Source organism: Streptomyces sp. NPDC046862, assembly GCF_040704615.1.
Lineage (GTDB): Bacteria > Actinomycetota > Actinomycetes > Streptomycetales > Streptomycetaceae > Streptomyces.
The window spans coordinates 57,197-103,254 of sequence record NZ_JBEYXP010000046.1; the positions used below are offsets into that span (position 1 = coordinate 57,197).

Sequence of the window (46,058 nt, forward strand, 5' to 3'; positions counted from 1 at the left end):
CTCGTGGGCCATGATCTCGGCCACCTGCTCGGCACGGGCGTCCAGCAGATCCGCAGCCTTGAGGAAGATCGCGCGACGGGCGAAGGGTGCGACGGCGGCCCATGCGGCGAACGCCGCGTCGGCGGCGTCCACGGCCCGGGTGACATCCTCCGGGCCGGCCGCGGCGACGGTCGCGTAGACCTCGCCGGTGTAGGGGTTGATGTCCTCGGCGGTGCGGCCGGAGTCGGCGGGCACGTCCTTGCCGCCGATGAAAAGTTCGCGGGTGAGAGACATGAAGGGCTTCTTTCGATACGGGGCAGTCGTGGCGGGGCCGCAGAACGTGCGGGGCGGCTCAGGCGGGCATGCGGACGATCGGTTTGATGACGTCGCCGGCGTACGACGCCTGAAGCGCCTGCTCGATCTGGTCGAAGGTGAACCAGGAGACGAGGCGTTCCATGGGGAAGCGGCCCTGGCGGTACAACTCGATGAGTGCGCCGATGAGTTGGGTACTGCGGCCGCCGCCGCCGAGGACGCCGACGATGCGCTTGCCCCACAGGGTGGTGAGGTGGTCGAGGGTGAACTCGGCTCCCGCCGGGGCGCCGCCGATGAGTGCGCAGGTGCCGAGCATGCCGACCGAGTCGGCGGCCTGGCGTACGACGGAGATGATGCCGGTGCACTCCAGAGCGTTGTCGGCGGGCCCGCCGCAGATGTCGTGCACTGCGGTGACGGGATCCGTGTCGGCGGCGTTCACGGTGTGGGTGGCGCCGAGCTCCTTCGCCAGCTCCAGCCGGGAGGTGTGCCGGTCGACCGCGATGATCGTGGTCGCGCCGCTGTTGCGGGCCGCCATGACGGCGGCGAGCCCCACCGAGCCGGTGCCGTAGATCACGAGGCTGGAGCCGGTCTGCGGGCGCAGCGTGTTGAGCACGGCGCCCGCACCGGTGGACAGCCCGCAGGCGAGGGGGCCGAGCAGGTCGAGCGGGACGTCGTGCGGGACCTTCACCAGGCTGTTGGCCCGGGTCAGGGAGTGCGTGGCGAACGAGGACTGGCCGAAGAAGTGTCCGTGGAGGGCACCGCCGTCCGGGCGGCTCAGGGCCGAGGCCCCGGTCCCCGGCCGGACCCCGCTGACAAGGAGCTCGCCGAGCCGGGCGCAGTAACGGGGCTCGCCGGCCAGGCAGTTGCGGCACTCGCCGCACCAGGGCCAGCCGATGACGACGTGGTCGCCCTCCCGCACCGACGTGACACCCGGACCCACCGCCGTCACGACACCGGCGCCTTCGTGGCCGAGCACCCCGGGCGCGGGAAACGGAAGGTCACCGTGACGTGCCAGGCCGTCGGTGTGGCAGATGCCGGTGGCCGCGATCCGCACGACGACCTCGCCCGCTTCCGGGTCGTCCAGCGCGACGTCCTGGAGCTGGAACGGGCCGTCCTGCTTCTCGAACACGGCGGCTTGTATACGCATGGCGGCCTCCCGGACACAGAGAACAGCTTTGTTCACCTGGTGAAGTAAATTCCACAGACTGTGGCGGCGTGAGTCTGCGCCCGTCCGGAGCCGGTGTCAACGAAATGAGTCCACAACGTTCCGCTTGCAGGGACTGGTGTTTCAACTATTCAGACGACATGCCGGGCTGGATATCAAGCCTGCGGCCGATGACCGAGCCTGGTGGAGATCTCGGAGGTGGCGCGCCGCAAGGGGACTTCGAGGCGCGACATGACGGATTCCACCGAGGCGTTCCACACCGTGAGGTGCACCGCGACGTTCACCGCGGCCACCACGGCGCCGGACCGGTCCCGCACCGGCGCGGCCAGCGACCGCAGGCCAGGCGCGAGTTCCTCGTCGTTGAGTGCGAACCCGGTACGCCGGACCCGTGCCAGCGCCACCATGAGCTGCTCTCGTGCGGTGATCGTCTTCGGCCCCCTTCGGGCGAGGTCCGTGCGATCGACCAGGTCACGCAGTGCGGCCGGCTCCTGGTGTGCCAGCAGGACCTTGCCCATCGAGGTGCAGTAGGCCGGAAGGCGGGAGCCGACATGCAGATGGAGGCCCATGGCGAAGGTGCCCGCGCGACCGCTGCGCCGCCGGTCGACGTACACGATGTCCGGGCCGTCGAGCACGGCCATGCTGACGGTGTAGCCGGTCTCGTCCGACAGCGCCTGGAGGAACGGCCCGGCGACACGGGTGATCTCCATGGAGTTGATCGCCGCGAACCCGAGGTCGACGACCCGGGGTCCCAGGGAGTACTTCCGGGAGTCCGGATCCTGCTGGAGGTAGCCGAGTTTGGCGAGTGTCGCCACGTACCGGTAGGTGGTGCTGCGGTTGAGGCCGACCGCCCGCCCCAGGTCGGAAATACCCAGCACGGGCCGGGTCTCGCTGAACGACGAGAGGATCAGCAGTCCGCGTTCCAGGGACTGGGAGAACCCCGCGGCGGTGGCCTTCGGGGGTGATGCCGGGGCCTCGGCGTCATCGGCTGCCAGGGGGGCCAGGGGCTCGTCGGATCCCGACGACGGTGTCCGTGAGGTCATGCCGCATGGTAGCGCCGATTGTTTCAGCTATTAGAACACCGCGTTGACTTTCGTGACAGCCGCTCCTACGTTCCCCCCCATCTTTGGTTCACCAGGAGGGCAAACATGCCTAAGTCTCCTATGCCCGAACCGTCTCCCAAACCCAGCAGACGCCAGATTCTGCGCACGGCGGGGCTCGGTGTGTCCGGACTCGCCCTGGCAAGTCCCCTGCTCGCCGCCTGCAAGGTGGGCAGCGGCGACAGCGGCGGCAGCAGCGGAGCGGCCACACTGAAGATCGGTTTCGTCAGCCCGCGCACCGGCCCCGCGGCCGGTTTCGGCGAGCCGGACGCGTACGTGCTCAGCCTGGCCCGCAAGGCCTTCGCCGACGGCCTGACCATCGGCGGCAAAAAGTATCAGGTCAAGATCATCGACAAGGACGGCCAGTCCAACCCGCAGCGCGGCTCCCAGGTGGCCAACGACCTGATCAACGCCGAGGGCATCGACCTGATGCTCACCACGTCGACGCCGGAGACGGTCAACCCGGTCTCCGACGCGTGCGAGGCCGCCGGCGTCCCGTGCATCTCCACCGTCGTCCCCTGGGAGGCCTGGTACTTCGGCCGCGGAGCCAAGCCGACCCAGAAGCAGGCGTACCAGTACACCTTCCACTTCTGCTTCGGCGTCGAGCAGTTCCACCAGGCGTACACACATCTGTGGCCGCAGGTGAAGACGAACCAGAAGACCGGCGTCATGTGGCCCAACGACTCCGACGGCAACGCCATCCGGCAGGCACTCGGGCCGCTGCTGAAGAAGGACGGCTACGACATCGTCGACCCCGGCGCCTACACCGACGGCACCAACGACTACTCGTCGCAGATCGCCAGGTTCAAGGCCCAGAACTGCGAGATCTTCAACACCTTCCCCATCCCCTCCGACTTCGCCACCTTTTGGCGGCAGGCGGCGCAGCAGGGCTACAAGCCCAAGATTGTGCAGGTCGCCAAGACCGGCTTGTTCCCCTCCCAGGTCGAGGCGCTGGGCTCCATAGGCATCGGCATCGCCGGCGGCGCCTACTGGACCCCGACCTTTCCCTACAGCTCCTCCCTCACCAAGATCTCGTCCAAGGACCTGGCCGACGGCTACCAGACGTCGTCCGGCAAGCAGTGGACCCAGCAACTCGGCCCCAGCCTCGCCCTGTTCGACGCTGCGGCCGCCGCGTTCCAGGCGGCCACCGACCCCAAGGACAAGAAGGCCGTCGCCAAGGCGATCGCCGGTCTCGACGTGCAGACCCCAGTCGGCAGGCTCCAGTGGGGCAAGGGACCCAACGCCAACGTCGTCGCCACCCCCATCCTTGGCGGCCAGTGGGTGCAGGCCGCCAAGGGCAGCCCGTACAAGCTGGACTTCGTCCTGTGCGAGAACTCCAGCGACCCCAACGTCCCCGTCGCCGCGCGACTGCGCCCCTACACCGCATGAGCGCCGTGAGCACCCCGGCGGCCGACCCCACGAGGACGGAGGACCTCCCGCACGTCCTCGTGGGGGCCGGCCTCACCCTGAACTACGGCGACCTGCGCGTCCTGGACGGCGTCGACTTCCGTGTCGGCGCCGGCGAGGCGGTCGGCATCGTCGGCCCCAACGGCGCCGGGAAGACCACCCTGTTGAACGCCCTGGCCGGATCGGTCACACCCGACCGGGGCAGCATCCACCTCGACGGCCACGACATCACACCGATGCGACCGGAGCTGCGCTGCCGCCAGGGGATCGGCCGGGCGTTCCAGATCCCGCGTCCCTTCGGCGGGATGACCGTGCTGGAGAACGTTCTGGTCGGCGCCTCCTACGGCACCCGGCTGTCGCGGCGAGCGGCCCACCGAAGGTGCATCGAGGTCCTGGAACTGTGCGGGCTGATCGACCTCGCCAACCGGCGCGCCGAGAGCCTCGGCCTGCTGCACCGCAAACGGCTCGAACTCGCCCGCTCCCTCGCCACCGACCCCCGCGTCCTGCTCCTCGACGAGATCGGCGGCGGCCTCACCGACGCCGAGGCCGCCGAACTCGTCGGCACCATCAAGCAGTTGCGGGCCCTCGGCATCAGCATCGTGTGGATCGAGCACATCGTCCACGTACTGGTCCAGGTCATCGACCGCCTGGTCTGCATGGACGCCGGACGGGTCCTCGCCGAGGGCGATCCCGAGGCGGTCCTGCGCGACGCCCATGTCGTCGACGCCTACCTGGGAAGGGGCAGCCATGGCTGACCTGCTGCACGTCTCCCACCTCGACGCCCGCCACGGACTCCTCCCCGCGGTACGGGACCTGTCGCTGACGGTGTCCGACGGTGAGACCGTGGCCCTGGTGGGCGCCAACGGAGCCGGGAAGTCGACCTTGTTGCGTACGGTGGGCGGAGCCCATCCGGCCGCCGGAGGAACCATCGCCTTCGACGGGAACGACGTCACCGGCCTGGCGGCGCACCGGCGCGTGGGGCGCGGCCTGGCCCTCGTTCCCGAGGGCCGCAAGCTCTTCCCCGACCTCACCGTCGAGGAGAACCTGCTCGTCGCCGGCCGACGCGCCAGACCCGGCCCCTGGAGTGTCGACACCGTCCTGGACGCTTTCCCCCTGCTGCGGCCGATCCGCCACAAGCGGGCGGGCAGCCTGTCCGGCGGCCAGCAGCAGGCCACCTCCATCGGCCGCGCCCTCATGACCAACCCCAGGCTGCTGCTGGTCGACGAGGTCTCGCTCGGCCTGGCACCGGTCGCCGTCGACGCGGTCTACGAGTCACTCACGGCACTCATCGCCGACGGTGCCACCGTCGTCCTGGTCGAACAGGACCTCAGCCGCGCGATGACGGTGGCGGACCGCGTGGTCTGCATGCTCGAGGGCCGCGTCGTCCTCGACGCCCCCGTCGGCGGGGTCACCCGCGACCAGGTCACCGACGCCTACTTCGGCCTCGGCCGTGTGAACACGACCTCCGCCCCGGTCGACACACCGGCGGCCCACCCCACTCCGGAGCGGACATGAGCTGGATCAACGCCATCGTCCAGGGCCTCTTCCTCGGCGGCCTGTACGCACTCTTCGCCTGCGGCCTGTCCCTGCTGTTCGGCGTCATGCGCATCATCAACCTCGCCCACGGCGACCTCGCCGTGCTCGGCGCGTTCGGGGTCTGGTGGGTCTCCACGCAGGCCGACGTGTCGCCGTTCCTGGCGCTGCTCGCGGTGCTCCCGGTGATGCTCGCCCTCGGCTACGCCCTCCAGCGCACCGTCCTGGCCCGCAGCCTGCGCGGCGGTGAACTCACCCCGCTGCTGACAACCTTCGGACTCGCCATCGTCCTGCAGAACGCCCTGCTGCAGATCTTCTCCCCGGACGTGCGCTCCCTCGGCCCGTCTGTGGGCTCACTGTCGACCGGCAGCTGGAAGATCACCGACCAGCTGTCCGTCCCCTACCTCGGCGTGCTGATCCTTGCCGTTGCCGTCGCCATCCTGGGCGCCCTCCAGTTCCTGCTGCAACGCACCGGATTCGGCCGGGAGATGCGCGCCACCGCCCAAGACCCGGACACCGCGGCGCTCGTGGGCGTACCGGCTGCGTCCGTCTACGCCCGCGCCGCCGCGATCGCCGTCGCGGTGGCGGCCCTGGCCGGGACCTTCCTGGCCGTCCACTCCACTTTCGACGCCTCCAGCGGCCCGACCCAGCTCATCTTCGCCTTCGAAGCGGTCGTCATCGGCGGCCTCGGTTCCCTGTGGGGCACGCTGACCGGCGGCATCGTCCTCGGCATCGCCCAGACCCTCGGCGCCCAGATCGACCCGCAGTACGCGATCCTCGCCGGGCACCTGGTCTTCCTCGTCATCCTGGCCGGCCCCCGCGGCCGGTTCATCGCCACCAGGAGAGCCCACGCATGACCACAGCAGCCGCCCCCGCCCCGCCCGGCGCATGGTCCGTCCAGCGCTCCGGCCTCGCCTCCCGCATCGGTTCCGGTGCCCTCGTCCTTGTCGCGCTCGCCCTGTTCGCCGTTCCCCAGGTGCTCAGCGCGAACGTCGTCCAGCAGCTCACCAGCCTGCTGATCTTCCTCATCCTCGCCGTCATGTGGAACGCCCTGGCCGGGTACGCCGGGCTCGTCTCGGTCGGCCAGCAGGCGTTCATCGGGTTCGGCGCGTACGGCACGATCTACCTCACCCAGCGCGGCATACAGCCCTACCTCGCGGTAGTCCTGGCATCGCTCGCCTCCGCCGTGCTCGCGGCGGTGCTCTCCCTGCTGGTACTGCGGCTGCGCGGCGGCCAGTTCGCCGTGGGCACCTGGGTCGTCGCCGAGACGATCGCCCTGTTCGTCATGCTCGACCAGAGTCTCGGAGGCGGAACCGGTGTCTCCCTCCAGGGGCTGAGCGCCTACGCCCCCGAGGTGCGCCGCGCCTTCACCTACTGGCTCACCCTCGCCTTCGCGGTCCTCCTTCTCGTCCTGCTCTTCCTCCTGCTGCGATACCGCACCGGAGCGGCCCTGCAGGCGATCCGCGACGACGAGGACGCCGCAGCCTCGCTCGGCGTGCGGGTCAGGCCGCTCAAACTCCTGCTGTTCGTCCTCGCCGGCTTCGGATGCGGTGCCGCGGGCGCGCTCACCCTGGCCAACACCCTGTTCATCCAGCCCGAGTCGATCTTCGGAGTGCAGTGGTCGGCGTACATGATCTTCATGGTGCTGGTCGGCGGCATCGGCACCTTCGAAGGACCGATCATCGGCGCCGTTCTCTTCTTCGCCGTGCAGTACTTCTTCGCCGACCAGGGAACCTGGTACCTCATCGGGCTCGGACTGACCGCCGTAGCCTTCGCCCTCTTCCTCCCGCGCGGGCTGTGGAGCCTGCTGAACGACCGGCTCCACGTGCAGTTGCTACCCGTCGGTTACCATCTGCGACGGCAGGGGGCTCCACCCCGGTCGTCGAAGAGGAAGACTTGACCAGGTGAATGTTCCTGACCCTACGGCGGCGGACGCGGGCCGACCGGATCTCCCGGTCACGGTGCGCCACCACATCGGCGGTGAGTGGACCGAGTCGCTGGGCGGAGGTACCTACCCTGACCACGACCCCTGGACCGGATCCGTCATGGCGACGGTCGCCGCCGGCGACGCCGAGGACGCCCGCCGGGCGGTGGACGCCGCCCAGGCGGCGTCCACCGGTTGGGCCGACGCGCTGCCGGCCGAGCGACAGCGGGTTCTGCTGCGCGCGGGAGACATCCTCGAGCGTCGACGCGAGGAGGTCCTCGGCCTGCTGACAAGGGAGACGGGGTGCGGCCGCCACTACGGGACGATGCAGCTGGACTTCAGCGTCGCGCTGCTCCGCCAGGCCGCCGGGCTCCCGTACACCGCTGTCGGACAGGTACTGCCCTCGGACATCCCCGGCACCCGGGCACTCGCCGTCCGTCAGCCGGTCGGAGTCGTCGCGGCCATCGCCCCGTGGAACGCCTCCCTGGTGCTGTCCGGCCGCAGCGTCGTGGGCCCCATCGCCGTCGGCAACACGGTCGTCCTCAAGCCGTCCGAGGAATCCCCCCTGACCGGCGGCACGCTCTGGGCGGAGATCTTCGCCGAGGCCGGACTCCCTCCGGGCGTCCTCAACGTGATCACCCATGCCCCCGGCGACGCCGGCGCCATAGCGGACGCCCTCCTCTCCCATCCCTCGGTGCGCCGCGTCAACTTCACCGGCTCCACGCCCACCGGCCGCCGACTCGCGGAGATGGCCGGCCGTCACCTCAAGCGCATCGTCCTCCAGCTCAGCGGTCAGAACCCGCTCATCGTCCTTGCCGACGCCGACCTCGACTACGCGGTCGACGCCGCGATCTACGGCGCGTTCGTGCACCAGGGACAGGTGTGCATGTGCGCCCGCCGTATCTACGTCGAGCGGCCCATCGCGGAGGAGTTCACCCGCCTCTTCACCCAGAAGGCGGCGGCGCTGCCCGTCGGCGACCCGCGAGATCCAAGCACCGTCGTCGGACCGGTGATCAACAAATGGGCGCTCTCCCTCCTGGAGCGCCGCGTCGAGGAGGCCGTCTCGATGGGCGCTCGTCTCCTGACCGGGGGAGTGGCCGAGCCGCCGTGCTACCCGCCCACCGTTCTGACCGACGTCCCCGAGGACGCCGAACTCGCCTTCGACGAGACCTTCGGCCCGGTCGTGATCCTGGAGACGGTCGACGACGCCGACCATGCGGTGCAGCGCGCGAACGCCTCCCGCTATGGGCTGACCGCGGGTGTCCTGACCGGCGACGCCCACCGTGGACTGGACATCGCCCGCCGTCTCGAAGCGGGGATTGTGCACGTCAACGACCAACCGGTCAACGACGAGCCGAACATGCCCTTCGGCGGCATGAAGGAAAGCGGCTGGGGCCGCTTCGGCACAGGCTTCGCGGCAGAGGAGTTCACCGAACTCCGCTGGATCACACTGCGCGGGGAATCCCGCGCCTTCCCGTTCTGACAGTGCCGGAGCGGGACGGCGCCCGGCCGGCCCGGGGGCTTCCCGCGGACGGCCAGGCGCCGTTCGTTCGTCAGCCGCGGCTGGACAGAGACCACTTCTGGTTGGATGCGCCGGTGCAGCTCCACAGTTGAACCTTGGATCCATTGGCTGTGGCCGTGCCGGTCACGTCGAGGCAGAGTCCTGACAGGTCGTTCGTGATGCTGCCGTCCGCATGGAAGGTCCACTTCTGGCTGGAGCCGCTGTTGCAGTCCCAGGTCACCACCTTCGTGCCGTTCGTCGTGCCGTTGCCGTACGCGCCGAGGCACTTGCCCGCGACCTGGAGTTCACGGCCCGCCGAGTAGGTGTACGCCTGGTTGGCGCTGCCGGACACGCAGTCCCAGATGTACTGCTGGACGCCGTTGGCCGGGTTGCCGGTGTCGTCCAGGCACCGATTCGAGCCCTGGCCGACGATCGGGGCGGCGGCCGTCTGCGCACCGCGGGTGAAGGTGACCGTGGCGTGCGAAGGGAGGGTGTAGGTGAACGACCCCGAGTTGTTCCAGGTGGTGGTGAGGGCGGTGGCGGAGGAGTTGTTGTTGTAGGTGACGAGAACCTCCCCGCCGTCGCTGTAGCCGATACGCGTGGCGCCGGGGACGACGAACTTCGAGAACTGGCCCAGCTGATAGTAGTTGTCGGTGTAGGTGGCCTTGCCGGTCGACTGGTCGATGGTGACCAGGCCGGTGCAGTTGTCGCAGCCGACGCCCATCTTCGGGCCGCCGTTGGTGTCGAGCGCCAGGTTCCACAGCAGTGCGCCGTTGGCCCAGTTGAAGGTGGACTCCAGGGCGAGTTGGGCTGCGTTCATCGGGGCGATGCCCGGGCCCGTGGAGCACTCGCTCTCGTAAAGCCGTTTGTCGGGATAGGAGTTGTGGATCGTGGTCATCTTGCCGAGGTCGTTCTGGTAGCAGTGCCACGCCGTGCCGTACATCGCGTCGTGCGCAGCCTGGTTGCCCATCAGCGTGTTGGCGTAGGTGGTGTCCACATGGTCGGCGTCCCCGCCGAGGACCTTCGTGTCGCTCAGCTCGGCCTGCTGCAGTGCGGGGGCGAGGTTGTCGGCGATGAAGTTCGCCTCATTGCCGGCGGGCCACAGCATGGCGGAGTACGTGGACGGGGAGATCGTCGGCTCGTTCTGCGGGGTGATGCCCCAGACGTTGACACCCTTGGCTTTGTACTCCTGGAGGAACTTGACGTAGTACTGCGCGAGCGGACCGTACATGTCTGACTTCAGGGTGCCGTTGCCCTGGCCGAGCATCGTGTTGGTGGTCTTCATCCAGGCCGGGGGGCTCCAGTTGTTGGCGAAGAGCTTCATCGACGGGTTGAGCGCCTGGGCCTGCTTGATGACCGGGATGATGTAGGCGTCGTCGTGCGAGGTGGAGAAGTTGGCCAGGCTCGGGTCGGCGACGCCGCCGTTGTCGTCGTAGGAGTAGGTCCCGGGGTTGCTTGTGGGGGTCGCGGTGTAGTCGGAGGAGCCCATCGGCGTCCTCATCAGCGACAGTCCGATGCCGGAGCCGCGGGCGAACAGGTCACGCATCACCCGGTCGCGAGTGGTGGCGTCGAGCTTGTTCTGCAGGAGGTAGGCCGAGGTGTCGGTGAACGCGGCGCCGAATCCGTCGATGGTCTGGTAGGTCTGGGTGTCGTCCACCTTCAGGTTCACGTTGCCGGAGGCCACCGGACCGAGTGCGATGCCCGGCTGCGGGGTCAGGGCCTGACTCAGGTCCGACGTGGTCAGCGTCACGCCGATCGTGTCGCTCGCGGCCGACGCCGGCGTCGGGGCCAGTACCGCCACTCCGCACGTGACAGCAAGGGCCAGAGCGGCGGCCTGCGCGCTCAGTGGGCGGAATGGTTGTCTCATCTGCATGGGAGAGTCCCTCTTCACTTGGGGGTCAGGTCGTCTGCCTTCGGCGCGGGCTGGTCCGGCGCGGCTCTTCGCTGCGGTCGCGCAACCCAGCCGCAGCCGCGGGGCATGGCTGCGGCTGGGGTCTTGCCTGTTCGCATGGCCTGGTGCGGGCCGGGGTCCGGTGCCGCACCGGGTCATGGGCTCTCGGGAACGGGTCAGACGGGGCTGATGGTCCACTGCAGGTTGGTGCTGTTGCCCCAGTCCCACTGCTTGGTGACGGAGCCCTCGGGGACGTTGCCGCCGCCGTCGAGGCACTTGCCCGTGGTGCGGTTGACGATGTTGTACTGGCCGCCGCCGCGGTGCGTGATCTTCCACTGCTGGTTGGTGTGGCCGTTCCAGGCGAGTTGTTTGCAGGTGGCGCCGTTGCTGGTGGCGCCCCAGCTGTCGGCGACCATGCCGTTGGTCCGGTTGACCAGCTTGTAGTAGCCGCCTCCGACCTCGACCGCCTGCCACTGGAGGTTGGTGCTGTTGAACCAGTGCCACTGCTTGAGGTCGGATCCGTCGGCGACGTTGCCGCCGCTGTCCAGGGCCAAGCTGTCGGTGTAGTTGATGATCTTGAGATAGGCCGACGGGTTGAACTGCACCTTCAGCGAGGTGATCTTGTCGTTCTGGCCGGTGACCCGCAGGTCGGCGTTGTCGGCGGTGAAGGTCCACTGGGTGCCGGTGAAGTTGTCGCCGGAGTAGGCGACGATCTGCTGGCCCGGGGCGAGCTTCAGCGAGGAGATGCTGAGCGCGGGTATCCCGTGCAGGTCGAGCTGGTCAGCGGTGTAGTCGCCCAGGCCGAGCGCGGCGGAGGTACCGCTGTAGTTGACGTCCCCGAAGACCAGGGCGCCGTCGACCGGCTGCAGCGTGGGGATCTGACCGGCGAAGGTCAGCTTCAGCACGTACATGGGTGCGGCAAACGGCGCCGACGACGGCAGAGTCACCTTGAGGCCGGACGCGTCCTGGGTGCGGTTCGGCAGGTCGATGTAGGTGCCGGCCGTGCTGTCGAGCAGCTTCACCGAGGTCAGCGTGCCCAGGTTGATGCGGCTGGAGCTGAGCGTCTTGACGGTCAGCGAGCTGCCCGGCCAGCCGAGCACCGTGGCGTACAGGGTGTCGTTCGCCTTGTTCCTGGTGAAGCGGACGTCCTGCGCGGTGCCGGCGCTCGGGCTCATGAAGGTGCCGCCGCCCATCTTCGTCGGCCCCTCGCCGTAGGCGGTCCAGGCCCGGGTCGAGTACACCGACTCACCGAAGCGCTTGAGGTAGTCGCCGATGCCCGTCAGGATGTCGCGCTGGCCCTGGGGGATGGTGCCGTCGGCCTTCGGCGCGATGTTGAGCAGTACGGTTCCGTTCTTGCTGACCCGGTCGATCATCGCGTGCAGCAGCAACTGCGCCGTGTAGTAGCCGATGCCCTCGGTGTAGCACCAACTGGTGCTGGAGACGCTGTCGTCGGTCAGCCAGTAGGGCGACGTGATGTCGGCCGGGCCGCCGCGCTCGTAGTCGAAGACCTCGCCGTGGCTGTTTAAGCCGTCCTTGTAGGTGGCGATGACTTCCCGGCCCCAGGAGTTGGCCTGGTTGTAGTAGTAGGAGAGGAAGTTCAGCAGCTGTGACTCGGCGATCTGGTCCAGGTGGACGTCCTGGTAGATGATGTCCGGCTTGGCCAGGTCGATGACCTCCTTGAGCTTGTCGTACCAGAGCTGGTCCTCCGTGGACTTGTCCAGCTGTCCGTAGAGCTTCTTCAGGCTGGGGTCGGACTGCGCCGGGACCGCCTGGTAGTAGCCGAGGTAGTTGTAGGCGTGGTGCATCGACACCAGCAGCTTGAGGTTCTTCGCGCGGACGGCGTCGGTGAACAGCTGGAGCAGGTTGAGCTGCGGGCCCTTGGCGGCCGAGTTCCACTCGTTGACCTGGCTGTTCCACATAGAGAAGCCGTCGTGGTGCTCGGCGACCGGCCCGGCGAACTTCGCCCCGGCGTCCACGAACAGCTGCGCCCACTCGGCGGGGTCGAAATTGCCCCCGGCCGACTTCAACTTGGGCGCGAACTGGGTGAAGTTGCCCGCCTTGTCGTTCGCTCCGTTGATGAAGTTGTGGTACGGCCACACCGACGGGTCGCCGTACGTGGCGACGTGGTGCTGGTTCACCTTGCTGCCGCCGAAGTACATGTTCCGCGGGTACCACTCGCTGTCGTAGGCGGGGACGCTGAAGACCCCCCAGTGGAAGTAGATGCCGAACTTGGCGTCCCTGAACCACTCGGGAGACGCCGGGTGCTGATTCACCGAGTCCCAGCTGGGCGTGTAGTGGGACGTTGCGGCCAGAGCGGCGCCGGCGCCGAACAGGCCGCCCGAGACCACTGCCGCCGCGACGGCCGTGGTACCGGCGAGAAACTGCCGTCTGTTGATCGCTCTCGACATTGAGAGGCCTCCAAGGCAACTGGGTGTTCCGATGGTTGACAGTGACGAGCGCGAGAGGGTCAGGCTCCGGCGCGGTTGGTCGGTGGCTGGGCGGGGTCTCCGGCATGGCAGGCGACGCGGACGTGGTGGGGACGGCAGGGTTCGACTCCCGGCACTCGGCCAGGCGATGTCCACCGGCGAACGGTCGGTTCGGTCAGGCTCTTCGCCGGCAGCCGTTCGACCGGTGTGGCGAGAAGTGCGCGCTGCCCAAGGGACATTCGACCTGGCCGCCGCGCAGGATTCGTACGCGTTGGGTCCGGCTGGAAAGCACCTGGAGCAGCATCCACACGTCGGCGGCGAAGAAGAGGGTCTCCGGCAGAGGGTGGGACTTGAGTGGAGTGGGTTCGCCGTCGAGGATCATCACCTTTAACCTTTCGACGGCCTCGTCCCTGTGGGGCGGTGCGCCTACTCCTGCTTCTCGCCGGAGGCGAAGCGGGAAATGATCAGGGCGACGATGATGATCAAGCCGTTGAGGAACTGATTCCACAGCGGCGGCACACCGGCCAGGGTCATTACGTTGACAACCAGTTGGAGCGTCAGTACGCCCGTGAGCGACCACCAGTTGCCCCAGGCGATCCGGCTCGCCGAAAGCATCCACGACCTGCCGATCGTCCTCGGCCACGCCGGGAAGCCGCCCATCGCCGACGGCGACCTGACCGACTGGGAACGACAGATCCGCCTTCTGGCCAGACACCCGCAGGTCCGCTGCAAGATGTCAGGCCTCCTCACCGAGGCCGACCACGAGAAGTGGACCATCACAAACATCCGCCCGGTGTGGGACGTTCTGCTCTCCGCCTTCGGTCCGTACCGGCTCATGTTCGGCTCGGACTGGCCGGTCTGCGTACTCGCCGGCGGCTGGAACCGCTGGGCCGCCACGGTCGAGGAACTTCTCGCCGACTGCTCCGCGAGCGAGACCCAGGCGATCCTGGCCGGCACCGCGACCGACTTCTACCGGCTGCAGCCCGGCTGAACGCGCGTCCGGAACGAACCGGAAGCGTCCGTACCGCTGGAGTGATCCGTGAGACGGCGACTGCGGCGGCTGGGGCCGGCATCGGGGCGGATCTCGCAGCCGGTCGACCTCGGGTTTCTTTGTCTGGCAGGCCGGGGGAGCGGCCGAACTGCATGTGTGGCCGGGCGGCTTCCACGGTTTCGAGGGCTTGGCCTCGCAGGCGGTCCATCAGCCGCACAGCTCTGGCCGCACGTCTTGACTGGCTGCGGCGGCTCCATGACGAGTGAGCTAGGTGTCCGCACCGACCACGGGAGGGCAACTCTGCCCAGGTGGCGAACTGCGGCACGCTACGGCCCTGCAGCACGAACGTGCTGCAGGGCCGTCACCGCGCTGTGAGCGCACCGCCTCCCGTGGTGAAGGCGTCGCGGCGCTCAGTACGAGATCTCCGCTCCACAGGGGGGGCGTCGGCCTGGGCACCACGTCGCTGCGGCCACGGAGACGGAACGAGAAGACACGTCCGGGGCTCGGAACGGCCGGAACTGCATGACGGGGGTTCTCATGCCAGGTGCCGGACCACTGCTTCGGCGACGGCCTTGGCACTGCTGGGATTCTGTCCGGTGATGAGGCGACCGTCCTCGACGACGTGGACGTCGAAGGGCTTCTCCGTAGTGCTGTAGGACGCTCCGAGTTCCTTGAGCCGGTCCTCCAGGCTGTAGGGGACGGCGTGCGCCCGCTGGGCCAGTTCCTCCTCCCGCCAGGAGAAGCCGGTGACGTTCCTGCCCTTCACCAGGGGCTCGCCGCTGCTCAGTGTGACGTCGAGCAGGCCGCACGGTCCGTGGCAGACGGCCGAGACGATCCGGTCGGTCTCGTGGAACCGTGCGATGAGCGTCTCCAGCGCCTCACTCTGGTGGAAGTCGAACATCACGCCGTGACCGCCGGTGAGGTAGATGGCGTCGTAGTCGTCGACGTCGACCTGGGTCACGGCCACGGTGTCCTTGAGCTTGTCCATGAACAGGCGGTCGGTATACCGCTTGTCAGTGCCCAAGTCGCTGAGGACGGTGTGGGCGAGGCTCTCCGGGTCGAGTGGCACGGACCCGCCCTCGATGCTGGCGATGGTGACTTCGAAGCCGGCCTGTTCGGCGACGTCGTAGAAGTGTGTCAGCTCACCCAGCCAGAGACCGGTGCGGTATCCGACCTTCTGGTACTCGCCGCTGCTGGTGACGATGACGAGGATGCGGTTCGTGCGGGGCATGGGGCTCCTTCTGCCGAGAAACGTTCAGAGTGTGACATCGGGGAACATGGGGGTCGATCGAGTCGACTCCGGAAAAATCTGTTCCGTCAGGCAGAAGGCGCACCGGTGAGGACTTCCACCCGGCCGGTGTCGAGTGAGTAGTAAGCGCTGACGACGGCCAACTCGCCCTTCTTCACGAGTGGGGCGAGGTCGGCGTTGGATCGCAGGCCGGCGGAGGTCTGCTTGGTGTGGATGCGGATCATGGCGTCGACCGGATCGGCGTGCTTGGCCTTCGCCGTCTCCTCGTACGCGGGCCGCAGTGCCTCGGCGATGGCCTGCATTGCCGGGCAGAGGCTTGTTGTCCTTCAGAGCCTTGTACGCGGCCTTGACGGCGCCGCAACGCTGGTGCCCGAGCACGACGATCAGCGGCGTCCCCAACGTCATGGGCCCGTATTCGACGGAGCCGGTGACAACCGGTCCCACCACCTGCCCGCCGGTGCGCATCACGAACAGGTCACCGAGCCCGGTGTCGAACACCAGCTCCGGTGGCACCCGGGAGTCGATGCAGGACAGGATCACGCCGTAGGGATCCTGCTCCTCGGCGACGAACTGGCGCTGGCTGGGGTCCCGGTCGGGGTGTTGCAGCTTCCCGTCCACCCAGCGCTTGTTGCCCTCCATCAGCCGGGCGAATGTTGCCCACGGCGAGTCCGGCCGATCGCCCGAATGCGAGCCCTCGGGACTTGGAGACGGTGAGGAGGTCTTCGCCGAGTTATCCGTCTTTGTGCTGTCCGCCTTCGACGAGCAGCTGGAAAGCGCGGCCACGGTGGCCACCATTCCTCCAGAAAGTATGGTCCTGCGCAGCGGCTGTCCGACGCTACCCATTTGTTTTTCCTTCCGTTCTGCGCGGCTCGTATTCGTTTTTGAATGCGTCCGTGTCCGCCGTCATGGCGACGACGATGATTGAGCAAGGGATTGCGCGCCTGTTTCGGGCCCAGCCCAATGTAGAAGGGGTTTCCCGGGCACCCCCGGTACCCCGGAAGTGAATGGGGAGGTGGCGATTGCTACTGGAGTGCTATCGATCCTCATCCGGAAGATCCGGAGCCCCGGAGTCCGTGCGGTACGGCGCGACACGGAATGCCAATCGCGGGAGGTGAAGGGGAAACGGCGCGAGAGGCTATCCGTGCACAGGAACCGAGTTTGGCGGCCAGTAGGCGGCTGTCCTGTACGCCGTGCCGCCATGCCCGGCGACCGCGCCACTGACACTGTGGCTGCTGGACGCGGGGTCGGCGGCCGCCGGCCGGTACAGCTTCGCGGACCCGGCGATGGAGGCGCTGTGGGTGTCGGTGCACTGCCGGTCGACCTCGATATCGGTGCAGCGCCGCAGCACGCACAGGAACGTGGGACCGGTCAGGAACGTGTGCGCGCGGTCCGCCTCCGTACGTGGCGGGAGGGTTCGGTGGTGTCCCCGGCGCCGGTCAGGGCCAGGGCGGTTGCCTCGCCGGCCACGGGAGTGCCGGCGCCGCCGTCCGCGTCCATGCCGGGCCTGGCGTCACGGCGGGCCAGCCACCGGTCGATCCCCACGTTGATCAACAGGCATACGGCGCCCCAGCCGGCGATCGTCGCGAGGTGGCCGCCGATGCCGGCGCCGTCGAAGTAGACCGCGGCGCGGGCCACGTCGACCGCGGCGGGCAGGGGCAGGACGTCGTTCAGGCCACGGAAGACCTCGGGGACCATGTAGAGGGAGATGGCTCCGCCGGAGGCCGGGACCCCGATCATCAGGGCGATCAGCAGCACCGGGATGACGCCGGCGATGCCGAGGGTGCGGGTGAACACCGCGGTGAACAGCGAGGTGCTGAAGATCGTCAGTGCTCCGAAGCCGACCATCGCCCAGCCGTGGCCGTTGATCGCGCCGATCAGGACGTCGAACAGCACCCACAGCCATACGGCCATGCCCACCGCCCAGCCGGCCATCATCGGAAGGAGCTGACGCAGCCTCTTGATCTCCGGTGCGCCGCCGCGCAGCGCCGCCATGACCACGAAGCCGGACATGATCCACGACATGGCCGCGTACATGCTGTTGCTGCCGTTGGAGTCGGAAGCGTTCAGAGGCTTGATGTCGGTCATTTCCAGCGGGGTCTTCTGGCTCTGGGCGATCTGCTGGAAGATGCCCCGCAGGGCGTTGTGCTGGCCGGCTCCCGCCGCCGAGGCCGTGTAGAGCTTCGCCTCGCCGCTTTTGGTGGCGGGCAGTACGTACGCGCCGACGATCTCGCGCTCGCGGATCTGGTGGGTCGCCTTGTCGAGGGAGGTGGTGGTGGTCAGCGAGACCAGGTCACCCAGACCCTGCTGAAGACCCTTGGCCGCCTGCGCGGTCTGTTCCTGGGAGGCGCCGACGACCACCACGGGCATGTCGCGAATCTCGGGCTGGTGCAGCGAGGCGCTCATCATGCCGACGACGGCAGTGAGGATGGCCAGCGGGAAGGCGGCCACCGCGAAGTACCGCAGCCGCTTGGAGCGCGCCGGGCCACCGGACATCGCAGGTCGCGGGGCATCGGGGTTGTCGTACTCCGGGGTGTCCGCGAGGACGGCACCCTTGCGGCGCTCCATTACGAAGGCGAGCGCGAGGGCGGCGACCAGCCAGATGGCGAGTGTCTGCACGCGCTCGCCCACTCCCCGGCCGTCGAAGTAGATGACCGACCGAAGTGCCTCACCCGCGGCCGGCAGCGGCAGCACGTCGTGTAGCCAGCCGAAGAAGCTGGGCATCGAGGAGATCGGTGTGGCGAGGTTCGAGGAGGGCACACCGAAGACGACCCACAGCAGCATGCCGGGCAGCAGCGCCAGCCCGCCCAGGAACCTGGCGAACAGCAGTTGACCGATGCCCACGGCTCCTGTCGCCAGCAGTCCGATCCCGACGAACGCCAGGTAGTGACCGTCGACGGCACCTACGATCGGCCCCAGTATCAGCCATGTCACGGTGCTGGTCAGCACCGCCCAGCCGGCCAGCAGCGGCAGGAACCTGCGCAGGGCGAGCAGGTGGGGCGCCGCCGTCATCATCCCGCTCAGCGGGACGTACCCGACCATGATCATGCCGATCGCGGCGAGCAGAACGGCGATGCCCGCACTGTCCCCGGAGGGCAGGGGCGTGATGTCGTCGGTCTTGGTCGTCCAGTCGTGGCCCGCCGCCACCGGGGCCAGGATCTGCTTGACCTTGCTCGCCTGCGAGGCGCCGGCTCCCTGGGCTGTGTAGACGGTCGCCGCCGTGCCGCCGGCCGCGGGAATCTGCAGTACACCCGCGACGTCACGGTCCTTGAGCAGGTCGAGCGCCTTCCCGCGGTCGGCGACCAGCCGGGGATCGGCGGCGCCGTCCTGCACGGACTTCAGCTCGTCGACGACGGACTCGGCCACAGCCCCCGAGCCGACCACCGCGACCGGCATGTCCCGGGTCTTCGGCGAGTGCATGGTCCCCATGTAGGTCGCGTACATCATCGTGACCATGAGGAAGGGGATGAGGAAGAGAAAGGCACGCTTGACGATCTCTCGCTTCCGGTCCGCCTCGGGCGAATCCGGCTCTCGCCCGCTCACCTCGGCGACAGGGGTCGGTGTTTCCATGACGTGCTCCTGATGGGCGTACTCGGGCACAAGGCGCGATGACTGTGCACCATGCGTATGGATTGCATCGTACGATTGGAGTGCATCATGCACAACAATGGCAGAGTGCTACCCGTGTGTATGATGCAAAAATGAGCTGTGGTCGGTATGAGCGTCGCGTCGCTTCCCTGGCCGCGTAATGCAGAGGAGGCACCAGTGGACGCGCAACAGGCACAGCGGATGGAGCGGGAGCTGCTCATCCTGATGCGGCACATGACCATGGCCGGACCGCGGGGACCGGGCAAGCATGCCGGGCTCGACCGCAGCGCCTATGTCCTGCTCAGCCGCCTTGAGGCGCAGGGCCCCATGTCGATTCCCGAACTCGTCGAGGCGTTCGGTCTCGCGTCCTCCACCCTCAACCGCCAGACGACCGCTCTCCTCAAGAACGGCCTGGTCGAGCGCACGATCGATCCCAGCGGAAGCATCGTGCACAAGTTCCGCATCACCGAGGAAGGGCTCGGCCGCCTCAAGGCGGAGCGGGACCGAACGGCAGTCGGCCTGGGCCAGACCCTCAGCGACTGGACGCCGGAGCGCCTGGAACGCTTCATCGATGATCTGGAGCAGTTCAACACCGACATTGAGCGGATGACCGGTCGCCCGTGGCCCCGCGCCGGCCACGCAACGTACTGAGCCAGTCGGCCGCGAACGGCGTGGACGACGGTCACGTCATGCAGTAGTCGCCGTTGACGTCGATGTCTGTGATCGGCAGGTCGAGGGCCTGGCTGGGGTCGCGGGCGCGAGTCGGCCGGCCCGTGTCGGCCAGGGCGGTGAGGATCTGTTGGCCGGCGGGGTGGTCCGCGATGTCGGGGCGGTCCGGCCCGGTGGCGGGTGAGGGCAGCCGGAGAGCGAGGAGGTTCTTGCGGGCGATACGGGATTCCTCGCTCTACGCGTCGAGTTCGCTTGGTCGCTGGGCGAGTTCTTCGATACGGGCCCCGAACTGTACGGCCTGGCCGGGCAGTTCCGGGCCCGCCGGTTTTGTGTTCCAGGATGGCTCTGACCCGTGGGTTCTTGCTCATGCGGTCATTCAGTCGGATCCAGACATGCATGGTCCCGTCGTGGCGGTGCAGATATAGCTCGCCGTAGCCGCACACGCCGAAGGCGATCAGCTCCGCTGCGGCCACACCGCCGGGCAGGCACTCTTTGACAGGGCACCGTCCGCCCGGGGGGCGCGTGGTTGGCCTGATGGGCCCGGCAGATGTCGTCTGCCTCCGGAATGTTCGAGCACCTCGGGCAGAGCGCTCCCGTGCATGCGCAGCACGTGCCGCTTCCCGAAGACGTCGTCGACCAGGCCGCGCTTGCGGACCCGCCCGGCGTCTCCGCGCTGGTGCAGAGCCGGGGTGGTGGTTCTTCGGACGGCGTGGGGTGTTGCTGCCGCTCCCGGGGTTCGCCAGAAACAGGCAACAGGCGTTCGTGGTCCGTGGAGTCAGCACTCGGCGATGTCGGCGAGCAGGGCTGTGACGCGCGCCTGAGCTCGCTCGGCGACGTCGCCGCCCGGGGCGACATGGACCCGGCCGGCCTCAATGGCCGCGATCGCCGAGTCCGCGACCTCACGCGCAGAGAATTTCCCGCCGAAGTTCGCGGCGGCGTTCTGCATCGCAGCCGGAGAGACGGCTTGCATATCGATGGCGCCGAGCGCCACGGAGTTCTGCCCGAGGGGCGTGTCGACGAGCCCCGGGCAGAGCACGGTCGCGCCCAGCGCGGGCGCCACGCGCTTCAACTCCAGATCGAGCGTCTCGGTCAGCCCCACGACCGCGTGCATGGTGGTGGTGTACGGCGTCAGGTCGGGCAGGGGAGCGAGCCCTCCCGAGGATGCGGTGTTGAGGAAGTGGCCCGTGCCCTGCTCGATGAGCAGGGGAGCGAAGGCCTTGACGCCGTGGACGACACCGAGCACCTTGACGCCGATCATCAACTCCCAGATGCGCGCTTCCTGTTCCCACAGGGGAGCGGGCGGGGAGACGACGCCGGCGTTGTTGCAGACCAGGTCCACTTTCCCGTACGCGGCGATGGTCCGGTCGGCGAGCGCGCGCACGGAGGCCTCGTCGCTGACGTCCGCCACCACGGCGGTGACCTCGGCGCCGGCGGCCGTCAGCGACGCCTGCGCCTTGTTGAGGCCCTCCTCGCGGATGTCGGAGATGACGAGCCGCACTCCGCGGTCGGCGAGGGCTTCGGCGAGGCCGTAGCCTATTCCGCTGGCCCCTCCGGTGATGACGGCGACCTGGTCGTTTGTGATGCGCATGCGTACTCCTATTTTTTTCTGAGGCTACTAGAACTGAATGACGTAAGAAGAATGGTGAGCGCGAACCGAATATCCGAAGACAGTGATAGAGCGCTTCGAATTCGTGGTTCAGAAGGGGTTGCAAACCGTTCCGTCGCGGTTGCAGTCCCATGGTGCGTCGGCTTGCGTGCTGCTGTTGTCCGCCATCAGGGCGATGGCGATGATTCCGCAGGCGGCGGCGATTGCAGCGAGCCCTGTGGTGAGACGCTTGAAGAAGTGAGATTCGTTGTTTCGAACGGAACCCATGGAAAGTCCTTGTCCGGTAATAGTGTGAATCGAGCCACGGGAGTGGGTCTTTTCAGGGGCCAGCCCATTGTAGGAGCGGTTTCCCAGGCGTCCCCTGTACCCTGGAAGTGAATTGCGAGGCGACGATTGCTACTGGAGTACTACCGATCCTCATCCGGAGGATTCGGGGGCCTGGCCTGTTGGCGATCCAAGCCTTCAGTAGCGCTGTCGGTCTGCGCCTCGCCCGCGTCGGAGACGAACGCGCGAGAGGCGTGGCGATGCCGTGTGCCAGGTGTTATGAGGTGGTCTTCGCCGGCTCCGACGGCTTGGCCGGCGCGTGCCGCGGGACGGGGCCGGGCTGCTGGCGGGGCAGGAAGGCGGCGAGCGCACAGCACAGCGCGGCGGCGCCGGCGCCGATGGCCAGGACGGTCCTGAAGCCGCTCTCCGACGGAAGGGCGTGGCCCGCGAAGTCGGTGGTCAGCTGTGCCAGGACGACGCCGACGACGGCGCTGGAGAAAGAGGTGCCGAGGGAACGCATCAGGGTGTTGAGGCTGTTGGCGGCGGCGGTCCCGGACACCTGCACGGCTCCCATGATGAGCGCGGGCATGGCGCCGTACGCCAGCCCCATGCCCGCGCCGACGATGCAGCCGACCATGACCAGTTGCCAGATCTCGGACATCAGCACGACGCCGGTCGCGTAGCCGGCGGCCACGACCAGTGCGCCCGTCATCAGGGTGACCTTGGGGCCGCGTGCCTTGGTGATGCGCGCGGAGAGCGGGGCCGTAGCCATCATCACCAGGCCCATCGGGGCCATGGCCAGACCGACGGTCAGCAGGTCCTGGCCCATGCCGTAGCCGGTCTGCTCGGGAAGTTGCAGCAGCTGCGGCATGACCAGGGCCAGTGCGAACATGGAGAAGCCGATGGCGACGGACGCGAGGTTGGTGAACAGCACCTGGGGGCGGGCGCTGGTGCGCAGGTCGACCAGCGGCGCGCTGACGCGCAGTTCGAAACGTCCCCACAGGAGCAGCACGATCGCCGCGGCGGCGAACAGGCCGAGGGTGGTTGTGCTGCTCCAGCCCCAGTCGGCTCCCTTGGACACGGCCAGCAGCAGACAGACCAGCCCGGCCGCGAGGCCGGCCGCGCCCACCAGGTCGAAGCGGCCGCCTGTGCGCACCTCGGACTCGGGGAAGATCGTCACGACAAGTGCCACCGCCACGACGCCGAGGACCCCGGAGGTCCAGAACAGCACATGCCAGTCGAAGTGATCGGCGATCAGGGCGGCTGCGGGCAGCCCCAGTGCACCGCCGATGCCGAGGGACGCGCTCATCAGGGCGGTCGCGCCGGGCAGCCGCTCGGCGGGAAGTTCGTCACGCATGATGCTGATGCCCAGTGAGACGGCGCCCGCGGACAGACCCTGCAGGACCCTGCCGATGATCATCGGGAGGAGGGAGTTGCTGAGGCCGCAGACCACCGAGCCGGCCACGAGGAGGGCGAGGCTGAGCAGCAGCATGCGCCGCTTGCCGTACATGTCACCGAGCCGTCCCATGACAGGGGTGGCGACGGCGCCGGCGAGCAGTGTCGCGGTGACGGCCCAGGCCGTGTCCGTGGGGGAGGCGCTGAGGAGGTCGGGAAGTTCGGGTATCAGGGGGATGACGAGGGACTGCATCAGCGAGACCACGATCCCGCCGAAGGCCAGGGCAGCCACGACGGCGTTCGCTCGTGGAGCGGCGGACGTCTCCTCGGCGGGCGGCCGGGATGATGCTGCGGACATGGATGGGCCTTTCAGGTGGGGCGTGGGACAGGGGCGTGCGAAGGGAAGTGGCACGGCGCGTGGGTGAGGCGGCGCTCCCCGGGGAAGTGGGGGAGCGCCGCCCGGGCCGGCGGCGGCCCGGCCGCGGGGCGCGGGAGTGCGCGGCTACTCCTTCAGACGGATGGCGGCCGCCGGGCAGAGCGCCGCGGCCTCCCGCACGCCCTCGTGCAGATCGGCGGCGGGGGTCTCGGTGAGCAGGATGGCGATGCCGTCCTCGTCACGCTGGTCGAAGACCTCGGGTGCGGCCACGACGCACTGTCCCGCGGCGACGCACTTGGGCTCGTCGAATTCGATGTGCACGGTTCTCTCCTGTGGTGTGGGGGTGTCCGCTTAGGGGGCAGGTCTGGTGTCAGGTGGGGCAGGTCAGGCGTGGTCCCAGGTGAGCGGCAGGCGTTCCGGACCGCGGGTGAGCACTCCGGTCTTCCAGACGACGTCCGCCTCGGACTCGTGGAACCGCAGGCCCGGGAAGCGGGTGAGCAGGGTGTGCAGGGCCACCTGCAGTTCCACCCGGGCCAACGGGGAGCCCAGGCAGTGGTGTATGCCGCCCCCGAAGGCGACGTGGGCGGCCTCACGGCGCTCCAGGTCGAGTTGGTGGGGGCAGGTGAACACGGACTCGTCCCGGTTGGCCGAGTGCAGGGCGACCATCACGGGCTCGCCGGCCCGTACCGTCACCCCGCCGACCTCGACGTCCTCCAGGGCGTAGCGGGCGAAGGTGGTGCCGATGGACAGCGGGACGAAGCGCAGGAGTTCCTCCACCGCCTGCGGTATCCGGTCCAGGTCGGCGCGCAGGGCCGCGAGCTGTTCGGGGTGGGTGAGCAGCACGTACACGAAGTTGGTGATCTGGGTGGCGGTGGTCTCGAAGCCGCCGACGAGGATGCCGGAGAGCATGGTCTGCAGCTCGTCCTCGGAGAGCCGGTCGTCCTCGTCCCGTGCGGCGACGAGGTCGCCGATCAGGTCGTCGCGGGGATTCTCGCGGTGCTCGGCGATCAGGCCGGCCATGTACGCGGTCAGGCTTTCCCGGTGCTTCGCCGCCTCTTCCGCCGTGTACTTGGTGGTGGAGATGAACGCCTCGGCCCAGACGTGGAAGTCGCCCCGGTCCTCGGAGGGAACCCCGAGCAGGGCGCTGATCACGCTGATCGGCAACGGCAGCGCGAAGTCGGTGACCAGATCGGAGGGGGCGCCCTTGGCGAGCATCCCGTCGGCCAGATCGGCGGCGATCCGCTCGGCCCGGGGCCGCCAGTCCTCAACCCGCTTGACGGTGAACGCCTTGGACGCGAGCCGGCGCAGGCGGGAGTGCTCCGGCGGGTCCATGATCATGAGAGCGTCCGGCGGGGTGGGGAAGGACCGCATGCGCGGCTCGTCGCGCCGGAGGGCTTCGTTCCGGCTGAAGCGGGGGTCACTGAGGACGAACCGCGCGTCCGCGTGGCGGGTGGCCAGCCAGGCGGGCTCGCCATACGGGAGCTGGATCCGGCTCAGTGGCTGCTCCTCCCTCAGGGCGGAGTACAGAGGGCTGAGATCGAGCTTCTCGGCCGCGAACGGGTACGTGGCGGGCTGGGTGACCGGCATGGACTGCTCCTGGGTGGGAGGGAGGGGACTCTCTTTAACCGAGATGATGCTATCGGTTATATGAGATCGGACTGATAACTCAATAGATGGTTGACTATTGGTTGATAAGGTGGAGCGGTGACTGCTGAAACTCCGCGTCGACTGCGCGCCGACGCCGCCCGCAACTCGGAGAAGATCCTCCAGGCCGCGCGCGAGATCTACGCCGAGAGCGGCCCCGACGCCTCGCTGGAGGGGATCGCCCGTCGCGCCGGTGTGGGCATCGCGACGCTGTACCGGCGCTTCCCGAACAAAGAGCAACTCGTCCGGGCGGCGCTGGACCAGAAGATCACCGAGGAGATGTCGCCCGCGATCAGCCGAGCGCTCGAGGACAGCGATCCCCTGCGCGGGCTCGCGACCCTGTGGGAGGCCTCGGTCTCCTTCGCGGCACGCGAACGAGGCATGCTCGGCGCGGTGCGCCATTCGGGCTCCTTGGCCTCGGAGCTCTCCGCACCGTTCTACGAGGCACTGATCGTGGTCACCCGACGGGCGCAGATCGCCGGACATGTCCGCGCCGACCTCGTTCCCGACGACCTCCACCGGATCACGGTGATGCTGCTCAGCGTTCTGCACACGGTGCGGCCCGACAGCGACGGCTGGAAGCGCTACATCACCCTGATGCTCGACGGCCTCGCGCCTGCGCGGCCCACCGTGCTTCCGTCGCCGGAGCCGCTCCGTCAGTCGCCGACGCGGGGGTCCCGGTCTGCCTGACAAAGGGAGGCTGCCGCCCGCGGTTTCTCTCACTCCCGCAGGCTCGCGCCGCCGCAGACCGACCACGTCTGACCGTTGACCCACTCTCCGTCGTCCGAGAGCAGCAGAACCACCGTCGCGGCGATGTCGCTCGGCTTGCCGAATCGGGTGCTGCGGAGCTCGTGCCCCGGCTGTGACGCGGGGGTGCCTTGGCGTTGCAGGGACTCGGTCACGACTCGGCCCGGTGCCACCGCATTGCAGCGGACCCCCTCCCGGCCCCAGCGTGAGGCGATGTGCCGGGTCAGTGCGTTGACCCCGGACTTCGAGACGGAGTACGCAGGCAGTACGGGCAGCCCGGACCACGCACCCCCGGAGGAGCAGTTCACGATCGCGCCCCCGCCCGCGGCGAGCAGATGCGGGATGGCCGCCCGGCAGGCCAGGCTGTAGCCGAGCAGGTTCACCTCGAACGTACGGCGCCAGACCTGCGGGTCCATGCCGAGCAGATCGGTGTCCCGGTCGGGCACCGCGTCCGGAACATTGGCACCCACGTTGAAAAGGCCGTCCAGCCCGCCGAGTTCGGCCACGGCACGATCGATCAGCGCCTGCACGGAGCCCTCGTCGGCCAGGTCGAAGTACACGGCCACCGCGGTCCCTCCGCCCTCGGCGATGCGCTCGGCCGTTGCCTGTGCACCGGAGAGGTTCAGGTCGCCGATGACCACCGACGCGCCCTCCTCAGCGAGTCGTTCGGCCGTGGCGGCACCGATACCGGTGGCTCCGCCGGCAACGACGATCCGTTTGCCACGCAGGCCTCTCATCTTTCTCTCCCTCGTGTGTGGTGAGCGTCGCGCCGCGACGGTGCCGCAGACGATCGACGGCGCGACGAGGCGCTTCCCGCGGAGCGCTCAGCATGTTCTTGCACGGAGTGACGTACTGGTGGGACGTGGGACCGACGGTCGGGGGGTGGCACAAACCGCCGGTCCCACGGGTGCGCCGCCTGACCTTTCCCCGGGTGTGGCGGCGCTGGGGGCGTCTCCACTGTGAAGGCCGCCCGTCTGTGGGGCCCCTCCTTACCAGGTGACCGGCAGTTCGTGGACGCCGAAGGCGGCCATGGTGCTCCGGAACGGGACCTCTTCCAGGGGTACGGCCAGGCGGAGGCCGGGCAGCCTGCGCAGCAGCCGCGGCAGCGCCTCCGTCAGTTCCACCCGGGCCAAGTTCTGGCCGAGGCACTGGTGGATGCCGTAGCCGAAAGCGATGTGGCCGCGGGTGCTGCGGGCGATGTCGAGGGACCCGGCGTTGTCCATGAACGCCGGGTCGTGGTTGGCCGCGGGCAGGTTGACGGCGATGATGTCCCCGGCCTTCACCTCCTGGCCGCCGATGACGAGGTCCTCGTGGGCGGCGCGCCAGATCATGTCCTGGGCGATCGAGAGGTAACGCAGCAGTTCCTCGATGGCGTTCGCGATCGCCTTGGGGTCGTCGCTGTCCCGGAACACGGCCGCCTGCTCCGGGTGCTCCAGCAGGGTCAGCGTGCCCAGGCCGATCATGTTGGCGGTGGTCTCGTGGCCGGCGATGAGCAGGACGAGACCGTTCATGGCCACGTCCTCCGGCTTGAGCTCCCCCGTCTCGACGCGCTCGGCGATCAGCCGGCTGATCAGGTCGTCACCGGGCTCGCGCTGCTTGCGCTGCACGAGCTCCATGAGGAAACCGAACAGCTCGGCACTCGCGCGGCTCTTGTCCTGGGGGGTGACGTCCGGCTGGTTGATCGTGACGCTGTGCTTCTGGAAGAACTCGTGGTCCTCGTAGGGGACCCCGAGCAGCAGGGAGATGACCAGGGACGGCATCGGCAGGGCGAAGGCCTCGACGAGGTCGGCCGAGTCGCCCTTGGCGGTCATCTCGTCGATGAACCGGTCGACCAGCGCCCGCACTTGAGGCCGCATCGCCTCCATGCGCTTGACCGTGAAGTCCTTGGTCAGCATGAGGCGGATCCGGGCGTGCTCGGGGTCGTCCATGCGCGGGAACGCCGGTACCTGCTGGTCGCCGCTCGGGTGCATCCGGGGATAGCGGAGGGTGTCGGCGCTGATCCGCTGGTCGGACAGGACGAACTTGACGTCCTCGTGGCGGGTGACGACCCAGGCGGTTTCGCCGTTCCACAGCCGCACCTTCTGCAGGCCGTCGCCCAGCCGCCACTGCTCGTACTCGGCGGGCAGGTCGAGCGGACAGCGCGAGGAGCGGGCGGCGGGGTAGTCCGGCAGACCGAGGTTGCCGGTCGGGTCGGTGACGGTGCTCATGGGTCCTCCAGTGGGGGTGGGGGCTGTTGTGGGGCTACGCGACGGAGGCGCCGATGACGGCCTCCGTCCACGGGGTGCCGGCCGCGACGAGGGAGCGCCAGGCACGTACGGTCCTGGGCGGCAGCCCGGCGGCGAGTACGCCGGTCAGCCGTTCGCCCCGGCGGTAGGCGACCAGGAGGCGCTGCGCCTCCTCGGACTTCAGGACGAGCGCCTCGTCGTGGCCGCGCAGATGGCCGTACGCGTGGATCTTGACGTCGTACTGGTCGGACCAGAAGTACGGGACTGGTGCGAACGGCCGCCGCTGGTCGGGGGTGAGGAGGTTGCGAGCGACGGCGAGGGCCTGCTCGGCGGCGTTCGTACGGTGCTCGATGCGCATCGGCGTGCCGAAGAGCGGGTTGTGCCAGCGGGCCACGTCGCCGACTCCGTAGACGTCGGGCGCGGCGGCGGAGTACTCGTCGCACAGCAACCCGTCCTGGAGGAGGAGGCCGCTGCCGGCCAGCCATTCGGTGTTGGGCAGGGAACCGACGGCCACGAGGACGCCGTCGGCGGCCAGGACGCTGCCGTCGGACAGCAGGACGCCGGTGACCCGGCCGTCGGCTGAGCTCTGGATCTCGTGGACCGAGGTGTCGGTGCGCACGTCCACGCCGTGGGCCAGGTGGATCCGGGTCAGGAACCGTCCGGCCTCCTCGCCGATGGCCAGGCCCATGGGGACCGTGCCCGCCTCCAGGAGCGTCACCGTCACTCCGAGGGCGCGGGCCGTGGCCGCCACCTCCGCCCCGATGAAACCGCCTCCGACGATCACCAGGCGCCGGTCCGGCCGCAGCGCTTCCTTGAGTGCCAGCGCGTCCTCGACGGTGCGCAGCACGTGCACACCGGACACGCCCTCGCAGCCGGGCAGGCGGCGGGGCCGGACTCCGGTGGCGACGATGAGCGCGTCGTACGGCACCCGGCCGCCGTCGGCCAGGTGTACCTGGCGGGAGTTCCGGTCCAGCCCGATGGCGGTCGCTCCCAGGCGAAGGTCGAGGCCGAGGGCTTGGATGTCCGCCGCCGGGCGCAGGGCCAGGCGTTCCGGTTGCCAGTCGCCCTTGAGGAGTTGCTTCGACAGGGGCGGGCGGTCGTAGGGGGCATGGGGCTCGTCGCCGACGAGGGTGATGGCACCCTCGTAGCGCACCCTGCGCAGTGCCTCCGCCATGGCCAGACCGCCCGCCGACGCGCCGACCACCACGATCCGGTTCACGAGGCCGCCCCACGGCCGGGTGCGCCGATGTCGGCTGTCAGTTGCATCAGATGTCTCCTTTGCTGAGCCGTTGCGATGAACCGCTCGACCCTTCTTAACGATAGCTACTCTCATTTACTGAAGATTGTTGGGCAACATACTTGAGAAGTAAGCGTCGCTGGCTCCGTCATCCCTTGGTCGCATCCGCGAGAACGAGGCGAAAAAGAGCCATCTGAAGTGCAATTTCCCACTCGTTGACGCTGGCTTCTGTCAAGCGATAGCGTCAGATCGCTTAGTGGCTTCACGTCCTGGATGTCATGACGTGCGCCCCTCGCGCCACATGGCGTTTCGCCTCGCCCCTCTCGTGGGCGGAGGCCAGTTCACTCCCGGAAAGAGGCGAAGCATGACTGAGGCGTATCGGAACCTGATCGGCGGGACGCTGCGGCCACCGGAGTCGGGGCGATGGCTCGACGCGGAGAACCCGGCGACCGGTGAGGTCTGGGCGCGGATCCCCGCAGGCGGCCAGGCGGACGTGGACACCGCCGTCAGGGCCGCGAAGGAGGCCTTCCCCGGCTGGTCGGCGCTGCCGGCGGCGGTCCGCGGTCACTACCTGCAGCAGGTGGCGAAGGTCTTCGCCGAACACGGTGAGGAACTGGCCCGGCTGGAGACCCGCGACAACGGCCGCCTCCTCGGGGAGAACATCCAGCGCGCCGGAATCGGCATGGCGTTCGTGTGGAACCAGGCCGCGGGCCGGACGCTGGAGGCGGTCACCGGCGACAGCGTGGTGCTCGACCCGGCCGGCTTCGGCTTCACCCGGCGCGAGCCATACGGTGTCGTCGCGGCGATCGTGCCGTGGAACGCCCCGCTGGCGATGCTGTGCAACAAGGCGGCCGTGGCGCTTGCGGCGGGCAACACCGTGGTCGTCAAACCCCCGGAGCAGGCGAGCGTCTCATCGCTGCGCTTCGCCGAGCTCGTCGCCGAGACGCTGCCGCCCGGGGTCCTGAACATCGTCTCCGGAACCGGCGAGGAGGTCGGGGACCCCCTGGTCCGGCACCGGGACGTCCGTAAGATCACCATGACCGGGTCGACGGAGACCGGCCGGGCCATTCAGCGGGCGGCGGCCGATACCCTCACCCCGAGCATCTTCGAACTCGGCGGCAAGTCCCCCAACATCGTCTTCGTGGACGCCGACCTCGACGCCGCCGCGCAGGGCGTGACGGTCGAGTCCATCTTCACCGGCAACGCGGGACAGGTGTGCGTGGCCGGATCCCGGATCCTCGTCCAGCGGCCCGTCCTCGGCGAGATGCTCAAGCGCATCCGCGCGATCGCCGAGGAAATCGTCCTCGGCGACCCGGCCGACGACACCACCACCATGGGCCCCCTCATCTCCCGTGAGCAGTACGACCGCGTCGTCGGCCACCTCAAGTCCGGTGCGCAGGAAGCGGAGTTGGTCTTCGGCGGCCGGCACGGCCCCGAACTGGTCCCCGAACTGCCGGGCGGCTACTGGGTCGAGCCCACCCTCTTCACCACCACGGACAACTCGCTGCGCATCTGCCAGGAGGAGATCTTCGGCCCCGTCGCCGTCGTCATCCCCTTCGACACCGACGACGAGGCCCTCGCCCTCGCCAACGACAGCCGCTACGGCCTCGCTTCCGGAGTGTGGACCCGGGACCTGGCCCGCGCGCTCCGCTTCATCCGCGACCTCGACGCCGGCAACGTGTGGGTCAACGCCTACCGCCAGACGCGGTACGAGCTTCCGTTCAGCGGCGTGAAGGACAGCGGCTACGGCCACGACGCCGTCCTGGAGTTCACCCGGGAGAAGGCCGCCGTCATCAAGGCCTGACGCCCCGGCATACATCCGTACCAGCCTGCCGACGAGCCCGTCGGCAGGTCTGCCCCCACCATGATGAAGGAGAAACCGCATGGGCGACATGGATGGCAAGGTCGCAGTGATCACCGGAGCCGGCGCGGGCATGGCCAAGGCCTGCGCGGAGCTGTTCGTCCAGCACGGCGCCAAGGTGGTTGCCGCCGACATCAGCGGCAAGGAGAAGGAGACCGCGGCGGAGCTCGGTGAGGCGGTCGTACCCGTCCACTGCGACGTCTCACAGGAGGACCAGGTCGTCGCGATGTTCGAGACAGCAGTACGCGAGTTCGGCCGCGTGGACGCCGTACTGAATGTGGCGGGCATTGCCGACGGTGCCCCGCTCACCGACTCGACCCTGGAGATGTACGACCGGATCATGGCCGTGGACCTCAAGGGCGTGTTCCTCGGCACCAAGCACGGGATCCGTGCCATGCGTGCCACCGGCGGGGGAGCGATCGTCAACTGGGCCTCGCTGGCCGCCCTGGCCACCTCCGGCGCCTCTGCCGGAGTCTACTCGGCCGCCAAGGCGGGCGTCATCGCACTGACCCGGGCAGCGGCGACCGAGTACGCCACCGAGGGAATCCGTGCCAACTCGCTCTGCCCCGGCATCATCCTCACCGACATGGGCCAGAACGCGGTCCAGGCGGCACCCGAAAAGCTCCAGAAGCCCGCGATGCAACGCGGTGGCGCCCCTCAGGAGGTCGCCGAACTGGCTCTCTTCCTCGCCTCGGAACGCTCCTCCTACCTCACGGGGCTGGCCATTCCGATCGACGGCGGCTGGGGCTCACTGCTCCGCTGACCCGCACACGCCGAGAGCTGCCACGCGATCCTGGGACCTCCAGAGGATGCTCGTATCTGAAACTGCAGTCGTCCACCGGCCCGGTCCCTCAGCGGCCTGGGCCGCAACGTGTCGAATTCTGACCAGGCACAGACGGAATCTCGAATCACGCACAACGATCTGAGCCTTAGGTTGATGAAGAGGCCAAGACCAAGTGCCTCGGCCACGGCGGAGTCTGCACAGTGTGGTGCCGCGACGGACACAGGAGCCCACGGCGCGCCAGACCGTCCCCGTGGCCGGTCGGCTCGACCACGTCGAGAACAGCGACCAAACCGCGTACGGACATGTCCTACCCGACGGGCCTGACTCAAGGAGGCAGGCCGGAAGGACATCTAGCCAGAGAGCCCCCCCGGCGCTGCGGCGTGAAGACCGCATCGAGGCGCGTCCTCACCTGGCGGACGCATCTGACCTGCCGGATTCCCGCCGCATGACCTCATCCCAGGTTTACGCGAGGCGCGGCAACGACTCATCTCACTGGAGCGCACATGATCACTGCGGATTACGTAATCGTCGGTGCCGGAGCGGCGGGGCCCGTGCTCGCCGCCAGGCTGAGCGAGAACCCTGACGTCAACGTCGTTCTCCTCGAGGCAGGCCAGGAGAACACGGACGACCGGGGACGCACGCAGGGCGCGTTCTTCCTGCTGTGGGGTGGTGAAGCGGACTGGAGCTACTCGACCACCGCACAGCCCGAGCTGAACGGCCGGCAAATCTACACTCCCCGCGGCAAGGTGATGGGAGGTTCCACCGCCATCAACGTGGGCGCCTGGCTGCGCGGGTCCCAGGCCGACTACGACGGCTGGGCCGGCCTTGTCGGCGACAAGGGGTGGGCGTTCGAGAATGCGCTCCGCGTCTTCCGTCAGGTCGAGGACACCGACCGCGGACCCTCCGAGTGGCGCGGCAGTGGCGGCCCGGTGCGCATGGCCGACCTGCCGTCACCCACCTCGCTGGCCGACACGCTTCTGCAGGGCTTTGCCGAGGCAGGCTACGGGCCCCGGGGTGACGTGGACGCCGAGACGCCCTATGCCGCGGACCGCTACCAGACGATCTTCCCTGAGGGGTACCGTCAGACCATCGCGGACGCCTACCTCGACGAGGCCACCCGCTCCCGGCCGAACCTCACGATCGTCACCGGCGCGTTCGCACGGCGCGTCGTCTTCGACGGCACACGGGCTACCGGGGTGGTCTACCGCAAGGACGGAAGCGACCACACGGTCTCCGCCACCCGCGAAGTCGTCCTCTCCGCCGGCGCGATCAACACTCCCCAACTGCTGATGCTGTCCGGTATCGGCCCGACCGCACATCTGCGCGAGCACGGCATCGACGTGATCGCCGATGTCCCCGGAGTCGGCGAGAACCTCCAGGACCACCTCTTCGCCCCGGTGCGGGGCATCGCCCAGGCCGGCGTCGAGGGCTCCTACCCGGCACGTGCGGACGAGGCGGCGCTCGCCGAGTGGCGGGCCGCCCGCACGGGCCCGGCCGCCTACTGGCAGCAAAACGGCGTGGGATTCATCGCCACGACGCCCGATCTGCCCGGTCCCGACTTCGAATTGATGTTCCAGTACAACCCGGATCTGGGCGACGGCACTCTCTTCACCGGGGACGTCGAGGACCGCACCGGGTACACCATCGCGGCCATCCTGCTCCAGCCGCACAGCCGCGGCACGATCCGTCTGGCCTCCGCCGACCCCGACGAACACCCCGTCATCGACCCTCGCTACCTCAGCCACCCCGAGGACCTGGCCGCCTTCGTACGAGGACTGCGCGCGGCGCACAAGATCACCGAGTCGCCCTCGCTGGCGCCTTACACGGAGCAGGTCCACCCTCCCGTCGACGCGCCGGACGCGGTGTACGAGAGCGTCATCCGCAGCGATGCCTCCACAGCCTTCCACCCCGTGGGGACGGCGAAGATGGGTGCCGCGTCGGACCCCTTCGCGGTGACCGACCCGCAGTTGCGAGTGCGTGGGGTGCAGGGACTGCGGGTCGCCGACGCTTCGGTGTTCCCGACCATCATCCGCGGGCACACGATGGCCCCGACGGTGTTCGTCGCCGAGCGCGCGGCGGAGCTCCTGCGCTCGGCTCGATGAACCCGTACGGCCAAGGACTCGTCTTCAGCTGACCGTTTCGGTGGCGGGCCCCGTTGCCCGGCCCGCCACCGAAACCGACCAAGAAGGAATCCCATGCGTGCAGTGATCCAGAAAACCCTTGGCGGACCCGATGTGCTGGAAGTGTCGGAGGTCGAGCGTCCGAAACCGTTGATGGGGGACGTCCTCATCCGGGTGCACGCCGCCGGAGTCAACCCGATCGACTCCGGCGTGCGTGCGGGGTACGTGCCACTGCTGGGCGCCCCACCGTTCGTACTGGGCTGGGACGTGTCGGGTGTCGTCGAGGAGGCCGGGCCGGGGGCTCGTTTCGATGTCGGCGACGAGGTCTACGGAATGCCCTTCTTCCCGCGGCCCGCGAGCGCGTAGGCCGAGTACGTCATGTCCCCCTCACGGCAGGTGGCGCGCAAGCCTGCGCAACTCGACCACGTACACGCCGGCGCCCTTCCCATGGCGGGGCTCATCGCCTGGCAGGGCCTGGTGGACGCGGGACGGATCACGGGGGGGAGACCGGGTCCTGATCCACCGAGCCGCCGGAGGAGTCGGCCACCTGGCGGTGCAGATCGCCAAGTCTCGCGGTGCCCACGTGATCGCGACAGCCAGCGCCGGCAAGCACGAGTTCCTGCGCGGGCTCGGTGCCGACGAGGTCATCGACTACCAGGCCGTCGACTTCACCGAAGTGGTGAAGTCTCTCGACATGGTCTTCGACTCCACGAGCCAGGGAGAACGGTCACTTGCCGTGCTGCGCCCCGGCGGCACCCTGGTGACCATCAGTGAGCACCGCGACCGGGAACTCGCGGCACGGGTCAGGGCATCCGGACGGCGGTTCGCTGGTGTCTCCGTCGAGCCCGACTACGTGGCTCTTGAGCAGCTGGCGGAACTCGCCGACGCGGGGCAGCTGCGCCCGTACGTCACCGCGACCTTCAAGCTGGCCGAGGCGAGTTCCGCGCACAAGCTGGTGGAATCCGGCCAGGCCCGCGGAAAGGTCGCACTGACCGTATGATCGGATCACTTCGTGGCTGGTGAGAACCAGCGATGCCCGGACCAGGACGATTCCCCATGCAGGTCCGTAGCGGTACACACGCGGGTCCGGGGCCGAGCCGCGATCGCGTCGTACCGCGCACCCTGGCGCTCGACGTCGGCGAGCATGTCGTAGACGACACGCAGAATTGCCCTTTTTCCCTGTCCTTCGTCAAATGCCTCGGTCTGCGGACCGACGCGCCAGCGGCCGAGCTGCTCGGTCATGGTAGCCAGCTCAGCCCCGGGCATAGACGATCTTGCCGCGGACTCCGCGGCCCGACAACTCAACGAGCGCTGAAGGAACCTCGTCCAGCGAAACTGTCCGTGACAGCATCGGGTCGAGCCTCCCCTCGGTAGTGAGCGCGAGCAACTTCGTGAGCATCGAGGCGAGTTGTGCACGAGACCGCACGGCCCACGGTGTACGCGGCTCCAAGCGCGATCTCGGGGACGGAAGGCGCCATACCCACGGCATGCATCCGGTCCATGACCTCGGCGTTGTTGACCAGGACATCGATGCCGCCGAAAGTGTTCATGGCCCTGCTGACGACATGGTCGACGACCTGCGGGTCGCTGAGATCGCAGATCGAGGCGACGGCGGTGCCGCCCGCAGTCGCTTTCGCCTCGGCAGTTGCCTTGGCTCCCTCGCCGTTGATGGCGGCAAGGACGACGCGGGCTCCCTGTGCTGTGAAGTGAAGGGCGGGCGCTCCCTGGTGATGTCGAAGAACGGTGTGCCGGGAACGTGCTTCTGGGCCATGCGCCGAGACTAGGGCGAACGAAGCTCAGTCCCGAGCCACCAGAGGACCTTAAAAGGGCCGAGTCAATGAGTATCCGGGTACTGCATTGCTTCGTCCGGAAGACGGCCGGATTGCGCGCCCACGTGCGGCAAAGACTCTGGGCCTGGGCGAGCGCTGTCCCGCCGGACTTCTCCGTGTGCTTCGGGAGGAGGGCGACCAGTACCGGAGTATGAGGCGGCAGCGGCGTATTCGCTTCCCCGGTGCCGTGGGCAGCCAGAATTTCGCGCCTACCTTGAGGCAGGGGTCACACAGGCTCCCAGTTCTCGTGATTCGTCCCGTTATTTCCCAGGTGGGAGTACCGCTGTGGCCACCTTCCTCTACAGAGTCGGCCGATTCGCCTTCAGGCGACGACGCCTCGTGGTGATGTTGTGGATCGTCGTTCTGGCGGTCGTCGGCATCGGCTCCGCGAGCGTGTCCGGAAAGTCGTCGGACCAGTTCACCATTCCCGGCACCCAGTCGCAGAAGGCGCTGGACCTGCTCGACAAGGAGTTCCCGCAGGTATCCGCCTCCGGCGCCACCGCCCGTGTCGTTTTCGAGGCCCCCGGCGGGCAGAAGCTGACGTCCGGGGCCAACAAGAGCGAGGTCGAGTCGCTGATCGCCGACCTCAAGAAGGCTCCTCAGGTGGCGAACGTCAGTGACCCCTACGCGAGTCGTCTGATCAGCAGGGACGGCACCATCACCTACGCCCAGGTGACGTACGGGGTCGCCCAGGCCGAGGTCACCGCCGAGGCGCGTGACGCCCTGCACGCCGTCGCCGACAAGGGCCACAAGTCGGGCCTCGCGGTGAGCCTGGGCGGCAACGCCGTCAACGAGAAGGAGGGCGCCAACGCCGGTGAGCTGATCGGTCTCGCGGTGGCCGCCGTGGCACTGGTGATCACCTTCGGATCCCTGCTCGCCGCCGGCCTGCCGCTCCTGACCGCCCTCCTGGGCGTCGTCATCGCGATCCTGTCGATCACCGTTGCGACCGCGATCTGGGACATGACCTCGTCCGCGTCGACGCTTGCGCTGATGCTGGGCCTGGCCGTCGCCATCGACTACGCCCTGTTCATCGTCTCCCGGTACCGCGGTGAGATCAGGGAGGGCCACGAACCCGAGGACGCCTGTGGCCGGGCCCTGGGGACGGCTGGTTCAGCGGTCGTTTTCGCCGGCCTGACCGTGGTGATCGCTCTGGCGGGTCTGAGCGTCGTCGGCATCCGTCTGCTGTCCGACCTTGGCCTGGCGGCGGCGTTCGCGGTCGTCGTGGCCGTGGTCGTGGCGCTGACCCTGCTGCCCGCAGTACTGGGTTTCGCCGGGATGCGCATCATGAAGGGAAACCTGAAGACCAAGCGCATGCGGGCGCTGGAGCGCGGCGAGGGCGAGTCGATGGGAGTGCGGTGGGCACAGCTCGTCGTCCGCCGCCCGTGGCGGGCGCTTCTGGTCTCGGTCGCCGCCCTCGGAGTGCTGGCCATTCCGGCGATGTCGATGCGCCTGGGCATGCCCGACGACAGCACCGCTCCGGCGGGCAGCACGCAGCGGCTTGCCTACGACACGCTGAGCAAGGGATTCGGCCCGGGCTACAACGGTCCGCTCACGGTCGTCGTCGACGCCCGGGACAGCAAGGACCCGAAGGCGGCCGCCGAGGAGACGGTCACCGTGCTGGGCAAACTGCCCGACGTCGTCTCCGTGAGCCCGGCCGTGTTCAACGCATCGGGTGACGTGGCACTGATCCGCGCCGTCCCGAAGAGTTCCCCGAGCAGCAAGGAGACGGTGGACCTGGTCGGCGAGATCCGTGACACCACCGCCCCAGCCGTGCTGAAGGCCTCGGACGCGGAGGTCGTGGTCACCGGTACGACGGCCTTGAACATCGACGTCTCCGACAAGCTCGGCGCCGCCCTTGTGCCCTACCTCCTGGTAGTCGTCGGTCTGGCGCTGCTCCTGCTGCTGCTCGTGTTCCGGTCGGTCCTGGTGCCCCTGAAGGCCACGCTGGGCTTCCTGCTCAGCGTGGTGGCGACCCTGGGCGTGCTGGTCGCGGTCTTCCAGTGGGGCTGGCTCAAGGACGTCTTCGGCGTCGACACCACCGCGCCCATCGTGAGCGTGATGCCGATCTTCATGATCGGCGTGGTCTTCGGCCTCGCCATGGACTACCAGGTCTTCCTCGTCACCCGGATGCGCGAGGAGTACGTCCACGGTGCCGAGCCCACCGAGGCGGTGGTCGCCGGCTTCCGGCACGGTGCCCGTGTGGTGACGGCCGCGGCGATCATCATGATCTCCGTCTTCGCCGGCTTCCTGCTCGCCGACGCCGCACTGATCAAGTCGATCGGTCTGGGACTCGCATCGGCTGTCCTCTTCGACGCCTTCGTGGTCCGCATGACGATCGTGCCTGCCGCCATGGCCCTACTGGGCCGCCAGGCCTGGGCACTGCCTCAGTGGCTGGACCGGATCCTGCCCAACGTGGATGTCGAGGGCGAGAAGTTGCGGCACGTCCTGGACGGGCCGACCGACACGACAGGGCCGGGTGGGGAAGCCAGGCCGGGAGGCGCTCAGGACAGGAGGCTCGAGCTCGCCCGCCGGGCCCGGGACTGACCACCGCTCCGCTTACAGTGGCCCGGCGCATGTGATCCCACGGCAGTGGGAGCCGCCCCTTCAGTCGCCGTCCGTCGGCCCTTACTCCCCCCAAGGGCCGACGGACGGTCCGCCGGTATCTCGGAGACAGCCGCCGTGACCTCAGCATCGAAGAACTCCCCGGCCGAATTCGGTGCCCTGCTGGGCAGCTCGGAGGACCGCACGGTGATCCGGGTCCTGACTCTGCTGGCCTCCCTGGGCCGGGCGGATCAGGCACATCCCCATGTCAGAAGGTGGGGCATGCCGGCCCTGTGCGCCGCGCTCGGCCTCCAGCCCCTGATGGAATACTCCGGCCCCGGACCCGCGCTCCCAGTCTCACTGGGCCTGCTGGCCGGAATCACCGTCCCACTGCTGTGGCGCCAGAGCCGTCCTGTTCTGGTGTTCACGATCGTCACGGGATTCTCCGTGGCGGAGGCCGCCTGTGGGGTGCTGACCCACGCGCACTTCCTCGCCCAGCTGATCATGCTGTACAACCTGGCCCGCTTCGCTGCCCCTCTCGCTCTGGCCGGGGCCGTGTCGGTCGCCGTACCCCAGACGTTGATCACGATCCTCGCCTTCTCCTCCGACGTACAGCTCAAGCGCATCACTACCGCTCTGGCACTGGCCGTCATGCTGACGCTATGCATGCTCGCGATGGCGGGACTGGGGCTGGGCGGCCGGGTGGCGCGCCTGTACATCACCGCTCTGCAGGACCGGGCGGTGAGTCTGGAGGTGGAGCGTGACCAGCGGGCCCGGCTCGCAGCAGCGGCGGAGCGGGCTCGCGTCTCCCGGGAGATGCACGACATCCTCGGCCACACCCTCGCTGTCATGGTCGGTCTCGCCGACGGGGCGGCCGGGTTGGCCGAGGCCTCACCCAAACGAGGCGCCGAGACACTGCAGATCATCGCCGACAGCGGGCGTGGTGCCCTTGCGGATCTGCGCCGGCTCCTCGGCACCCTCCGCAAGAACGGCTCCGCGTCGTCTTGCGACTCCCGGCTGGCACCCCAGCCCGGCCTGACCGACCTCGACGCACTCTTGGAAAGGGTCCGGGCCGCCGGCCCCACCGTGACCCTGCATACCGAAGGGGATCTCGCCGCTCTCCCCGCCGGACTCCAACTCACCGTCTACCGCATTGTTCAAGAAGCCCTGACCAACACCCTCAAACACGCGGCCCTTGCCACGACGATCGACGTGACCGTCGTGGCGACCCACCACGCGGTACGTGTCGCTGTCGAGGACAGCGGCCCCCCACGTACGCCGGGCAAGCGCCCCCCCGGCGACGGGGGACAGGGGCTCCTCGGTATGCGCGAGCGCGCCTTGCTCTACCAGGGGACCGTGACCGCCGGCCCGAACTCCCGGGGCGGCTGGAGCGTCCGAGCGGAACTGCACCTCGTCCCACCCACCAACACGCCTACGCCTACGGAGAAGCACACCGCATGACCACTGTCCTCATCGTCGACGACCAGGCCCTGCAACGCCTCGGCTTCAGCATGCTCATGGAACAGCACCCCGACCTGACCGTCGTCGGCGAGGCCACGCACGGCGCCGAAGCGGTACGTATGACGGCCGAACTCCACCCGGACGTCGTCCTGATGGACGTGCGCATGCCCGGCATGGACGGCATCGAGGCGACCCGACGCATCGTCACCTCCGGCGGCCGCTCCCGCGTTCTCGTCATGACCACCTTCGACCTGGACGAATACGCCTACGACGCCCTGCGCGCGGGAGCCAGCGGCTTCCTCCTCAAGGACGCCCTGCCCGAAGAACTCCTTGCCGGCATCCGCGCGGTCGCGGCCGGGGACGCCGTCATCTCACCCGGGCTGACCCGCAAACTCATCGACGCCTTCACCACGCGCCTGCCCGGCCACACCCCCGAGCAGGCGCGACAGCTCGAAGCCCTCACCGAACGCGAGATCGAGGTTCTCACCGCGGTCGCCACCGGCTGCAGCAACGCCGAGGTCGCCGAACACCTGCACCTGGCCGAGACCACCGTCAAGTCCCACGTCAGCCGCATCTTGGCCAAGATCGGCGCCCGAGACCGGGTCCAAGCGGTCATTTTCGCCTACGACGTGGGGCTCGCACGACCGGCATGAGCAACCGGCGCGGTGTGGTTCACGAAGTCAGAAAAAGGGCTGTGATCCGGCCCTGCGCGAACGGAGAACAGAGTGAGCATGCACACAGGGGAGCCCCGAAGGGTCTCTCCCGGAGCAGGGCGCAGCCGACGGCGGAGACCAGTACACCGAGCGCGTCCGGTGATCAGGAGCACGGGCACGTCTATGAACATACGGGCATGGCCCGACCGGCATGACCCACTCCCCGGGATCGCACGGCGCCTGGCCGTGGGGAGCGCGCTGATCCTCCTCGTCAGCGGTGTTGTCTCCGTGACGGTGTGGTTCTGTGTCGCGTTCGAGACCGTCGTGACGCCTGTTCTGCTCGCGCTGCTCGGCTCGGCCTTGCTCGGCCCGCTCTATCGCCGACTGATCGCGATGAGGATCAACAAGTCCCTCGCCGCCGGGCTCACCTGTGCTGCCGTCGTCGTGGTCATGGGCGGGGTGGCGTACATCGTGGTGACCGCTCTCATCGACACCGGTGACCAGATCATCTCCTCCCTGCGCGACGCGGCCGCGTCGATCGAGGAGCGATTCGGTCTGGCGGGGACATCCCTGGACGATCTCGCCGCGAACGCGAAGGACCTGCTGTCGAAGTTCGGCGGCACCGCCGTCAACGGCCTCTTGAGCGGCGTGAGCGTGGTCGTCGAATTGGCCGCGACGGGCACACTTGCAATCCTGCTCATGTTCTTCTTCCTGCGTGACTCCGACCGGGCCGTCGCCGCACTGCACTCGCTCGCACCCCGGGGCTCTGGTGGGACGCTCGAGGTGATGGCCCGTCGCGCCTTTCAGGCGATCGAGGGCTTCATGCGCGGCACAACGATCGTCGCCTTCATCGACGCCGTCTGCATCACCATCAGTCTGCTCGTCCTGGACGTACCGGGCGCGGTCGGGCTCGGGGCGCTGGTGTTCATCGGTGCGTACATCCCGTACCTGGGCGCGCTCCTGTCCGGCGCGGTCGCGGTCCTGGTCGCCTTCGCCGACGGTGGTCTCGGGACCGCGCTGTGGGTCCTGGGCGTCGTCTTCGCCGTGCAGCTCATCGAGGGCAATGTGCTGCAGCCGATGATCCAGAGCCGCACCCTGCAGATGCACCCCGCGGTGATCCTGGTGGCAATCACCGCCGGCGCCTCGGTCGCCGGAGTCCTCGGCATGCTCCTGTCCGTGCCCATGACCGCGGCGGTGTTCGGGGTGCTGTCGGAGCTGCGAAGCCGGTACGAGGAGACACCGACTGCTGCCGAGGCGCACGAGACCGAGGCCGTCGACGACTCCCGTTCAGGTGAGGACGAGCCGCCGCGACGCCCGGGACGTCGGTCTCGGCGACTGGGCGTCGCGGCCATGGGAATGCCATCGCGTCTGCCCAGCAAACCCAAGGGAACGGTGTCCGGAGCCTGACCCACGCACATGAGTGGGGTACCAGCCAGGAGCAGTCGGCTGATACCCCACTCGTGGATTACGGTCGGGCGGTACGCGATCAGTCGGGGTACACGGCCTGACACATGTGCTGGGCCATCAGACCGTAGACGCCTCTGGCTGTCTCGGCGTCGTTCTGGTCGTAGCCATGGTCGGCACCCGACACGTCGAGGTGGTCGTAGAGCGCCCTGACGCCGCGCAGTCGCTCGGCGTAGCGAGTGCCTTCGGCCCGCAGGAGGTCGTGTTCCGGCGTGATGACGAAGGCGGGGGCGATGCCGGTCAGGTCGGCGGTGTCGGACGGATGGGCGGGAGAGACCAGAGGGTCGCCGCGCAACGTCGGGTCCGGCACGTAGGAGGTGTCGAAGATGTCCGCCATCCACGGGCGCAGCAACGGCTTGGCGATGACCGAGTGCTTGTCCCTGGCGTGGGTGACGAGGTCCAGAGGGGGATAGTGCAGGATCTGGAGAGCGATGGAGGGGCCTCCCTTTTCCAGTGCCTGACGGGCCACTGCCGCTGCGAGGGCCCCGCCGGCGCTCTGGCCTCCCACCGTGAGGAGGCTGCCGTCCCAGCCGTTTTCGGCGCCGTTTCCGGCGACCCACTCGACGACCTCGTACGCCTGGCGAGGCGGCGCGGGAAAGGGATGCTGCGGCGCGACGACGTAGTCCACGTTCACCACCACCGCACCCGCCTCGGCCGCGAGGAAACGACACAGCGGATCGTCCAGCTCCACCGGCGGCAGGACGAAGCCCCCACCGTGGAAGTTCACGTGGACCGGCGGCAAAGGCCCGCCGGCGGGACGGTCGGGGACGTACACGACAGCGCGGGCCGGGGCGACGGAGGTCGGGATGGTCAGCTCGTGTGTGTTCCGGGGGTACTCCGGATAACGCTTGTGCAGGGAGGACGCAGCGTGTCGGTCCACCAGCAGGGCGTTCAGACGCTGCATCACTTTGGCGGCGGGGGAGGCCAGCGCCGGCCGGGCCAGGAAGGACATGACAGCTCCGTTCGATGGGATGGTGCGCCGGGCTCGCCGCTCGAGAGGCGGTCACTCGCGCAACGCCCTGCTCTGCCGGCCCGCCCGCGGTGCCCTGTGGCGTGTCCAGGCTAGTGATCCCGTACGGGACGAACAGCGCACCGAAGAAGCGAAAACGACGGAGCCGACTGGTACTTGAGGAGGAGCCGCCCCCTCCGGAAGGACAGGTGGGAGCTACGGTGCTCGGAGTGTGTCCCTTCGGAGGAAGGCGAGCACTACCGTGGTAGTAGCCGTCCTCCTGGATTTGGGTTCTCCAGTGCCGCACGTTGTCGAGGCGACGCCTTTAACGTGAAGTGTGGGCCGTGTGATGACCCCTCCACACTTCTTCCGCGACGAGAACGGATCGCGGGCGTGAGCCGCTCCCTGTCAGCCACCGTCCGCCGGCCTTTCCCGCTCAGGGCTAGCGGACGGTCCGCATGCACCCCTGGAGACGCATCCAGTGACCACCACCTCCTCGAGGGTCCGCCCGGTGGAACCCAGCAGCGTTCTGGGAGGCCCGGAGCATCGCACAGTCGTGCGATTGCTGGCCTGGCTGATATCGATACAGCGGGCCAGCCAAGAGCACCCGCGGGTCAGGCAGTGGGTGGCACCACTGGTGTGCGCGGCTCTCGGCGTCCCGGGGCTTCTGGACAGCGCCGCCGCGACCGATCCGGGTTTCCCGGTCGCTCTCATCGTGCTGATCGGGTTCACCGTCCCGCTGCTCGCGCGGGATCGTCATCCCCTTCCGGTCTTCGCCGTCATCACGGTCTTCTCCACGGCGGAGGCTGTTTCCGGAGTTCTCACCTACGCTCATTTTCTCGCGCAACTGATCATTTTGTATAACCTCGCCCGGTTCGCACCGCCGGCCCAGTTGGCCGTCGCCGTCTCAATCACCATTCCCCAGACCATCGTGACGATCATGACGTTCGCACCGGACAGGCGGATCGAACGGATCGACAGCCCCCTGGCGGTGACCACCGACCTAGTGCTCTGCATCCTCGCCATCGCCGGCCTGGGGCTGGCCGGCAGGGTGGCGCGCTCGTACATCACGGCCCTGGAGGACCAAGCGGTGCGCCTGGAGGTGGAGCGCGACCAGCGGGCCCGCCTCGCAGAGGCCAAGGAGCGGGCACGCATCTCCCGGGAGATGCACGACATCCTCGGCCACACCCTCGCCGTCGTGGTCGGTCTGGCCGACGGTGCGGCGGGGCTGGCCGAGACCAGGCCGAAGCAGAGCGCGGAAACCCTGCGGATCATCGCGGACAGCGGGCGCGGCGCCCTGGCCGACCTGCGTCGGCTCCTCACCGGGATTCGCGAGGAGGGACCTCATGAGACGCCCTTCCGCCCCCAGCCGGGTGTCGGCGATCTCGACGCTCTGCTGGAACGGATCCGTGCGGCCGGTCCCGACGCCGAACTCCATACGGCCGGTGACCTCACCGCCCTGCCCGCAGGACTGCAACTCACCCTGTACCGCATAGTCCAGGAAGCTCTGACGAACACCCTTAAATATGCCGCCTCCCACACCTCGGTCCGTGTCTCCTTGATCGCGGAGCAGGATGCCGTACACGTCACCGTCGAGGACACGGGTCCACCCGCCACGGAACGGGATCATTCCCGGGAAGGCGGTGGGCATGGGCTTCTCGGCATGCGTGAACGCGCTGCGCTCTACCAGGGGACGGTCGCCGCCGGTCCGAACTCCGCCGGCGGCTGGAGCGTTCGCGCCGTTCTGCTTCCGACGCCGCCGGTGAAGGCGGGCCTGGACGCACACCAGGCATGATGCTTGGGCGGCACGAGCGCCTGATGTCCTTGTGCCTCGGTCGGTTTGGGTGGTCAGAACATGGTGTTGTCGTTCTTGGAGGTTGGTGGAATGAGCTGGAGGACGTCCCAGTGTTCGACGATCTTGCCGACCGCGTCGAAACGGAAGATGTCGATGCCGGCGTACTCCTCGGCGGGCCAGGTCTGGTGGCAGTGCAGGATCACGTGGTCGCCCTCGGCGAAGGCGCGCTTGACCTCCACCCGCTTGCCCGGGTACTCGGCGGCCATGCGCTCGAAGTAGTCGATGAAGGCCTGTTTGCCGTCGCCGACGTGGGGGTTGTGCTGGATGTAGGTGTCGCCGGAGTACCGGTCGATGGCCTCGGCGGGGCGGCACTGGTTGAACATCAGGTCGTAGAACGCCTTGGCCGTGGCCTTGTTGGTCTCCGGGTTGCTCATGGTGCCTCCGCGGGGTCGGGTGTCAGGTGCGGTGAGTGCGTCGAGTAGGTGGTCGGCCCCGACCGGGACGGGCAGAGTCCGGCGAAGTCGGCGGGGGTATCGGGATGGGCGGGGTTGACGCGTACGAGGGGTGCGTGGGGGAAGCGGCGGGTCAGTTGTTCACCGGGCCATCGAAGCACGCCGGTGGTGTTGAGCCCGGCGCCGAGTTGACGACGGGTGCTGTTCTCAGCCAGTGGTGGAGGCGACGGCCTGCGGGGAGGCAGGGGGCGTCACGTACTCGGCACCCTTCGTGGAGTACGACATGGACTCGTACACCGCTCCCGGGACCGCGCGCAACGCGCGGCGCATCGTCAACACCGGTGACACGTTTGTCACCTACGGCCACTACGCCTCGTACTACATCGGTCAGCTCTAGGCGTAGGGGCCGCTCATAGGCGTGGTGGGGCGGACGCGACACCTCCGACCCACCACCCCAACTCCGAGAAGGAGAGGTTCACCTTGACCGGAACGACCGCCTGGATCCGTCCGCTGACCGGGGCGGAAGCCGGGATCCCGACGCGCAGGCAGGTGCATGGATCCCACTGCCGCACCAGCCGGAGCATGTTCACTGAATGGGCCGCGGCGCTGGAGTTCCCGGACTACTTCGGCCGCAACTGGGACGCATCCTCACCTGCATCGACGGCGACGCCGGACCATCGGCCCGGGAGACAGTCGTGTACGACGACGGACCGCGGGCGTTCGTCGACTGCTGCGCGACGCCACGACGCGTGCGCGGACCTATCTCCCCCGTCCGGGGCGCCGTGGTCCGGGGGCGGTGCCGGACTCGGTGACGAAGACGTCGTCTGCCTTAGAGAGCATCTGATCTGAGTAGTTGGTAGTTAGGGATGATTTTGTGACGGCTGGTGTGGGCGGTCGTTAGGCAAGGTGTGAGTGCTCGTCGTCCG

Annotated in this window: 39 protein-coding genes and 6 pseudogenes (1 of these 45 cut by a window edge); 22 read left to right on the forward strand and 23 right to left on the reverse strand. The window is 68.5% G+C overall.

All coding sequences use genetic code 11. From position 1 onward, the window contains the following. The 3 genes from AB0959_RS38435 to AB0959_RS38445 all read right to left on the reverse strand — a co-directional run. On the reverse strand, nucleotides 1-273 hold the 5' end (the start) of the coding sequence (locus tag AB0959_RS38435; protein WP_366831414.1) for an aldehyde dehydrogenase family protein. Its footprint begins 1,188 nt before the window's first position; only the first 273 of its 1,461 coding nucleotides appear in the window; its start codon is at nucleotides 271-273; the stop codon falls past the left edge of the window. 58 nt (nucleotides 274-331) lie between these two features. Next, complete coding sequence (locus AB0959_RS38440; RefSeq protein ID WP_366831415.1) at nucleotides 332-1,438, reverse strand: NAD(P)-dependent alcohol dehydrogenase; 1,107 nt, start codon at nucleotides 1,436-1,438, stop codon at nucleotides 332-334. Nucleotides 1,439-1,611: 173 nt separating this feature from the next. Further along, the gene (locus AB0959_RS38445; RefSeq protein WP_366831416.1) at nucleotides 1,612-2,496 is read right to left on the reverse strand and encodes an IclR family transcriptional regulator; all 885 of its coding nucleotides are present in this window, start codon (nucleotides 2,494-2,496) and stop codon (nucleotides 1,612-1,614) included. Nucleotides 2,497-2,601: 105 nt separating this feature from the next. Between AB0959_RS38445 and AB0959_RS38450 the strand changes: the two genes are divergently transcribed. Genes AB0959_RS38450 through AB0959_RS38475 form a run of 6 tightly spaced genes read left to right on the forward strand, consistent with a single transcriptional unit; the run spans nucleotide 2,602 to nucleotide 8,900 of the window. Further along, on the forward strand, nucleotides 2,602-3,942 hold the full coding sequence (locus tag AB0959_RS38450; RefSeq protein ID WP_366831417.1) for an ABC transporter substrate-binding protein: 1,341 nt from the start codon (nucleotides 2,602-2,604) through the stop codon (nucleotides 3,940-3,942). Beyond that, nucleotides 3,939-4,715 carry an ABC transporter ATP-binding protein gene (locus tag AB0959_RS38455; protein WP_366831418.1) on the forward strand — a complete coding sequence of 259 codons (777 nt, stop codon included), beginning with the start codon at nucleotides 3,939-3,941 and terminating at the stop codon, nucleotides 4,713-4,715. The genes AB0959_RS38450 and AB0959_RS38455 overlap by 4 nt, the downstream gene beginning before the upstream one ends. Next, nucleotides 4,708-5,475 (forward strand): ABC transporter ATP-binding protein, encoded by a 768-nt coding sequence (locus tag AB0959_RS38460; protein WP_366831419.1) that lies wholly within the window; start codon nucleotides 4,708-4,710, stop codon nucleotides 5,473-5,475. Before AB0959_RS38455 ends, AB0959_RS38460 begins: the two co-directional genes overlap by 8 nt. Beyond that, nucleotides 5,472-6,350 (forward strand): branched-chain amino acid ABC transporter permease, encoded by an 879-nt coding sequence (locus AB0959_RS38465; protein WP_366831420.1) that lies wholly within the window; start codon nucleotides 5,472-5,474, stop codon nucleotides 6,348-6,350. Before AB0959_RS38460 ends, AB0959_RS38465 begins: the two co-directional genes overlap by 4 nt. Further along, nucleotides 6,347-7,393: a branched-chain amino acid ABC transporter permease gene (locus AB0959_RS38470; RefSeq protein ID WP_366831421.1), complete on the forward strand. Its 1,047-nt coding sequence runs from the start codon at nucleotides 6,347-6,349 to the stop codon at nucleotides 7,391-7,393. The genes AB0959_RS38465 and AB0959_RS38470 overlap by 4 nt, the downstream gene beginning before the upstream one ends. A gap of 4 nt (nucleotides 7,394-7,397) precedes the next feature. Further along, entirely contained in the window at nucleotides 7,398-8,900 is a 1,503-nt protein-coding gene (locus tag AB0959_RS38475) for an aldehyde dehydrogenase family protein (RefSeq protein WP_366831422.1), read from the forward strand. Between the two features lie 70 nt (nucleotides 8,901-8,970). Here AB0959_RS38475 and AB0959_RS38480 read toward each other — a convergent pair whose 3' ends face one another. The 3 genes and pseudogenes from AB0959_RS38480 to AB0959_RS38490 all read right to left on the reverse strand — a co-directional run. Next, nucleotides 8,971-10,785: a ricin-type beta-trefoil lectin domain protein gene (locus tag AB0959_RS38480; protein WP_366831423.1), complete on the reverse strand. Its 1,815-nt coding sequence runs from the start codon at nucleotides 10,783-10,785 to the stop codon at nucleotides 8,971-8,973. Nucleotides 10,786-10,985: 200 nt separating this feature from the next. Then, complete coding sequence (locus AB0959_RS38485; protein ID WP_366831424.1) at nucleotides 10,986-13,217, reverse strand: alpha-L-fucosidase; 2,232 nt, start codon at nucleotides 13,215-13,217, stop codon at nucleotides 10,986-10,988. A gap of 444 nt (nucleotides 13,218-13,661) precedes the next feature. Next, nucleotides 13,662-13,817: pseudogene (locus AB0959_RS38490) on the reverse strand (ABC transporter permease); the annotation flags it as partial. Here AB0959_RS38490 and AB0959_RS38495 point away from each other — a divergent pair. Together AB0959_RS38495 and AB0959_RS38500 are read left to right on the forward strand one after the other, a co-directional pair. Continuing rightward, nucleotides 13,804-14,226 (forward strand): annotated as a pseudogene (locus AB0959_RS38495) (amidohydrolase family protein); the annotation flags it as partial. The pseudogenes AB0959_RS38490 and AB0959_RS38495 sit on opposite strands and share 14 nt — an antisense overlap. A 121-nt stretch (nucleotides 14,227-14,347) precedes the next feature. After that, a pseudogene (locus AB0959_RS38500) lies at nucleotides 14,348-14,492 on the forward strand (alpha/beta hydrolase); the annotation flags it as partial. Nucleotides 14,493-14,761: 269 nt separating this feature from the next. On the opposite strand, the gene AB0959_RS38505 reads toward AB0959_RS38500, so the two are convergent. The 3 genes and pseudogenes from AB0959_RS38505 to AB0959_RS38515 all read right to left on the reverse strand — a co-directional run. Then, nucleotides 14,762-15,457, reverse strand: coding sequence for a type 1 glutamine amidotransferase domain-containing protein (locus AB0959_RS38505; protein ID WP_366831425.1), 696 nt, complete (start codon nucleotides 15,455-15,457; stop codon nucleotides 14,762-14,764). Between the two features lie 86 nt (nucleotides 15,458-15,543). Then, entirely contained in the window at nucleotides 15,544-15,777 is a 234-nt protein-coding gene (locus AB0959_RS38510; protein WP_366831455.1) for a hypothetical protein, read from the reverse strand. A 76-nt stretch (nucleotides 15,778-15,853) separates the two neighbouring features. Continuing rightward, nucleotides 15,854-16,114 (reverse strand): annotated as a pseudogene (locus AB0959_RS38515) (carbonic anhydrase); the annotation flags it as partial. Here AB0959_RS38515 and AB0959_RS38520 point away from each other — a divergent pair. After that, nucleotides 16,104-16,400 (forward strand): hypothetical protein, encoded by a 297-nt coding sequence (locus AB0959_RS38520; protein WP_366831456.1) that lies wholly within the window; start codon nucleotides 16,104-16,106, stop codon nucleotides 16,398-16,400. The pseudogene AB0959_RS38515 and the gene AB0959_RS38520 sit on opposite strands and share 11 nt — an antisense overlap. 443 nt (nucleotides 16,401-16,843) lie before the next feature. Here AB0959_RS38520 and AB0959_RS38525 read toward each other — a convergent pair whose 3' ends face one another. Next, nucleotides 16,844-19,042, reverse strand: coding sequence for an ABC transporter permease (locus AB0959_RS38525; RefSeq protein ID WP_366831426.1), 2,199 nt, complete (start codon nucleotides 19,040-19,042; stop codon nucleotides 16,844-16,846). Nucleotides 19,043-19,237: 195 nt separating this feature from the next. Between AB0959_RS38525 and AB0959_RS38530 the strand changes: the two genes are divergently transcribed. Further along, entirely contained in the window at nucleotides 19,238-19,711 is a 474-nt protein-coding gene (locus AB0959_RS38530) for a MarR family winged helix-turn-helix transcriptional regulator (protein WP_366831453.1), read from the forward strand. Nucleotides 19,712-20,504: 793 nt separating this feature from the next. On the opposite strand, the gene AB0959_RS38535 is transcribed toward AB0959_RS38530, so the two are convergent. The 5 genes from AB0959_RS38535 to AB0959_RS38555 form a co-directional block, all read right to left on the reverse strand. After that, on the reverse strand, nucleotides 20,505-21,317 hold the full coding sequence (locus AB0959_RS38535; RefSeq protein WP_366831427.1) for an SDR family NAD(P)-dependent oxidoreductase: 813 nt from the start codon (nucleotides 21,315-21,317) through the stop codon (nucleotides 20,505-20,507). Between the two features lie 108 nt (nucleotides 21,318-21,425). Then, the gene (locus AB0959_RS38540; protein ID WP_366831428.1) at nucleotides 21,426-21,602 is read right to left on the reverse strand and encodes a hypothetical protein; all 177 of its coding nucleotides are present in this window, start codon (nucleotides 21,600-21,602) and stop codon (nucleotides 21,426-21,428) included. A gap of 274 nt (nucleotides 21,603-21,876) precedes the next feature. Then, nucleotides 21,877-23,352, reverse strand: a complete 1,476-nt coding sequence (locus tag AB0959_RS38545; protein ID WP_366831429.1) for an MFS transporter — start codon at nucleotides 23,350-23,352, stop codon at nucleotides 21,877-21,879. Between the two features lie 144 nt (nucleotides 23,353-23,496). Next, a complete protein-coding gene (locus tag AB0959_RS38550) occupies nucleotides 23,497-23,691 on the reverse strand; it encodes a ferredoxin (RefSeq protein ID WP_366831430.1) in 195 nt (64 codons plus the stop codon). Nucleotides 23,692-23,754: 63 nt separating this feature from the next. Then, complete coding sequence (locus tag AB0959_RS38555) at nucleotides 23,755-24,957, reverse strand: cytochrome P450 (protein ID WP_366831431.1); 1,203 nt, start codon at nucleotides 24,955-24,957, stop codon at nucleotides 23,755-23,757. A gap of 117 nt (nucleotides 24,958-25,074) precedes the next feature. Between AB0959_RS38555 and AB0959_RS38560 the strand changes: the two genes are divergently transcribed. After that, nucleotides 25,075-25,704, forward strand: coding sequence for a helix-turn-helix domain-containing protein (locus AB0959_RS38560; RefSeq protein ID WP_366831432.1), 630 nt, complete (start codon nucleotides 25,075-25,077; stop codon nucleotides 25,702-25,704). A gap of 29 nt (nucleotides 25,705-25,733) precedes the next feature. Here AB0959_RS38560 and AB0959_RS38565 read toward each other — a convergent pair whose 3' ends face one another. The 3 genes from AB0959_RS38565 to AB0959_RS38575 all read right to left on the reverse strand — a co-directional run bounded on the left by AB0959_RS38565 (nucleotide 25,734) and on the right by AB0959_RS38575 (nucleotide 29,205). Continuing rightward, nucleotides 25,734-26,498: an SDR family NAD(P)-dependent oxidoreductase gene (locus tag AB0959_RS38565; protein ID WP_366831433.1), complete on the reverse strand. Its 765-nt coding sequence runs from the start codon at nucleotides 26,496-26,498 to the stop codon at nucleotides 25,734-25,736. A 252-nt stretch (nucleotides 26,499-26,750) separates the two neighbouring features. Continuing rightward, nucleotides 26,751-27,968: a cytochrome P450 gene (locus AB0959_RS38570; RefSeq protein WP_366831434.1), complete on the reverse strand. Its 1,218-nt coding sequence runs from the start codon at nucleotides 27,966-27,968 to the stop codon at nucleotides 26,751-26,753. Nucleotides 27,969-28,002: 34 nt separating this feature from the next. Further along, complete coding sequence (locus tag AB0959_RS38575; RefSeq protein ID WP_366831435.1) at nucleotides 28,003-29,205, reverse strand: FAD-dependent oxidoreductase; 1,203 nt, start codon at nucleotides 29,203-29,205, stop codon at nucleotides 28,003-28,005. Between the two features lie 382 nt (nucleotides 29,206-29,587). On the opposite strand from AB0959_RS38575, the gene AB0959_RS38580 reads away from it, so the two are divergent. The 4 genes and pseudogenes from AB0959_RS38580 (at nucleotide 29,588) to AB0959_RS38595 (ending at nucleotide 34,988) form a co-directional block, all read left to right on the forward strand. Next, nucleotides 29,588-31,027, forward strand: a complete 1,440-nt coding sequence (locus tag AB0959_RS38580) for an aldehyde dehydrogenase family protein (protein ID WP_366831436.1) — start codon at nucleotides 29,588-29,590, stop codon at nucleotides 31,025-31,027. Between the two features lie 79 nt (nucleotides 31,028-31,106). Then, the gene (locus AB0959_RS38585) at nucleotides 31,107-31,847 is read left to right on the forward strand and encodes an SDR family oxidoreductase (protein ID WP_366831437.1); all 741 of its coding nucleotides are present in this window, start codon (nucleotides 31,107-31,109) and stop codon (nucleotides 31,845-31,847) included. A 524-nt stretch (nucleotides 31,848-32,371) separates the two neighbouring features. Then, nucleotides 32,372-33,970 carry a GMC family oxidoreductase N-terminal domain-containing protein gene (locus tag AB0959_RS38590; RefSeq protein ID WP_366831438.1) on the forward strand — a complete coding sequence of 533 codons (1,599 nt, stop codon included), beginning with the start codon at nucleotides 32,372-32,374 and terminating at the stop codon, nucleotides 33,968-33,970. Between the two features lie 93 nt (nucleotides 33,971-34,063). Continuing rightward, nucleotides 34,064-34,988: pseudogene (locus AB0959_RS38595) on the forward strand (NADP-dependent oxidoreductase). A gap of 5 nt (nucleotides 34,989-34,993) precedes the next feature. Here AB0959_RS38595 and AB0959_RS38600 read toward each other — a convergent pair. The 3 genes and pseudogenes from AB0959_RS38600 to AB0959_RS38610 all read right to left on the reverse strand — a co-directional run. Next, nucleotides 34,994-35,230 (reverse strand): hypothetical protein, encoded by a 237-nt coding sequence (locus AB0959_RS38600; RefSeq protein WP_366831439.1) that lies wholly within the window; start codon nucleotides 35,228-35,230, stop codon nucleotides 34,994-34,996. Nucleotides 35,231-35,240: 10 nt separating this feature from the next. Next, nucleotides 35,241-35,516, reverse strand: coding sequence for a zinc-binding dehydrogenase (locus AB0959_RS38605; RefSeq protein ID WP_366831440.1), 276 nt, complete (start codon nucleotides 35,514-35,516; stop codon nucleotides 35,241-35,243). A gap of 25 nt (nucleotides 35,517-35,541) precedes the next feature. Then, nucleotides 35,542-35,658: pseudogene (locus AB0959_RS38610) on the reverse strand (3-ketoacyl-ACP reductase); the annotation flags it as partial. A 444-nt stretch (nucleotides 35,659-36,102) separates the two neighbouring features. Between AB0959_RS38610 and AB0959_RS38615 the strand changes: the two are divergent. The 4 genes from AB0959_RS38615 to AB0959_RS38630 all read left to right on the forward strand — a co-directional run bounded on the left by AB0959_RS38615 (nucleotide 36,103) and on the right by AB0959_RS38630 (nucleotide 41,879). Then, nucleotides 36,103-38,361 carry an MMPL family transporter gene (locus AB0959_RS38615; protein ID WP_366831441.1) on the forward strand — a complete coding sequence of 753 codons (2,259 nt, stop codon included), beginning with the start codon at nucleotides 36,103-36,105 and terminating at the stop codon, nucleotides 38,359-38,361. A gap of 135 nt (nucleotides 38,362-38,496) precedes the next feature. After that, the gene (locus tag AB0959_RS38620; protein WP_366831442.1) at nucleotides 38,497-39,819 is read left to right on the forward strand and encodes a histidine kinase; all 1,323 of its coding nucleotides are present in this window, start codon (nucleotides 38,497-38,499) and stop codon (nucleotides 39,817-39,819) included. Continuing rightward, nucleotides 39,816-40,472, forward strand: coding sequence for a response regulator transcription factor (locus AB0959_RS38625; RefSeq protein ID WP_366831443.1), 657 nt, complete (start codon nucleotides 39,816-39,818; stop codon nucleotides 40,470-40,472). The genes AB0959_RS38620 and AB0959_RS38625 overlap by 4 nt, the downstream gene beginning before the upstream one ends. A gap of 183 nt (nucleotides 40,473-40,655) precedes the next feature. Then, entirely contained in the window at nucleotides 40,656-41,879 is a 1,224-nt protein-coding gene (locus AB0959_RS38630; protein ID WP_366831444.1) for an AI-2E family transporter, read from the forward strand. 79 nt (nucleotides 41,880-41,958) lie between these two features. Here the strand turns inward: AB0959_RS38630 and AB0959_RS38635 are convergent, their stop codons facing one another. Beyond that, nucleotides 41,959-42,888: an alpha/beta hydrolase fold domain-containing protein gene (locus tag AB0959_RS38635; protein WP_366831445.1), complete on the reverse strand. Its 930-nt coding sequence runs from the start codon at nucleotides 42,886-42,888 to the stop codon at nucleotides 41,959-41,961. Nucleotides 42,889-43,510: 622 nt separating this feature from the next. Here AB0959_RS38635 and AB0959_RS38640 point away from each other — a divergent pair. Beyond that, the gene (locus AB0959_RS38640; protein WP_366831446.1) at nucleotides 43,511-44,680 is read left to right on the forward strand and encodes a histidine kinase; all 1,170 of its coding nucleotides are present in this window, start codon (nucleotides 43,511-43,513) and stop codon (nucleotides 44,678-44,680) included. A gap of 53 nt (nucleotides 44,681-44,733) precedes the next feature. On the opposite strand, the gene AB0959_RS38645 is transcribed toward AB0959_RS38640, so the two are convergent. Continuing rightward, on the reverse strand, nucleotides 44,734-45,114 hold the full coding sequence (locus AB0959_RS38645; RefSeq protein ID WP_366831447.1) for a nuclear transport factor 2 family protein: 381 nt from the start codon (nucleotides 45,112-45,114) through the stop codon (nucleotides 44,734-44,736). A 232-nt stretch (nucleotides 45,115-45,346) separates the two neighbouring features. On the opposite strand from AB0959_RS38645, the gene AB0959_RS38650 reads away from it, so the two are divergent. Next, complete coding sequence (locus AB0959_RS38650; RefSeq protein ID WP_366831448.1) at nucleotides 45,347-45,529, forward strand: hypothetical protein; 183 nt, start codon at nucleotides 45,347-45,349, stop codon at nucleotides 45,527-45,529. A 152-nt stretch (nucleotides 45,530-45,681) separates the two neighbouring features. Continuing rightward, nucleotides 45,682-45,981, forward strand: coding sequence for a barstar family protein (locus tag AB0959_RS38655; protein WP_366831454.1), 300 nt, complete (start codon nucleotides 45,682-45,684; stop codon nucleotides 45,979-45,981). Nucleotides 45,982-46,058: the final 77 nt, after the last annotated feature.

What these genes read in the sequence shown, in the direction of transcription:
- AB0959_RS38440 (WP_366831415.1), bottom strand. Translation starts at nt 1,438, where the DNA reads ATGCGTATACAAGCCGCCGTGTTCGAGAAGCAGGACGGCCCGTTCCAG.
- AB0959_RS38445 (WP_366831416.1), bottom strand. Translation starts at nt 2,496, where the DNA reads ATGACCTCACGGACACCGTCGTCGGGATCCGACGAGCCCCTGGCCCCC.
- AB0959_RS38450 (WP_366831417.1), top strand. Translation starts at nt 2,602, where the DNA reads ATGCCTAAGTCTCCTATGCCCGAACCGTCTCCCAAACCCAGCAGACGC.
- AB0959_RS38455 (WP_366831418.1), top strand. Translation starts at nt 3,939, where the DNA reads ATGAGCGCCGTGAGCACCCCGGCGGCCGACCCCACGAGGACGGAGGAC.
- AB0959_RS38460 (WP_366831419.1), top strand. Translation starts at nt 4,708, where the DNA reads ATGGCTGACCTGCTGCACGTCTCCCACCTCGACGCCCGCCACGGACTC.
- AB0959_RS38465 (WP_366831420.1), top strand. Translation starts at nt 5,472, where the DNA reads ATGAGCTGGATCAACGCCATCGTCCAGGGCCTCTTCCTCGGCGGCCTG.
- AB0959_RS38470 (WP_366831421.1), top strand. Translation starts at nt 6,347, where the DNA reads ATGACCACAGCAGCCGCCCCCGCCCCGCCCGGCGCATGGTCCGTCCAG.
- AB0959_RS38480 (WP_366831423.1), bottom strand. Translation starts at nt 10,785, where the DNA reads ATGAGACAACCATTCCGCCCACTGAGCGCGCAGGCCGCCGCTCTGGCC.
- AB0959_RS38485 (WP_366831424.1), bottom strand. Translation starts at nt 13,217, where the DNA reads ATGTCGAGAGCGATCAACAGACGGCAGTTTCTCGCCGGTACCACGGCC.
- AB0959_RS38505 (WP_366831425.1), bottom strand. Translation starts at nt 15,457, where the DNA reads ATGCCCCGCACGAACCGCATCCTCGTCATCGTCACCAGCAGCGGCGAG.
- AB0959_RS38510 (WP_366831455.1), bottom strand. Translation starts at nt 15,777, where the DNA reads ATGCAGGCCATCGCCGAGGCACTGCGGCCCGCGTACGAGGAGACGGCG.
- AB0959_RS38525 (WP_366831426.1), bottom strand. Translation starts at nt 19,042, where the DNA reads ATGGAAACACCGACCCCTGTCGCCGAGGTGAGCGGGCGAGAGCCGGAT.
- AB0959_RS38535 (WP_366831427.1), bottom strand. Translation starts at nt 21,317, where the DNA reads ATGCGCATCACAAACGACCAGGTCGCCGTCATCACCGGAGGGGCCAGC.
- AB0959_RS38540 (WP_366831428.1), bottom strand. Translation starts at nt 21,602, where the DNA reads ATGGGTTCCGTTCGAAACAACGAATCTCACTTCTTCAAGCGTCTCACC.
- AB0959_RS38545 (WP_366831429.1), bottom strand. Translation starts at nt 23,352, where the DNA reads ATGTCCGCAGCATCATCCCGGCCGCCCGCCGAGGAGACGTCCGCCGCT.
- AB0959_RS38555 (WP_366831431.1), bottom strand. Translation starts at nt 24,957, where the DNA reads ATGCCGGTCACCCAGCCCGCCACGTACCCGTTCGCGGCCGAGAAGCTC.
- AB0959_RS38565 (WP_366831433.1), bottom strand. Translation starts at nt 26,498, where the DNA reads ATGAGAGGCCTGCGTGGCAAACGGATCGTCGTTGCCGGCGGAGCCACC.
- AB0959_RS38570 (WP_366831434.1), bottom strand. Translation starts at nt 27,968, where the DNA reads ATGAGCACCGTCACCGACCCGACCGGCAACCTCGGTCTGCCGGACTAC.
- AB0959_RS38580 (WP_366831436.1), top strand. Translation starts at nt 29,588, where the DNA reads ATGACTGAGGCGTATCGGAACCTGATCGGCGGGACGCTGCGGCCACCG.
- AB0959_RS38585 (WP_366831437.1), top strand. Translation starts at nt 31,107, where the DNA reads ATGGGCGACATGGATGGCAAGGTCGCAGTGATCACCGGAGCCGGCGCG.
- AB0959_RS38590 (WP_366831438.1), top strand. Translation starts at nt 32,372, where the DNA reads ATGATCACTGCGGATTACGTAATCGTCGGTGCCGGAGCGGCGGGGCCC.
- AB0959_RS38600 (WP_366831439.1), bottom strand. Translation starts at nt 35,230, where the DNA reads ATGACCGAGCAGCTCGGCCGCTGGCGCGTCGGTCCGCAGACCGAGGCA.
- AB0959_RS38605 (WP_366831440.1), bottom strand. Translation starts at nt 35,516, where the DNA reads ATGTCCTGGTCAACAACGCCGAGGTCATGGACCGGATGCATGCCGTGG.
- AB0959_RS38625 (WP_366831443.1), top strand. Translation starts at nt 39,816, where the DNA reads ATGACCACTGTCCTCATCGTCGACGACCAGGCCCTGCAACGCCTCGGC.
- AB0959_RS38630 (WP_366831444.1), top strand. Translation starts at nt 40,656, where the DNA reads ATGAACATACGGGCATGGCCCGACCGGCATGACCCACTCCCCGGGATC.
- AB0959_RS38635 (WP_366831445.1), bottom strand. Translation starts at nt 42,888, where the DNA reads ATGTCCTTCCTGGCCCGGCCGGCGCTGGCCTCCCCCGCCGCCAAAGTG.
- AB0959_RS38645 (WP_366831447.1), bottom strand. Translation starts at nt 45,114, where the DNA reads ATGAGCAACCCGGAGACCAACAAGGCCACGGCCAAGGCGTTCTACGAC.